Origin of the sequence: Devosia lucknowensis, from assembly GCF_900177655.1 — a bacterium.
GTDB lineage: Bacteria > Pseudomonadota > Alphaproteobacteria > Rhizobiales > Devosiaceae > Devosia > Devosia lucknowensis.
In genome coordinates this window covers 2419668-2475788 of sequence record NZ_FXWK01000001.1, presented here as the reverse complement: position 1 = coordinate 2475788, position 56121 = coordinate 2419668, and the positions used below count along the sequence as shown (strand labels likewise).

51 protein-coding genes and 2 tRNA genes (2 of these 53 running past the window's edge) are annotated in these 56121 nt (G+C 63.6%); 30 read left to right on the top strand and 23 right to left on the bottom strand.

Annotated features, from left to right (window positions below; genetic code table 11):
* The 4 genes from CCK88_RS12155 to CCK88_RS12140 form a co-directional block, all read right to left on the bottom strand.
* Positions 1 to 753, bottom strand: partial view of a glutamate synthase subunit beta gene (locus CCK88_RS12155; protein WP_086470673.1) — the 5' portion only. 675 nt of this gene lie to the left of the window's left edge; only the first 753 of its 1428 coding nucleotides appear in the window; it begins with the start codon at positions 751 to 753; its stop codon lies beyond the left edge, outside the window.
* A 112-nt stretch (positions 754 to 865) separates the two neighbouring features.
* Positions 866 to 5620, bottom strand: a complete 4755-nt coding sequence (gene gltB, locus CCK88_RS12150; RefSeq protein ID WP_086470672.1) for a glutamate synthase large subunit — start codon at positions 5618 to 5620, stop codon at positions 866 to 868.
* A 497-nt stretch (positions 5621 to 6117) separates the two neighbouring features.
* Entirely contained in the window at positions 6118 to 6591 is a 474-nt protein-coding gene (gene dps, locus CCK88_RS12145; RefSeq protein ID WP_086470671.1) for a DNA starvation/stationary phase protection protein Dps, read from the bottom strand.
* A gap of 254 nt (positions 6592 to 6845) precedes the next feature.
* Positions 6846 to 7301 (bottom strand): Hsp20 family protein, encoded by a 456-nt coding sequence (locus CCK88_RS12140; RefSeq protein ID WP_086470670.1) that lies wholly within the window; start codon positions 7299 to 7301, stop codon positions 6846 to 6848.
* A gap of 414 nt (positions 7302 to 7715) precedes the next feature.
* Here CCK88_RS12140 and CCK88_RS12135 point away from each other — a divergent pair, with 414 nt between their 5' ends.
* From CCK88_RS12135 to CCK88_RS12120, 4 genes are all read left to right on the top strand, one after another.
* On the top strand, positions 7716 to 8690 hold the full coding sequence (locus CCK88_RS12135) for an alpha/beta fold hydrolase (protein WP_170926451.1): 975 nt from the start codon (positions 7716 to 7718) through the stop codon (positions 8688 to 8690).
* A gap of 100 nt (positions 8691 to 8790) precedes the next feature.
* Positions 8791 to 10137, top strand: a complete 1347-nt coding sequence (locus CCK88_RS12130; protein WP_086470668.1) for a pilus assembly protein — start codon at positions 8791 to 8793, stop codon at positions 10135 to 10137.
* Positions 10134 to 10667 carry a TadE/TadG family type IV pilus assembly protein gene (locus tag CCK88_RS12125; RefSeq protein ID WP_086470667.1) on the top strand — a complete coding sequence of 178 codons (534 nt, stop codon included), beginning with the start codon at positions 10134 to 10136 and terminating at the stop codon, positions 10665 to 10667. The genes CCK88_RS12130 and CCK88_RS12125 overlap by 4 nt, the downstream gene beginning before the upstream one ends.
* Positions 10667 to 11179: a TadE/TadG family type IV pilus assembly protein gene (locus tag CCK88_RS12120; RefSeq protein ID WP_086470666.1), complete on the top strand. Its 513-nt coding sequence runs from the start codon at positions 10667 to 10669 to the stop codon at positions 11177 to 11179. Before CCK88_RS12125 ends, CCK88_RS12120 begins: the two co-directional genes overlap by 1 nt.
* Here CCK88_RS12120 and CCK88_RS12115 read toward each other — a convergent pair.
* Both CCK88_RS12115 and CCK88_RS12110 read right to left on the bottom strand, forming a co-directional pair.
* The gene (locus CCK88_RS12115; RefSeq protein WP_086470665.1) at positions 11176 to 11970 is read right to left on the bottom strand and encodes an inositol monophosphatase family protein; all 795 of its coding nucleotides are present in this window, start codon (positions 11968 to 11970) and stop codon (positions 11176 to 11178) included. The genes CCK88_RS12120 and CCK88_RS12115 overlap by 4 nt on opposite strands.
* Before the next feature lie 317 nt (positions 11971 to 12287).
* The gene (locus CCK88_RS12110) at positions 12288 to 13184 is read right to left on the bottom strand and encodes an N-formylglutamate amidohydrolase (protein WP_170926450.1); all 897 of its coding nucleotides are present in this window, start codon (positions 13182 to 13184) and stop codon (positions 12288 to 12290) included.
* Between the two features lie 263 nt (positions 13185 to 13447).
* Between CCK88_RS12110 and cpdR the strand changes: the two genes are divergently transcribed.
* The 3 genes from cpdR (at position 13448) to CCK88_RS12095 (ending at position 14163) form a co-directional block, all read left to right on the top strand.
* The gene (cpdR, locus tag CCK88_RS12105; RefSeq protein WP_046105558.1) at positions 13448 to 13807 is read left to right on the top strand and encodes a cell cycle two-component system response regulator CpdR; all 360 of its coding nucleotides are present in this window, start codon (positions 13448 to 13450) and stop codon (positions 13805 to 13807) included.
* A 161-nt stretch (positions 13808 to 13968) separates the two neighbouring features.
* Positions 13969 to 14043, top strand: a tRNA-Val gene (locus CCK88_RS12100).
* A gap of 45 nt (positions 14044 to 14088) precedes the next feature.
* Positions 14089 to 14163 (top strand) — tRNA-Val (locus tag CCK88_RS12095).
* A 209-nt stretch (positions 14164 to 14372) separates the two neighbouring features.
* Here CCK88_RS12095 and CCK88_RS12090 read toward each other — a convergent pair.
* Positions 14373 to 14987: a pyridoxamine 5'-phosphate oxidase family protein gene (locus CCK88_RS12090; RefSeq protein ID WP_086470664.1), complete on the bottom strand. Its 615-nt coding sequence runs from the start codon at positions 14985 to 14987 to the stop codon at positions 14373 to 14375.
* A gap of 104 nt (positions 14988 to 15091) precedes the next feature.
* Here CCK88_RS12090 and msrB point away from each other — a divergent pair, with 104 nt between their 5' ends.
* Complete coding sequence (msrB, locus tag CCK88_RS12085; protein WP_086470663.1) at positions 15092 to 15496, top strand: peptide-methionine (R)-S-oxide reductase MsrB; 405 nt, start codon at positions 15092 to 15094, stop codon at positions 15494 to 15496.
* 179 nt (positions 15497 to 15675) lie between these two features.
* Here the strand turns inward: msrB and hrpB are convergent, their stop codons facing one another.
* On the bottom strand, positions 15676 to 18126 hold the full coding sequence (hrpB, locus tag CCK88_RS12080; protein ID WP_086470662.1) for an ATP-dependent helicase HrpB: 2451 nt from the start codon (positions 18124 to 18126) through the stop codon (positions 15676 to 15678).
* Positions 18127 to 18276: 150 nt separating this feature from the next.
* Here hrpB and CCK88_RS12075 point away from each other — a divergent pair, with 150 nt between their 5' ends.
* A complete protein-coding gene (locus CCK88_RS12075) occupies positions 18277 to 19143 on the top strand; it encodes an aldose 1-epimerase family protein (protein WP_086470661.1) in 867 nt (288 codons plus the stop codon).
* A 43-nt stretch (positions 19144 to 19186) separates the two neighbouring features.
* Here the strand turns inward: CCK88_RS12075 and CCK88_RS12070 are convergent, their stop codons facing one another.
* Both CCK88_RS12070 and CCK88_RS12065 read right to left on the bottom strand, forming a co-directional pair.
* The gene (locus tag CCK88_RS12070; protein WP_425290623.1) at positions 19187 to 20698 is read right to left on the bottom strand and encodes a helicase HerA domain-containing protein; all 1512 of its coding nucleotides are present in this window, start codon (positions 20696 to 20698) and stop codon (positions 19187 to 19189) included.
* Positions 20699 to 20825: 127 nt separating this feature from the next.
* The gene (locus CCK88_RS12065; protein WP_086470659.1) at positions 20826 to 21449 is read right to left on the bottom strand and encodes a class I SAM-dependent methyltransferase; all 624 of its coding nucleotides are present in this window, start codon (positions 21447 to 21449) and stop codon (positions 20826 to 20828) included.
* 110 nt (positions 21450 to 21559) lie between these two features.
* Here CCK88_RS12065 and CCK88_RS12060 point away from each other — a divergent pair, with 110 nt between their 5' ends.
* Positions 21560 to 22432 (top strand): LysR family transcriptional regulator, encoded by an 873-nt coding sequence (locus CCK88_RS12060; protein ID WP_086470658.1) that lies wholly within the window; start codon positions 21560 to 21562, stop codon positions 22430 to 22432.
* A gap of 196 nt (positions 22433 to 22628) precedes the next feature.
* Here CCK88_RS12060 and CCK88_RS12055 read toward each other — a convergent pair whose 3' ends face one another.
* Both CCK88_RS12055 and CCK88_RS12050 read right to left on the bottom strand, forming a co-directional pair.
* On the bottom strand, positions 22629 to 25178 hold the full coding sequence (locus CCK88_RS12055; RefSeq protein ID WP_086470657.1) for an ABC transporter permease: 2550 nt from the start codon (positions 25176 to 25178) through the stop codon (positions 22629 to 22631).
* The gene (locus CCK88_RS12050) at positions 25178 to 25894 is read right to left on the bottom strand and encodes an ABC transporter ATP-binding protein (RefSeq protein ID WP_086470656.1); all 717 of its coding nucleotides are present in this window, start codon (positions 25892 to 25894) and stop codon (positions 25178 to 25180) included. The genes CCK88_RS12055 and CCK88_RS12050 overlap by 1 nt, the downstream gene beginning before the upstream one ends.
* 164 nt (positions 25895 to 26058) lie before the next feature.
* Between CCK88_RS12050 and CCK88_RS12045 the strand changes: the two genes are divergently transcribed.
* Entirely contained in the window at positions 26059 to 26589 is a 531-nt protein-coding gene (locus tag CCK88_RS12045) for a heme-binding beta-barrel domain-containing protein (protein WP_170926449.1), read from the top strand.
* A gap of 18 nt (positions 26590 to 26607) precedes the next feature.
* The gene (locus CCK88_RS12040; protein ID WP_086470654.1) at positions 26608 to 27000 is read left to right on the top strand and encodes a GFA family protein; all 393 of its coding nucleotides are present in this window, start codon (positions 26608 to 26610) and stop codon (positions 26998 to 27000) included.
* A gap of 158 nt (positions 27001 to 27158) precedes the next feature.
* Here CCK88_RS12040 and CCK88_RS12035 read toward each other — a convergent pair whose 3' ends face one another.
* On the bottom strand, positions 27159 to 28439 hold the full coding sequence (locus CCK88_RS12035) for a Gfo/Idh/MocA family protein (protein WP_086470653.1): 1281 nt from the start codon (positions 28437 to 28439) through the stop codon (positions 27159 to 27161).
* Between the two features lie 217 nt (positions 28440 to 28656).
* On the opposite strand from CCK88_RS12035, the gene CCK88_RS12030 reads away from it, so the two are divergent.
* Complete coding sequence (locus CCK88_RS12030) at positions 28657 to 29322, top strand: GntR family transcriptional regulator (protein WP_170926448.1); 666 nt, start codon at positions 28657 to 28659, stop codon at positions 29320 to 29322.
* Between the two features lie 97 nt (positions 29323 to 29419).
* On the top strand, positions 29420 to 30394 hold the full coding sequence (locus CCK88_RS12025) for an aldo/keto reductase (RefSeq protein WP_086470651.1): 975 nt from the start codon (positions 29420 to 29422) through the stop codon (positions 30392 to 30394).
* An 86-nt stretch (positions 30395 to 30480) separates the two neighbouring features.
* Here CCK88_RS12025 and CCK88_RS12020 read toward each other — a convergent pair whose 3' ends face one another.
* Positions 30481 to 30804 carry a BrnA antitoxin family protein gene (locus tag CCK88_RS12020; protein ID WP_086470650.1) on the bottom strand — a complete coding sequence of 108 codons (324 nt, stop codon included), beginning with the start codon at positions 30802 to 30804 and terminating at the stop codon, positions 30481 to 30483.
* Positions 30767 to 31042: a BrnT family toxin gene (locus tag CCK88_RS18895; RefSeq protein ID WP_086470649.1), complete on the bottom strand. Its 276-nt coding sequence runs from the start codon at positions 31040 to 31042 to the stop codon at positions 30767 to 30769. Before CCK88_RS18895 ends, CCK88_RS12020 begins: the two co-directional genes overlap by 38 nt.
* Positions 31043 to 31175: 133 nt before the next feature.
* Here CCK88_RS18895 and CCK88_RS12010 point away from each other — a divergent pair, with 133 nt between their 5' ends.
* Positions 31176 to 34082: an insulinase family protein gene (locus CCK88_RS12010; protein ID WP_086470648.1), complete on the top strand. Its 2907-nt coding sequence runs from the start codon at positions 31176 to 31178 to the stop codon at positions 34080 to 34082.
* 77 nt (positions 34083 to 34159) lie between these two features.
* Entirely contained in the window at positions 34160 to 34747 is a 588-nt protein-coding gene (locus CCK88_RS12005; protein WP_086470647.1) for an exopolysaccharide biosynthesis protein, read from the top strand.
* On the opposite strand, the gene CCK88_RS12000 is transcribed toward CCK88_RS12005, so the two are convergent.
* Positions 34744 to 35751 (bottom strand): alpha/beta hydrolase, encoded by a 1008-nt coding sequence (locus CCK88_RS12000; RefSeq protein ID WP_086470646.1) that lies wholly within the window; start codon positions 35749 to 35751, stop codon positions 34744 to 34746. The two genes, CCK88_RS12005 and CCK88_RS12000, sit on opposite strands and share 4 nt — an antisense overlap.
* Positions 35752 to 35838: 87 nt before the next feature.
* On the opposite strand from CCK88_RS12000, the gene CCK88_RS11995 reads away from it, so the two are divergent.
* Genes CCK88_RS11995 through CCK88_RS18890 form a run of 3 tightly spaced genes read left to right on the top strand, consistent with a single transcriptional unit; the run spans position 35839 to position 38777 of the window.
* A complete protein-coding gene (locus CCK88_RS11995; RefSeq protein ID WP_086470645.1) occupies positions 35839 to 36843 on the top strand; it encodes a ligase-associated DNA damage response exonuclease in 1005 nt (334 codons plus the stop codon).
* Positions 36840 to 38405, top strand: a complete 1566-nt coding sequence (locus CCK88_RS11990; protein ID WP_086470644.1) for a cisplatin damage response ATP-dependent DNA ligase — start codon at positions 36840 to 36842, stop codon at positions 38403 to 38405. The genes CCK88_RS11995 and CCK88_RS11990 overlap by 4 nt, the downstream gene beginning before the upstream one ends.
* A gap of 60 nt (positions 38406 to 38465) precedes the next feature.
* The gene (locus tag CCK88_RS18890; protein ID WP_086470935.1) at positions 38466 to 38777 is read left to right on the top strand and encodes a UvrB/UvrC motif-containing protein; all 312 of its coding nucleotides are present in this window, start codon (positions 38466 to 38468) and stop codon (positions 38775 to 38777) included.
* On the opposite strand, the gene CCK88_RS11980 is transcribed toward CCK88_RS18890, so the two are convergent.
* From CCK88_RS11980 to CCK88_RS11965, 4 genes are read right to left on the bottom strand one after another with little or no spacing between them, the layout of a single operon-like run.
* Entirely contained in the window at positions 38774 to 39028 is a 255-nt protein-coding gene (locus CCK88_RS11980) for a Txe/YoeB family addiction module toxin (protein WP_086470643.1), read from the bottom strand. The two genes, CCK88_RS18890 and CCK88_RS11980, sit on opposite strands and share 4 nt — an antisense overlap.
* A complete protein-coding gene (locus CCK88_RS11975; RefSeq protein WP_086470642.1) occupies positions 39025 to 39282 on the bottom strand; it encodes a type II toxin-antitoxin system Phd/YefM family antitoxin in 258 nt (85 codons plus the stop codon). The genes CCK88_RS11980 and CCK88_RS11975 overlap by 4 nt, the downstream gene beginning before the upstream one ends.
* A gap of 44 nt (positions 39283 to 39326) precedes the next feature.
* Positions 39327 to 39719, bottom strand: coding sequence for a MerR family transcriptional regulator (locus CCK88_RS11970; RefSeq protein ID WP_170926447.1), 393 nt, complete (start codon positions 39717 to 39719; stop codon positions 39327 to 39329).
* Complete coding sequence (locus CCK88_RS11965) at positions 39716 to 41425, bottom strand: long-chain-fatty-acid--CoA ligase (protein WP_170926446.1); 1710 nt, start codon at positions 41423 to 41425, stop codon at positions 39716 to 39718. Before CCK88_RS11965 ends, CCK88_RS11970 begins: the two co-directional genes overlap by 4 nt.
* Before the next feature lie 390 nt (positions 41426 to 41815).
* Between CCK88_RS11965 and CCK88_RS11960 the strand changes: the two genes are divergently transcribed.
* From CCK88_RS11960 to CCK88_RS11925, 9 genes are all read left to right on the top strand, one after another.
* Positions 41816 to 44281 carry an acyl-CoA dehydrogenase gene (locus tag CCK88_RS11960; protein WP_086470640.1) on the top strand — a complete coding sequence of 822 codons (2466 nt, stop codon included), beginning with the start codon at positions 41816 to 41818 and terminating at the stop codon, positions 44279 to 44281.
* Between the two features lie 92 nt (positions 44282 to 44373).
* Positions 44374 to 46335: a 3-hydroxyacyl-CoA dehydrogenase NAD-binding domain-containing protein gene (locus CCK88_RS11955; RefSeq protein ID WP_086470639.1), complete on the top strand. Its 1962-nt coding sequence runs from the start codon at positions 44374 to 44376 to the stop codon at positions 46333 to 46335.
* Between the two features lie 12 nt (positions 46336 to 46347).
* Positions 46348 to 47634, top strand: a complete 1287-nt coding sequence (locus CCK88_RS11950) for an acetyl-CoA C-acetyltransferase (RefSeq protein WP_086470638.1) — start codon at positions 46348 to 46350, stop codon at positions 47632 to 47634.
* Entirely contained in the window at positions 47631 to 47789 is a 159-nt protein-coding gene (locus CCK88_RS18455; RefSeq protein ID WP_170926445.1) for a hypothetical protein, read from the top strand. The genes CCK88_RS11950 and CCK88_RS18455 overlap by 4 nt, the downstream gene beginning before the upstream one ends.
* Before the next feature lie 312 nt (positions 47790 to 48101).
* Entirely contained in the window at positions 48102 to 49724 is a 1623-nt protein-coding gene (locus CCK88_RS11945; protein WP_244557480.1) for a peptide ABC transporter substrate-binding protein, read from the top strand.
* Between the two features lie 110 nt (positions 49725 to 49834).
* Positions 49835 to 50758, top strand: coding sequence for an ABC transporter permease (locus CCK88_RS11940; protein ID WP_086470637.1), 924 nt, complete (start codon positions 49835 to 49837; stop codon positions 50756 to 50758).
* A complete protein-coding gene (locus CCK88_RS11935; protein ID WP_086470636.1) occupies positions 50758 to 51678 on the top strand; it encodes an ABC transporter permease in 921 nt (306 codons plus the stop codon). Before CCK88_RS11940 ends, CCK88_RS11935 begins: the two co-directional genes overlap by 1 nt.
* 2 nt (positions 51679 to 51680) lie before the next feature.
* Positions 51681 to 52523 (top strand): ATP-binding cassette domain-containing protein, encoded by an 843-nt coding sequence (locus CCK88_RS11930; protein ID WP_086470635.1) that lies wholly within the window; start codon positions 51681 to 51683, stop codon positions 52521 to 52523.
* Positions 52520 to 53395 carry an ABC transporter ATP-binding protein gene (locus CCK88_RS11925; RefSeq protein WP_086470634.1) on the top strand — a complete coding sequence of 292 codons (876 nt, stop codon included), beginning with the start codon at positions 52520 to 52522 and terminating at the stop codon, positions 53393 to 53395. The genes CCK88_RS11930 and CCK88_RS11925 overlap by 4 nt, the downstream gene beginning before the upstream one ends.
* A gap of 57 nt (positions 53396 to 53452) precedes the next feature.
* On the opposite strand, the gene CCK88_RS11920 is transcribed toward CCK88_RS11925, so the two are convergent.
* The gene (locus CCK88_RS11920) at positions 53453 to 53944 is read right to left on the bottom strand and encodes a response regulator (RefSeq protein WP_170926444.1); all 492 of its coding nucleotides are present in this window, start codon (positions 53942 to 53944) and stop codon (positions 53453 to 53455) included.
* 179 nt (positions 53945 to 54123) lie between these two features.
* Between CCK88_RS11920 and ykgO the strand changes: the two genes are divergently transcribed.
* Positions 54124 to 54249 carry a type B 50S ribosomal protein L36 gene (gene ykgO / locus CCK88_RS11915; protein WP_046105532.1) on the top strand — a complete coding sequence of 42 codons (126 nt, stop codon included), beginning with the start codon at positions 54124 to 54126 and terminating at the stop codon, positions 54247 to 54249.
* A 243-nt stretch (positions 54250 to 54492) separates the two neighbouring features.
* On the opposite strand, the gene CCK88_RS11910 is transcribed toward ykgO, so the two are convergent.
* A complete protein-coding gene (locus tag CCK88_RS11910) occupies positions 54493 to 55386 on the bottom strand; it encodes a GGDEF domain-containing protein (RefSeq protein WP_086470632.1) in 894 nt (297 codons plus the stop codon).
* 271 nt (positions 55387 to 55657) lie between these two features.
* On the opposite strand from CCK88_RS11910, the gene CCK88_RS11905 reads away from it, so the two are divergent.
* Positions 55658 to 56059: a hypothetical protein gene (locus tag CCK88_RS11905; RefSeq protein WP_140048972.1), complete on the top strand. Its 402-nt coding sequence runs from the start codon at positions 55658 to 55660 to the stop codon at positions 56057 to 56059.
* Here the strand turns inward: CCK88_RS11905 and yddG are convergent.
* Positions 56041 to 56121, bottom strand: the end of a protein-coding gene (gene yddG, locus CCK88_RS11900) for an aromatic amino acid DMT transporter YddG (protein ID WP_086470630.1). It continues 840 nt past the right edge of the window; only the last 81 of its 921 coding nucleotides appear in the window; its start codon lies beyond the right edge, outside the window; it ends in the stop codon at positions 56041 to 56043. The genes CCK88_RS11905 and yddG overlap by 19 nt on opposite strands.

Sequence of the window (56121 nt, the reverse complement as noted above, 5' to 3'; positions counted from 1 at the left end):
CTTGCCTTCAACATCGACATCGCGCGGCTTTTCGGCGCCGCCGGCGAGCAACACGGCATCGTGGTCGCGCTGCAGGTCGGAGAGCGGCTTGGTGACGCCGACATTGACGCCATAGTGGAAGGTTACGCCTTCGGCTTCCATCTGCTCGACGCGGAAGTCGATGTGTTCCTTTTCCATCTTGAAGTCAGGAATGCCGTAGCGCATCAGGCCGCCGGCCTTGGGCTCGCGTTCATAAAGGTGCACATCGTGTCCGGCACGGGCCAGCTGCTGGGCGGCGGCGAGGCCGGCAGGGCCCGAGCCCACCACGGCAACGCGCTTGCCGGTCTTGACCGCGGGAATCTGCGGCTTGATCCAGCCAGACTTGATGGCGCGATCGGCAATGGCCTGCTCGACGGTCTTGATGGCGACCGGCACGTCCTCGAGGTTGAGCGTGCAGGCTTCCTCGCAGGGAGCGGGGCAGATGCGGCCGGTGAATTCGGGGAAATTGTTGGTGGAATGAAGGTTGCGGGCAGCCTCCTCCCAGTCGCCATTGTAGACGAGGTCGTTCCAGTCCGGGATCTGGTTGTGAACCGGGCAGCCGGTATCGCCGTGACAGAACGGGATGCCGCAATCCATGCAGCGTGCGGCCTGATCCACCACGCGCCCTTCGGAGAGGGGGATGGTGAATTCACCGAAGTGACGGATGCGGTCGGAAGCCGGCTCGTAGCGCGGTTCCTCACGTTCGATTTCGAGAAAGCCTGTGACCTTACCCATGCTTGTCTCCCCTAAGTCGCGCAATGCGCGGAATTGATCTCAACTGAGAGAGCGGGTCCTGTTGCCCCGCCCCCTCCCGGCCTCCCCCGCCAGCGGGGAGGAGAAGAAGGGCCTACTCAGCCGCCACATGCGGGTTGGAGGCGCGCTTCTTTTCCATCTCCTGGATGGCGCGGCGATATTCGAGCGGCATGACCTTTACGAATTTCGGACGCATCTCGGCCCAGTTCTCCAGGATATGCTTGGCGCGGGTCGACCCCGTGTAGTGCAGGTGGTTGGAGATGAGCTGGTGCAGGCGTTCGTCGTCATGCTTGGTCATGTCGCCGGAAATGTCGACGCGACCATGCCATTCGAGGTCATTGCCGTGGTGGTGGAGCTTGCGCATGAGGTCTTCTTCCTCCTGCACCGGTTCCAGATCGACCATGGCGAGGTTGCAGCGCGAACGGAAGCTTTCGTCCTCGTCGAGCACGTAGGCGACGCCGCCGGACATGCCCGCCGCGAAGTTGCGGCCGGTCTTGCCGATGACGACGACGAGGCCGCCGGTCATGTATTCGCAGCCGTGATCACCCGTGCCCTCGACGACGGCGATGGCACCGGAATTGCGAACGGCGAAGCGTTCGCCGGCCACGCCGCGGGCATAGAGCTCACCGGCGGTAGCGCCATAGAGCACGGTGTTGCCGACGATGATCGAGTTTTCCGGGACGATGCCGACCTTGTCCGAGGGGCGCACGACGATGCGGCCACCCGAAAGACCCTTGCCGACATAGTCATTGGCGTCGCCGATCATGTCGATCGAAATGCCCTTGGCAAGGAAGGCGCCAAAGGCCTGACCCGCCGTGCCGCGCAGGGTGATCGAGACGGTGTCCTCCGGAAGCCCGGCATGCCCATACTTGCGGGCCAGGGCGCCTGAAAGCATGGCACCGGCCGAGCGGTCGCGGCTGCGGATAGGCAGATCGATCTGTACGGCCTTGCCGTGTTCGAGCGCCGGCGCGGCCAGTTCGACCAGCTTGCGATCGAGCACGGATTCGAGATGGTGGTTCTGCGTCTCGGAGTGGAACAGCGTGTCGCCGCCCAACGGTTCGGGCTTGTAGAAGACCTTGGCGAGGTCGAGCCCGAAGCTCTTCCAGTGGTCCTCGGCGCGGCGCTGGTCGAGCAGGTCGGAGCGGCCGACCAGTTCGTTGAGGGTGCGCGCACCCAGCCCGGCCAGAAGGCCACGCAGCTCTTCGGCGACGAAGAAGAAGTAGTTGATGACGTGCTCGGGGGTGCCCTTGAAGCGCTTGCGCAGCACCGGGTCCTGGGTGGCGACGCCAACCGGGCAGGTGTTGAGATGGCACTTGCGCATCATGATACAGCCGGCCGCGATCAGCGGGGCAGTGGAGAAGCCGAACTCGTCGGCACCGAGCAGAGCCCCGATCAGCACGTCGCGGCCGGTCTTGAGACCGCCATCGACCTGCAGGCGGACGCGGCTGCGCAGGCGGTTGAGCACCAGGGTCTGGTGGGTTTCGGCCAGGCCGATTTCCCACGGTCCGCCGGCATGCTTGAGCGAGGTCAGCGGCGAAGCGCCGGTGCCGCCATCATAGCCCGAGATCACGATATGGTCGGCGCGCGCCTTGGCGACGCCGGCTGCAACCGTGCCAACGCCCACTTCGGACACGAGCTTGACCGAGATATCGGCGGCCTCGTTGACGTTCTTGAGGTCGTAGATCAGCTGGGCCAGATCTTCGATCGAATAGATATCGTGATGCGGCGGGGGGGAGATAAGGCCCACGCCTGGCGTTGAGTGACGGGTCTTGGCGACGATCCAGTCGACCTTGTGGCCGGGCAGCTGACCACCCTCGCCGGGCTTGGCGCCCTGCGCGACCTTGATCTGGATCTGGTCGGAATTGACCAGGTATTCGGTGGTGACGCCGAAGCGGCCGGAGGCGACCTGCTTGATGGCCGAGCGCAGCGGGTTGCTGGACCCGTCCGGCAGCGGCTTGTAGCGATCGGGCTCCTCGCCGCCTTCGCCGGTGTTCGACTTGCCGCCGATGCGGTTCATGGCGACGGCCAGCGTCGTGTGGGCCTCGCGGCTGATGGAGCCGAAGGACATGGCGCCAGTGACGAAGCGCCGGACGATGTCGGCAGCGCTCTCGACGTCATCGAGGGCGACGGCGGGGCCGACGGGCTTGATGTCGAACAGGTGGCGGATCGAGAGATAGCCGTTTTCGCCGGCATTCACGCGGGCAGCGAAGCTGTCGTAGCGTTCCTGAGCGGTCTCGGGACTTTCCTCGGCGGTGCGCACCGCATGCTGCAGATCGGCGACCACGTCGGGCGACCAGGCATGCTTTTCGCCGCGGATGCGATAGGCATATTCGCCGCCGACATCGAGCGCCTTGCGCAAGACGACATCGTCGCCAAAGGCGTCGGCGTGGCGGCGGACGGTTTCTTCGGCGACTTCGGTGAGGCCAACGCCTTCGATGGACGTCGCCGTGCCGAAGAAAAACTTCTTCACGAAATCGGTGTTGAGGCCGATGGCGTCGAAGATCTGGGCGCCGCAATAGGACTGGTAGGTGGAAATGCCCATCTTGGACATGACCTTGAGGAGACCCTTACCGACCGACTTGATGTAGCGGTAGACGACTTCGTCGGCCGACACCTCGGGCGGATATTCGCCTTCGGCGTGGAGCGCAGCGAGTGCCTCGAAGGCCAGGTAGGGATTGATCGCCTCGGCGCCGTAGCCGGCCAGCATGGCGAAATGGTGCATTTCGCGGGCTTCGCCGGTTTCCACCACAAGACCCGAGGAGGTGCGGAGGCCCTTGCGGATCAGGTGGTGATGGACGGCGGCGGTGGCGAGCAGCGCCGGAATGGCGATGCGGTCGGCCGCGACCAGCCGGTCGCTGAGGATAATGATGTTGTATTCGCCGGCAATGGCGGCTTCGGCCTGCTGGCTGATGCTATCGAGCGCGGCTTCCATGCCGGCCGCACCCGCGGCGGCAGGATAGGTGATGTCGATGGTGATGGTCTTGAACTGGTTGTCGGCCATGTCACCGATGCCGCGGATCTTTTCGAGATCCTCGTTGGTGAGAATGGGCTGACGCACTTCGAGCCGCTTTTCGCGCGAAGAGCCTTCCAGATCGAGAATGTTCGGACGCGGGCCGATGAAGCTGACCAGCGACATCACCGATTCCTCGCGGATCGGATCGATGGGCGGGTTGGTGACCTGCGCGAAGTTCTGCTTGAAATAGGTGTAGAGAAGCTTCGACTTGTTGGAGAGCGCCGAAATGGGCGTGTCCGTGCCCATCGAGCCGACGGCTTCCTGGCCTGTTGTGGCCATCGGCGCCATCAGGAGCTTGATGTCTTCCTGGGTGTAACCGAAGGCCTGCATGCGATCGAGCAGCGATTCCGAGCTCTTGGGCGCCTGCGGCTCGGTGGCCGGGAGGTCCTCGAGCACGATCTGCGAGCGGGCCAGCCATTCGGCATAGGGGTTCTTGGTCGCGAGCGCCTTCTTCACTTCCTCGTCGGAAATGATGCGGCCTTCCTCGAGATCGATCAGCAGCATGCGGCCGGGCTGGAGGCGCCAGCGCTCGACGATGTCCTCGTCCGGAATGTCGAGCACGCCGGATTCGGATGCGAGAACGACATGGCCTTCCTTGGTGACGAGGTAGCGCGCGGGCCGGAGGCCGTTACGGTCGAGCGTGGCGACGACATAGCGGCCGTCGGAGAGCGACATGGCGGCGGGGCCGTCCCATGGTTCCATGAGCGCGGCATGGTATTCGTAGAAGGCGCGGCGCTCTTCATCCATGAGCGGGTTGCCGGCCCACGCCTCGGGGATCAGCATCATGGCCGCATGGGGCAGCGAATAGCCGCCACGCACCAGGAATTCGAGCGCGTTGTCGAAGCAGGCGGTGTCGGACTGGCCTTCATAGGAGATCGGCCAGATCTTGGTGATGTCGTCGCCGAACTTGGGCGAGGAGACCGAGGCCTGGCGGGCCGCCATCCAGTTGACGTTGCCGCGGATGGTGTTGATCTCACCATTGTGGGTGGTCATGCGATAGGGGTGGGCCAGCTTCCAGGACGGGAAGGTGTTGGTCGAGAAGCGCTGGTGCACGAGGGCGATGGCGCTCTCGAAATCCGGGTCGCTGAGGTCGGGATAGAAGGCTCCTAGCTGGTAGGCCAGGAACATGCCCTTGTAGACCAGCGTGCGGGCCGACATCGAGACGACATAGAAGCCGTTGTCGCTGTCGCTCTCGGGCACTTCCTTGTAGACGGTGTTGGAAATGACCTTGCGCACGATGAGCAGCTTGCGCTCGAATTCGTCGAGGCTGAGGCCCTCAGGGCGTGCGATGACCATCTGCTCGATGATCGGCTGGGTGGCGATGACGCCCTCGGACAGCTTGGAATTGTCGAAGGGAACGACGCGTTCGCCCAGAAGCGTCAGGCCTTCCTGCGCAAGGCAGCGGCGCACCACTTCGGCGCAGCGGTCGCGCAGCGCGATGATGTTGGGGTAGAAAACCATCGCCACTGCGTAGGCGTGCTTTTCGGGCAGGGCGAAGGGCAAGACCTTGCCGAAGAAGGCATGGGGGGTCTGCACCAGGATGCCGGCGCCGTCGCCCATCAGCGGGTCGGCACCCACGGCGCCGCGGTGTTCGAGATTCTCGAGAATTTCGAGACCCTTCTCGACCACTTCGTGGCTGGGCTTGTTCTTGATATTGGCGATCATGCCGATGCCGCAGGCATCGTGCTCGTGCGCGGGATCATAAAGACCCTGGGCGCGCGGGCGGCCCTCGACGCGGACGCGATCATCTGCGCTGACGCGGACGCCGTCGAGAATCAGGGTTTTGCGGTTGGCTTTTTCCGTCTGGGCGGGAATTCCGGTCCGTACGTTTGCCATGGCTCAACCTCGTTCTGTTCGCGCCCGCATGGGGCTCAATGGTTCGTCTTGCGCATCCTGATGGTGCCGGGGGGCCGGCCGGGCGGATGCATGTGGTCCTCTCGGGCGCAGTGCTCAGCCGGGTCGTACTACACAGTACGGCTCGCATTCGCAAATGCATCCATGCTTGGGGAGCGGCACTGCATCCAAATGGCCGCTCATAATTCGGGTGGTACCCACCCCGCCTATCCGTTTCCGCTCACCTGAAGCGGGCCAGCCGGACCAGCGTGCGCGCTGGCCGCGGAGAGCGGGGCGACGCGTCAGATAGGACAGATATGCTGCCCTAACCGCTTCACATTTGCATAATTCAAAACTGCGGGCAAGCAGTTTTGCCGCCATTCCGACACAAAAAATAGGAATTGGCGCGAAAAGCGATAGGAGATGATAGGAGATGGCGCGGGAAAGTCAAAGGGGCGCCCGGATGGACGCCCCGAAACTGGACCGGATGGTCAAAAGTCCTATTCCAGATGCGATTTGATGAACCACAGGTCCTTGTCGAGCTCGCGGGAAAAGGCAGTCAGGATATCGGCGCTGTCGGCGTCGCCGGCTTCGTCCGTGGCGTCGATGTCTTCGCGCACCTGATTGGCCAGCTTGGCGAAGCGCTCGGCAAGGGCGGCGAGATGATCGGGCACCTTCTTGATCTCGGTCGGATAGGCGTCGAGCGAGGTGGCCTTAGCAACGACCTGGCTGGTGCCAAGCGGCGTGCCGTCAAGCTGGGCAATGCGTTCGGCGACGATATCGACGTGATCGTCGACCGCGGCGCGCATCGGATCGAGCATTTCATGGACGCCGATGAAATTGGGGCCCTTGAGGTTCCAGTGGGCCTGCTTGATGGCGAGCGCGAGGTCGATGCTGTCGGCGAGGCGGGCATTGAGAATGTCGATGACGGCCGACTTGGCATTGGACTTGAGGTCGATAGACGGGGTCTTCATGGGAAGTGTCCTGACGCTGGGGTTGAGGAATGGCGGCCTTGCCGCGTGCTTCTTCAACTGATGGCGATTGGGAGTCGTTCCGCTTGTGACATGCGTTGGGGGCGAATCCGACGCGCTCAAAGCAAAGGCGCGGCCCTTGTGGACCGCGCCTTGTCATTTCAAAGTCTGAGCATGCCATTCGAGCGCAGCTCTCATGGCCCAGCCGCATAAAATCGCTCCACCGGAGCGATTTTGCGCTTAGCGCCGGCTCCTGGTTAGTTCACCGACTTGTCCTCGATCGTCGGGGTGCCGCCGTTGATCTGGATCGTGCGCGGCTTCTTGCTTTCGGGCAGTTCGCGCTTGAGTTCGAGATGCAGCAGGCCGTTTTCGAGATTGGCGCCCTGGACCTCGACATAGTCAGCCAGCTGGAAGCGCAGCTCGAAGGCGCGCTCGGCAATGCCGCGATGGAGGAATTCGCGCTTGGCATCAGCGCTCTCGGCGGGCTTGGCGCCCTTGACCACGAGGCTGTTTTCCTTGGTCTCGATGGCGATGTCGCCGTTGGAGAACCCGGCTACGGCGATGGAGATGCGATAAGCATCGTCGCCGGTGCGCTCGATATTGTAGGGCGGGTAGGTCTTGGTCTCCTGCGCGCCGAGGGTGTCGAGGCGGTTGAAGACGCGGTCGAAACCGACGGTGGAGCGATAAAAGGGCGAGAAATCAAAGGTCTGCATTTGTCACATTCTCCAAGATGAGCAACGTGGTTGATGTCGACCGGTGCCTGCGAGACATTCCCAAAAGCGTGGCGAATGTCGAGCTGTCAGGGCCGGTGTCCCCGCTTCCTTGCGGCGGACCAAACAGATGTAGGTGACACCAAACCGGGTTCAAGAGGGCGGACAATCGCGTTCATGAACCGATTATGAACAACCGGGTCCATCCTGGTTCAGGTGGGGCGGCGTAGAAGGGGGCATGTGGACGCGGCCGGAATGATCCGGTTCGGGAGTTCACAGCCCCTGACGGTTCCTTCAACCCGCCCCCCGCATGGAACCGCGCAGACATGGAAGCCAGCAGCCTTCACCGGCTGCTGGCTTTTCTTTACCGCTCAGCCCTGATTATGGTCGCACCAGCCAAATATGCGAGGCCGCGACTTGAACGCCCAGATCGACCCCAATGGACCCAAGCTGGTCTCCATTCCGAGCAACCCGGTGCCCGAGGGGGCGCGGGTCGGGTATTTCACCACGTCGGACAAGGTGCGGCTGCGCTATGCGCGGTGGCTGAAATCGGAAGGGCCACAGCGCGGCACGGTGTGTCTCGTGCACGGGCGGACCGAATATATCGAGAAGTATTTCGAGACCATCGCCGACTTTCGCCGCCGCGGCTTTGCCGTCGCCACCTTCGACTGGCGCGGGCAGGGCGGTTCGGACCGGCTGATCGGCGACAGGACGGTGGGTTATGTCGACCGGTTCGACGACTATTGGACCGATCTGCGGAGTTTCCACGCCGAAATCCTGCTGCCCGACTGTCCGGGGCCGTTCTACCTCGTGGGGCATTCCATGGGTGGGCTGGCCAGCCTGTTCGCCGCAGCGCGAGACCGGATGATGTTCGACCGGGTGTTCCTGAGCGCCCCGATGGTGGGGCTTCATGGCATGGACGAGAGCCTGGGGCGGATGGCCGCCATCGCGGAAACCGCGAGCTTCGTGGGGCTGGGGCGCTTACCGCTTAAACGCCGCGTGGACAGGCGGCCCGACGAGGCCATGTATCCGGACAATCCGCTGACCTCGGACATGCTGCGCTACAAGCGCATGGTGGACACGGTGCGGGCCGACGACAGCCTTTACCTCGGGTCGCCCAGTTTCCGGTGGCTGGCCGCGTCGATGCGCGCGATGCTCGAAACACGGCACGAACGTTTTCCGGGCGAAATCCGGATTCCACTTCTGATCCTGGCCGCGGCGCGCGAGCGGATCGTGTCGACCCCCGCCATCGAGCAACTGGGCCTGAGGCTGCGCACCGGGCGCCACATGATGATTGCCGGGGCGCGGCACGAAATGTTCATGGAAAACGACAGCGTGCGCGGTCAGGTGCTCGCGGCATTCGATGCCTTCATTACCCAGCAAAGCAGCTGAAGCGGTAATCGAGGCCGCTTGCGTGGTGCTAAGCCTTTGGTAAGCACAAGCCCCTAGGGTTCCGCCCAGGCCAGGATGGCCGGGGGGGAGCCTGAAGGCAGTGAAGCGACTAATCGACCAGTTCCGTCGCGACGGCGGCGGAAATGTTGCCATTATCGTCGCCCTGCTGATCCTGCCCATGCTGGTCCTGGCGGGTGGCGCTACCGATCTGGCGCGCTACGAGGCGCATCGAGCGCAGCTGCAGGACGGCGTCGACCGCGCGGTGCTCGCGGCAGCGTCGCTCCGGCAGACGGTGCCCGTCGAGACCACTGTCCAGGATTATCTCAAAAGTCTGGCGTTCATCGAGGATGTCGACCTCGACTACGACTATACCGTCTCGCTCAACGTGCGAACGATCAAGGTCAAGGCGAGCTACGACATGACGGCGGGCTTCCTGCCGCTGATAGGGATCCACACCCTGCCAATGGTGGTCGCCGCGACCGCGCAGGAAAAGCGCAGCAACGTCGAAATCTCACTCATGCTGGACGTGTCGGGCTCGATGCGTTTCCGGGAACCGGCCAGCGCGCCGACCCGCATCAGCCTGCTGCGCCCGGCCGCCAAGACCTTTGTCGACACCATCCTGACAACAGAAAACCAGCCGACCACGACAATCAGTATCGTGCCCTATGCCGGCTCGGTGAATATCGGTTCGACGATTTTCGACGGGATCGGCATCGCCCGCCGGCACAACCATTCATCGTGCATGGAATTCGCCACCACCGACTACGGGGTCGGGTTGATCCCCTTCAACCAGCGTGGCCAGGTGCCGCATTTCACGCAGAACCATGCCACGACCAACGAAGCGGGCCTCGACTGGGGCTGGTGTCCGAGCGAAGCGACGGCGATCAGCGTGATGTCGAACAACCCGACGGTGCTCAAGAACAAGATCGACACGATGCGCATGGCCGACGGTACGGGCAGTGCCATTGCCATGAACTGGGGCATGATGCTGCTCGAACCGGCGCTGCGGCCCTATATCGCCCAGGCTGCTGCAGCGGGGATGGTGCCCAACCAGTTCGCGAACCGTCCGGCACCGTTCAACGATCCCAATACGCTCAAGGTCATCGTGCTGATGACAGACGGTGAGATCACCTATCAGCGGCGTCCGAACCAGTACGATTATCCGCGTAATCCGGAAGGCGATCGCGGCAACTACACCTGGTACGACGCGGGCGTGGCCAATAATCACCTGCAAGCGGTTTGCACGCGCGCCAAGAATAACGGGGTGCTCGTCTTCACCATCGGCTTCCAGCTCAACGACGCCAACCAGGCGCAGCGGGACATGAAGACCAAGCTGCGCAACTGTGCCTCGAGCGCCAGCCACTACTACGACGTGGCAGGCCTCGACATTGCGGGCGCCTTCAACTCCATCGCGACGGCCATCCAGAAAGTGAAACTGACGCAATGAGGTGGACGAGGCGCATCCTCTGCCGGCTGATCGGCGACCGCGCGGGCGCGGCTGCCATCGAATTCGCGCTGGTGGTGCCGATGCTGCTGGTTCTGGTCAGCTCGACGCTCGAGGCGGGCTGGATCATGGTGCAGACCATCATGCTCGACCGCGCGCTCGACCAGACTGTTCGCGAGTTGCGCGTCGGCAGTTTCGCCAACCCGACGCAACAGGCCATGCGGCAGCGGGTCTGCGCCAAGGCGATGGTTCTGCACAATTGCGAGCAGGCCATGGCGCTCGAGCTGTTCCCGATTACGCCGCAGGGGACGGGCTATCCGGCCGACACCACGCGCTGCGTCAATCGAAACAGCCCGATCGCGCCGACATTGCGATTTACCAATGGCGGCCGGGACCACATCATGTTCGTGCGTGCCTGCTATGTGGTGTCGCCGCTCACCCCGGGCCTCGGCCTGGGCCTGGCATTGCCCAAGGACGCGTCCGGCGCCATGCGGATCATCGCCAAGTCCGGCTTCATGAACGAGCCAACGTGATGGCCCGGCGACGCGGATTTCTCAAAAACGAGAAGGGCGCCTCCATCGTGGAGTTCGCCCTGCTGGTGCCGGTGCTGCTGCTGCTGCTGATCGGGACCGTGACCCTGTTCGACCTGTTCCGGACGCTGCAGAGCGTGGAGAAGGCGACGTTCACCGTTGGCGATATGCTGTCGCGCCAGCCCGCACTGACCCAGGCCAGGCTCGACGCCATGATGACGCTGACCCGCCAGATGGTGCCCACTGCCAATGACGGTGGGATCCGGGTGTCCAGCATTGCCAAGCAAGGCGGACGCATGGTGCTGCAGTGGACCCAGAACTCGGGCACCAATGTACCGACGACGCCGCTGCCGATGTCGGTCCTGCCCGATGTGGCCGAGGGCGACTCGGTGCTCCTGACCGAAAGCTTCGTGCCGCACCGGGCGTTCATGGACCTGTTCGGGTTCGACGTCATCACGTTCGGCGCGCAGGCTGCGCATCGGCCGCGCTTCGTTTCCAAGATTTCGTTCAACTAGGCCGCGTTGACGAGGTTCAACGCCTTGTCGAGAAGCTCGGGGGTCGCCGCCGCCACGACGTTGCCGCCGCCGGTCGGCTCGGAGCCGTCCCAGCAGGAAATGGCGCCGCCGGCTTCGCGGATGATCGGCACCAGGGCCGCGATATCATAGGTGTTGAGGTAGGGCTCGATCACCAGGTCGGCGTGGCCTGCGGCAAGAAGGGCATAGCCGTAGCAATCCATGCCGAAGCGCTGCAGGCGCGTCGCGCCTTCGATGGCCAGCCACTTGTTCCAGATCGGGCCCTTGAACAGGTTGGGCGTGGTGGTGAAGACCCGCGCCGGAGCCAGATCGGTCTGGCCGCTGGTGCGATTGGTTTGGGTCACTCCGCCCCGGCGATAGGTCGAGCGTCCGGGGACCGCGAGGAACTCCTCGCCGATAAAGGGCTGGCTCATGAGGCCGGCCACGGCGACGCCGTCGACGGCGAACCCGATCAGCGTGCCCCAGACCGGTGCGCCCGAGATGAAGGCGCGGGTGCCGTCGACCGGATCGATGATCCAGCTATAGCGGCCAGAGCCGGTGGTGCCCCATTCTTCGCCGATGACGGCATGATCAGGGAAGGCCTCGGCGATCACTGCGCGGATGGCGGTTTCAGCGCCCTTGTCTGCTTCGGTGACCGGATCGAAGCCGGTTTCGAGCTTGTTGTCGATGCTGAGCGGCGTGCGGAAGAGCGGCATGGTCATGCGCGCTGCCGCCTCTCCAGCTGCCCGCAGCGTGGTCTCGATCCGGGAAAAATCGATATCGGAGGCGCTCATCGGTGTTCTTTCGGCCAGAGGTGATAGCAAGGCATTGAATTGCCGGGAGATAATGGAAAATGACGGGCAAATGAAGCGCGGAATAATGGCCCGTTGCTGCCCGATTGCTTGCGTCGCGCTGATTCATTTTTGCAACAAGGCCGTTTGATCTGCTGTGGACGGGCCGCTTGCCGCTTGTGGCGCGGGAAAAATACCGTCATTTCGGAAGGGCATGGTGTGTCACCGGGCATTCAGGCATGAGGCCGCCGGGCCCGCGTGACCATCGTTCCTCCCTTGACTGGGGCCGTCTTTGGGGGCGGCCCCTTTTTGTTGCGGGACTATTCGGCGGCCAGTTGTTCGGGGGCGCCGATGGTGCCGGCGAGGGCCACGAGGTCGAGACCGATCAGGGTCAGGATCAGGCGCTCCATGAGGCCCCTGACAATCTCGAAGCCGGCATTCTTCTCCAGCGTGACCTCGTTCATGTAGAGGTGACGGCTGACCTCGATCTGCAGGGCATGCACGCCATGCTGCGGCCGGCCGTAGGCACGCGTGCAGAAGCCGCCCGCATAGGGGCGATTGCGCGCGACGCGCAGGCCGGCGGAGGTGAAGACGGTTTCCACCAAATCGACCAGGGCCGGGGCACAGGTGGTGCCATAGCGGTCGCCCAGAACGATGTCGGGCGTCGCGCGTTCGCCATGACGCCCGAGCCGGGGCATGGAATGACAATCGATGAGCACGGCGAGGCCGAAGCCGGCCATGGATTCGCTCAGAAGCTTCTGCAGTGCGGCATGGTAGGGGTGATAGATGCCCTCGATGCGCATGCGCGCATCATCCAGCGTCAGGCGCTCGCGGTAGATCGGCTTGTTCTCGGCCACGACGCGCGCCAGCGTGCCCAGGCCGGCCGCGACGCGGGGCGAGGTGGTATTGAAGCGATCGGACAGCGGCTCGACGAACATGGTGGGATCGAGCTCCCAGGGTTCGCGGTTGACGTCGAGATAGGCGCGGGGAAAATGGGCTCGCAGCAGCGGCGCACCCAGATGCGGCGCACGCGCGAAGAGCTCGTCGACGAAGGCGTCCTCGGACTGGCGGATCGAAAGATGATCGAGCCGAGTCATGGCCAGGAACCGCTCGGGGTAGACGCGGCCGGAATGAGGCGAGTTGAAAACGACGGGGGCGACAAGCCGCCGGGGTCGTATGGTTTCGAATGCCGGTTGATCCCAATAGTCGGACCGCACTCAGATCCCCCAAACAGGCGGCTGCCCGCCATTTGTGATTGTTGACGCAAGTGTTGCGCATCGACCCGGGAGCCGCGAAGCAGTTCGGCGCCGATGCCCAAGTGTGGCGCGCGGCGAAAGGATTGTCCAGTTTGTCACTTTTTTGGCGAACAGCGCGGAAAACCGGGCCGCGGCCGGCAGCTAAGTGTTGCGTCACGCGCGGCTTGGCATAAACATCGCTCCAAAGCCCCGACTCACTTGCCGAAACGGCCAAGGACCAGATGATGAAGCGAATCCTGCTCGCCGAAGACGACAACGACATGCGTCAGTTCCTGACGCGAGCACTCAAGAATGCCGGTTATGAGGTCGTGTCTTTCGACAATGGGCTTTCGGCCTATGAGCGGCTGCGCGAGGAGCCGTTCTCGCTGCTGCTGAGCGATATCGTGATGCCTGAAATGGACGGGATCGAACTGGCGCGCCGCGCGACCGAACTCGATCCCGATCTCAAGGTGATGTTCATCACCGGTTTTGCCGCGGTGGCCCTCAACCCGGACAGTGACGCGCCCAAGGATGCGTCCGTCCTGTCCAAGCCCTTCCACCTCAAGGATCTCGTCAACGAGGTGGAGCGCCTGCTGGCGGCCTGATTCCGGCCGCGACGCCGGGATAATTGGGACGAAGTTTTCCACAAACTGATGACGCGGAGCGATTTGTCCCCAAGGCGTCGTCAAAGGGTCTTGACCCCCCAATGGGTTTTATGGTCTATCCGCGCCACCGGAACGGCGCAGCCAGTCCGGCCCGGAGAGATGGGCGTATAGCTCAGCGGGAGAGCACTACGTTGACATCGTAGGGGTCACAAGTTCGATCCTTGTTACGCCCACCATCTCTTTCCGGTTCGTCAGTGTCCCTCGCGGGATAGTGGCGACGTGGGAGTATAGCTCAGCGGGAGAGCATTCGCTTCACACGCGAAGGGTCACAAGTTCAATCCTTGTTACTCCCACCATCTTTCTTCAAGTGATAACGGTCTGCACCCGGCGTTCTTCTGCGCTCCGGTGCTCACGTACGTCAGTACGCTCCGCTCCTGTGCTCGAAGAGCCACCGGCCTCGACCCGTTCTGACTTGAAGCACCGCTACGCGAGCGGGCGTCCAACGTGGCATCGCCCTCTCTGGAGCCTTCTGTGCAGATGGCGCCGGAAGAAGATTGAGTCCCTTTCACCACATCGTCTGCTTTGCCCGCTCGGGCCAAGCCTTGTCGTAGCTTTCGCCGCCGACCTGGTTTTGGGTCATCGACGCGAGGATTTCGCCGGGCGTGGGGAGGGTCGCCGGGTCGACATGGCGCTCGGGGTTCCAGAGTTCGGAGCGGATGATGGCGCGGGCGCACTGGAAATAGAGTTCGTCGATGGCCAGCACGATGACCGAGCGCGGCGCCTTTTCCTCGACCGCGAAACTGTCGAGCAGCGCCGGATCGACCGAGAGATGGGCGCGGCCGTTGACCCGCATGGTCGTGCCCGAGCCGGGAATGAGGAACAGGAAGGCGCAGCGCGGATCGCGGACGATGTTGCGCAGGCTGTCGATGCGATTGTTGCCGCGCCGGTCAGGCATCATCAGGGTGTGGTCGTCGTGAATGCGCACGAAGCCTGCCCTGTCGCCGCGGGGCGAGCAGTCGATACCCTCCGGACCGACGGTCGCGAGCGCTGCGAAGGGGCTGGCCTGGATCAATTGCCGGTAGTGCGGGGTGATGGCATGGGCGACCTTGGTGGTGGAGGCCGGCGCCGGGGCAGGAAGGTAGAGCGCTTCGAGCTGGTCTATCGAGGTGATCGTGGTCATGGGGCCGATGAGCGGTTCGGGGGAACGTGAAGAACACGCGCTGGATTGGGGTGTAACTGAACCTATATCTCGTGCGAATGATAGCCCGACAAAGGAGTGATACCATGGACACCCATGCTTTCCCCGTGACCCGGACGGATGCCGAGTGGCGGCAGCGGCTGAGCGAAGAACAGTATTACATCATGCGCCAGCACGGCACCGAGCGGCCGGGCAGCTGCGCGTTGCTGCACGAAGAGCGCCAGGGCACTTTCTCCTGCGCCGGTTGTGACACCCCGCTTTTCGCCTCGACGCTGAAGTTCGAAAGCGGCACCGGCTGGCCCAGCTTCAACGACCCGATCCCGGGTTCGGTGGAGACCACGACCGACCGCTCGCATGGCATGGTGCGCACGGAAGTGCATTGCGCGACCTGCGGCAGTCATCTGGGGCATGTCTTCCCCGATGGCCCGCCGCCCACCGGGCTGCGCTATTGCATCAACGGCGTGGCGCTGAATTTCATGCCGACTGAATGATGAAGGCCCCGGATGACGATCCGGGGCTTTTTCTTCTCCCCGAGGGGAGACGGTGGCGCGTAGCGCCGGATGAGGGGGATGTTTTCACGCGTGTGGAGACATCCCCCTCACCCGTCTCGGGCTGCGCCCGATCCACCCTCTCCCCGAGGGGGAGAGGAACAGGAGGCTCCGCGTTTGCTCTAAGTCCCCCTCGGCTTTGCCCGGTTGGTCGCGGGCGCCGCTATCGGATCGTCGGGCCAGGGGTGGCGGGGATAGCGGCCCTTGAGGTCCTTCTGCACATCCTTCCAGCTGCCGCGCCAGAAGCCGGGCAGATCGCGCGTGGTCTGGATCGGCCGATGGGCAGGCGAGAGCAGGACGAGCAGCAACGGAACCTTGCCGTTGGCGACTGCGGGGTGGCGGTCGAGACCGAAAAGTTCCTGCACGCGGATTTCGAGGGCCGGTCCGTTTTCAGCGCCATAGTCGATGGGCAGATGGCTGCCCGAGGGCGCGGAAAAGTGGCTGGGCAGCAGCTTTTCGATCTCTTGGCGTTTGGCCCAGGGCAGCAGTGTGTCGAGCGCGGCGCCAAGATGCTCGGCACTGAGGGATGCAAGGCGCGTCTCTCCCAGAACATGTGGCACAAGCCAGGCGGGATCGCCCGCAAGAGCTGCGTCCGAAAGGTTCGGCCAGTCGGCGCCGAGCGTCTGATGGAGGAATGTGGCCCGGGCGCGCAGGGCCTTCTGGTCCCGGCTCCAGGGCAGGGTTTCCGGGTTTTTGAGGGCGGCCGTCGCAAGAAGTTCGGCAGCGGCCTCGAAATCGGTGACGGCCGCCGTTTCGTCGGTGAGGCGAAGGGCATCGAGCCGACGCTGGCGGCGCGCGCGCACCGAGGCAGTTGCGCTATCGAAGCCGAGGGTTGTCTCGCTGACAATGTGACCGGCGAACAGCGTTTCGATGTCTGACGGCTCGAGCGCGGCGGCCGACCGTATCCGGCCGTGGGCAGCGCTGCCGGTCAAGTCAGCGACGACGAGGAATGGTGCACCGGCCAGGGTGTGCGTTTCATCAAGCTGGGCCTGCCGGCCATTGGCCAGGCGAAACCGGCCGCGTGGCCCGGCGGGTTGGGCGACACGATCGGGGAAGGCCCGGGCGAGGTGGTGTCCAGGCGGGAGGTCTGAGCCGCTCGAACCGCCAGCCAGCCGGGCCCAGCGGCCGGCAAGGGCCCGCGCGTCTTCCGCGCGGCGGGAGCGATCGGCTCGGAAACGCTCGAGGCGCCGGCCAAGGTCGGTGTCATCACCACCGAGGCCGCGTTCACCGATGAGCACCGCGAGGTCCGCAGCGGTGCGGGCATCGCCATCCCCGGCACCCGCCATGACCATGTGTGCGAGGCGTGGGTGAAGCGGCAGGCGGGCGAGCGCCTTTCCCGCAGGGGTAAGCAGACCGGATGCGTCGATGGCGTCAAGCCGGGTCAGCAGCGCTCTCGCTTCGGTCCATGCAGGCCGTGGTGGCTTATCGAGGAAGCGCAGGGCCTTGGGATCGGTGACGCCCCAGGCGGCCAGATCGAGCACGAGACCGGAGAGATCGGCAGCAAGGACTTCAGGCGTCTCGAACGGTTCGAGCGCCGCCGTCTGGCCACCGTTCCACAACCGGATGCAGACGCCCGGTGCGGTGCGACCGGCGCGGCCACGACGCTGGTCGGCGCCGGCGCGCGACACGCGGCGAGTGGCCAGGGTCGTCATGCCGGTCGCCGGCTCATAGACCGGGACGCGACGGAAGCCGCTATCGATGACGATACGGACGCCTTCGATGGTGAGGGACGTCTCGGCGATCGAGGTGGCAAGGACGATCTTGCGGCGACCCGGGGGAGCGGGCTGGATGGCGCGGTCCTGCTCGGCGGGGCTCAGCTGCCCGTAAAGTGGCGCAAGGTCGGTATCGGGTGGCAGGCGGCTTGCAAGACGTTCGGCGACCCTCACGATCTCGGCCTGACCAGGCAGGAAGACGAGAGCGGAACCCTCATGCTCACGCAAGGCAGTCAGTGTCGCGGCCGCCACCTGATCCTCGAGACGCAGCAGCGGATCGGGTTCGGCATAGGTCGTCTCGACCGGAAAGGTACGACCCGGACTGTCGATGACCGGCGCCTGGTCGAGCAGGCCCGCAACCGCCGCCCCGTCAATGGTGGCGGACATGACCAGGACCCTCAGGTCGGGCCGAAGGGCGCGGGCATCTATCGTGAGGGCGAGACCCAGATCGGCATCGAGGCTGCGTTCGTGAAATTCGTCGAAGATGACGGCGGCAATGCCCGTGAGTTCGGGGTCATCGAGCAGCATGCGGGTAAAGACGCCTTCGGTGACCACCTCGATGCGGGTGCGTGCCGACACCCGGCTTTCCATGCGTACGCGATAGCCCACGGTCTGACCAACGTCTTCGCCGAGGAGACGAGACATCTGTCGCGCGGCGGCGCGGGCGGCCAGGCGGCGCGGCTCGAGCATGACGATGCGCCCGTCGCCGCGCCATGGGGCGTTGAGCAAGGCGAGAGGCGCGCGCGTCGTCTTGCCGGCGCCGGGCTGGGCGACGAGAACCGCCGACGTGCCATCGGTTAACGCCGCCAGAAGAGCGGGCAGGGCGGCATCGATGGGAAGGGGTGGCAACTGCGCGGGCATAGGGTGGCGATAGCCCTTGTTCGTGCCATCAGGCAAGAGGCGAGGCGAAAGCGCCTTATCGCCTTGTTCACCTGAGGCGTACTTAGGAGTTCTCCCAGTGAGGCGGAGTGGCTAGAGTGTGCGAACCCCAGCACAGGCCCGGAGCGGCGCATGCAACTGACCCGTATCGCCAATGACCAGATCACTGTCGATGTGGCAGCGCTCGGCGCAGAAATGCAGTCGATCCAGACCCGGGATGGCCGCCACTGGCTCTGGCATGGCGACGCGACCTACTGGACCGGGCGATCGCCAATCCTGTTTCCGATCGTGGGCAAGGCGCCCAACGACACGGTTAGCGTCGGAGGCGAGCGCTTCCAGATGAGCCAGCACGGCTTCGCGCGGCGCAGCAATTTCGATCTGGTCGTGGAGGAAAGCGATCGGTGCGTCTACCGGTTGACGGCTTCGGAAGCCAGCAAGGCGATGTATCCGTTCGACTTTCAGCTCGATATCGAGCATCGGGTCGAGGGCCGTGCCGTGGTGGTGAGTGCCGAAGTGCATAACCGCGACCATCGCATCATGCCGTTCGGCATCGGCTTTCACCCGGCCTTTGCATGGCCTCTCCCGGGTGCGGGGGGGCAAAGGCATTCGGTGGAGCTGGAGAACGGCGCCGAGCCGGCGCTGTACAGGCTCTCGGGCGGGCTGGTCCATCCCGAAGCGTTACCCTCGCCCTTTACCCACGGGCGTCTGGAGCTCAGCCACGACCTCTTTGCCCAGGACGCCATGCTGTTTCCCGACGGCGCGGGAGCGGGCCTGCGCTACGGGCCGGACAAGGGACCGAGCGTGCATTTCACCTGGGACAACCTGCCCAATTTCGCGCTGTGGTCGAAGTCCGTCGCGGGTTTTGTCTGCCTCGAGCCCTGGCATGGCACGGCGGCCGAAGTGGGTGGATCGGACGATCTGGCTGAACGGCCCTATTCCGAACTGCTCGGGCCGGGCGCCGTGAGCCGGTATGGTTTCCGGGCGGAATTGCGCGGATAGATCCGGATTTGCTCGCCCATCGCGTGCAGATGGTGTGGCGGGCTTACTCCGCGGCGCCACGTTCGGGCGCGAGGATGTCGGGGCCAGCCGGGTCTCCCGGCGCGGTTTCGGCGCCAAGATCGGGGAAGGCGGCGATGCGCTGGCCGCGGAAATCGGTGCGCAACACGATGAGACCGCGCTCCTCAAACCATGTCAGAAGTCGCCGGGCGCGGCTCGCCGAGTGGGTGCCGTACAGCCGCGCCAGGGTGGCGTCGGAGGGGCAGGACGCCCCGGTCAGCGCGGCCTGGGCGAGGACAAGGAAGACGCCCTGGACGTCATCGGTCAGCGTTTCGGACAGGGTCAGCGCCTGCTGCCAGCCGTCGGACGCTGCGGTTTCTTCGTCGGGCGCGACGCGCGCCACGGCAAGCAGCCGCTTGAAGGCGGGCAAGGCCGGGGGTTCTCCGGGCACCCGGCGGATGCGGCAGCGCACCAGGAAATCCTGGTAAAGCTGGGCTGTGTTGCGGAAGCCGGCATCGGGATCGCTCATCAGTTCGGCCATGACCGTGCGGATGGTTTCCTCGCGCTCGGCTTCGTCGATTTCCGGGAACAGCGTCGTCGGCTCAGGTTCGCGTTCGGCCCGCGCGCGGGCCACCTGAGCCAGGAGTTCATTGGTGGACGGGGGCGGGGGCGGCGGTGGGCGGCGCACGACGGGGCGCGTCAGCTCTTTCGGATCCTGGGTAAAGATGAGGTCGGCGGCATCGGCCGGAGCATCGGGGAGCGGGGTCAGCTTTGGGCTCGTCGAGCGGGCCGAGGTTTCGACCGCGCCGATGGTTATAGGCAGCGGACGGCGCGAAATGGCCGGGCCGAGGGCGACGAAATGGCCGCGAGCGAGATCGCGGAACTGTTCCGCCTGGCGACGATCCATGCCTAGGAGATCAGCGGCGCGCGCCATATCAATGTCAAGAAAAGTGCGTCCCATCAAGAAGTTAGAAGCTTCCGCCGCCACGTTCTTGGCCAGCTTGGCGAGGCGCTGGGTGGCGATGACGCCGGCGAGACCGCGCTTGCGGCCGCGGCACATGAGATTGGTCATGGCGCCGAGCGAGAGCTTGCGGGCCTCGTCGGACACTTCGCCGGCCGCGGCGGGCGCGAAGAGCTGGGCTTCGTCGACGACCACCAGAACCGGGTACCAGTAGTCGCGATCGGCATCGAACATGCCGCCGAGAAAGGCCGCGGCGGCGCGCATTTGTTGTTCTACATCAAGGCCTTCGAGGTTGAGGACGACCGATACGCGATGCTGGCGAACGCGCGCGGCGATGCGCGTGAGTTCGGCTTCGGTGCGGGTGGCATCGACGACGAGGTGGCCGAACTTGTCGGCAAGGGTCACGAAATCGCCCTCGGGATCGACGACGCATTGCTGCACCCACGGCGCGGACTGCTCAAGCAGGCGGCGCAGCAGGTGCGACTTGCCGGAGCCGGAATTTCCCTGCACCAACAAGCGCGTAGCCAGCAATTCCTCGAGATCCATATGGGCAGCGCCGTCCGTGCGGCTTTGTCCCATGTCGATGGCAACCTGCATCATTTCTCCGGCTGGATGCGTCACGTTTCCAGCGGAAGTCTGACGCACGAGGGCAATTTGCTAGCAGACTGTTAGCACGAAGCGTCACCGATTCGGATGCGATGCGGACACGCGGTCCACAAATTGATCATCCGGGCTTGCGCGCGACGATGAAGACGGCGGCGCCGGCCTTGGGCTGCCAGTCCTGTTCGATTGTGAAGCCGGCGCGGACCAGGTCGCTGCGCAATTCGGCGTGGCTCATGAACCCGATCTGGGGAAGCTTGCCCAATGCCCTCCCGATGGCCGCGACCGGGGTGAGGAGCTTGAGCGGCCCGCCGAGGCAGGCGGTGCTCGAGACGAACCGGCCGCCGGGCTTGAGCATGTCAAAGACGCGGGACAGGACGGCGTGACGGTCGCGCAGCAGATGGAGGATGGAGAGCCCGAGCACCACGTCATAGCTGGTGGCCGGGATCGTCATGGCGGTGATGTCGCCCTGTTCGAAGGTAACATTGGTGATGCCCGATGCATTGGCCTTGTCGCGGGCGATCTCGACCATCCGCGCTGAAAAGTCCACGCCGCGGACCGAGCGGACGTAGGGGGCGTGGGTGAGGGCGGTGCTGCCGGTGCCGCAGCCGAATTCGAAGATATCCATATCGGGCCCGAGCAGAGCGCGCGTGCGCTGGAGCTTGGTGCGATAGGCCGTTTCATCGGCAATGGGCTGGGCGGCATAGCGGTCCGCCAGACGGTCCCAGAACGCACTCATCTCAGCCATTTCGGCAGTCTCCTCGCAAGCAATGGATGGAGATTAGCGTCCCGCATATCGGAACGAAATTGAAGAAATTGGCAGGATCGTTATGCTTATATGCATAAAGGAGGGGACGCATGACGCCGGACTGGAACCAATTGCGGGCGCTGCTGGTGACGGTAGAAGCCGGATCGTTGTCGGCGGCGGCCAAGCGGCTCAATCTCACTCAGCCGACGCTGGGCCGGCAGGTGGCGGCACTGGAGGACACGCTCGGGCTCGTGCTGTTCGAGCGCGTCGGGCGACGTCTGGTGCTGACCGAGGCCGGACGGCAGCTGGTGGAACATCTCAAGACGATGGGCGAGGCGGCGGAGCGCGTCGCGCTGACCGCGACCGGGCAATCGCAGGCCATCGAGGGAACGGTGCGGCTCACGGTGGCCGATATCTATGCGGGATATGTGCTGCCGCCGATGCTGGAGCGGATCCGCCGGGAGGCGCCCGCCATCCGGATCGAAGTCCTGGCGACCGGGTCGATCAGCGATCTCCTGCGGCGCGAGGCGGATATCGCCATCCGCCATGTCCGGCCCGAACAGGACGGGCTGATTGCCCGGCGCTGCCGGGACACGTCCGGGCAGGTCTATGCGACGCCGGACCTGCTGGAGCGGATGGGGCACCCGAAAACCGGGCAGGACCTGGCGCGCGGTGACTTCATCGGGGCGCTGGAGGGCAATGCAGACTTCATCGTCGTAATGCGCGCGCGCGGGGTGCCGCTGACGGACGCCAATTTTCGTCTGGCAACGCAAAGCGGCCTGACGGGCTGGGAATGGGTGCGGCGCGGCATGGGTCTCGGCGGCATGGTGGAGGCGGTCGGGCGCGTGACCCCCGATGTGGTTGAGGCCCTTCCGGGGCTCGAGCCGATCCCTGTGCCGGTATGGCTGGTGACGCATCGGGAGCTCCATACCAGCCGGCGGATCCGGCTGGTCTTCGACCTCCTCGCCGAGGCGCTTTCGTGAGGAAGGGACGCGCTTTGGGCATATGTCACCACGGAGCCGGGCGGTGGGGCATTGCGCGGGTGGAAGATGGATTGCCGGGACGAGCCCGGCAATGACGCAGGAGGGGAGAGGCTCAGCTACCGTAATTCGACACCTATCCACGGATCCGCCCTTGGGGGTGATGCAAGGGCGGAGCGGTGGCGGTTGTCGGCGGGGGCTAGAGATCGCGCAGCAGGAGGGCGGGTCTGGTCGAGACGGCGCGCCAGATGGTCATGGCGCCCAGGGTGGCGGTGATGGCGATGGCGATGGCCAGCACCACGAAGACGATATCGAGCTGAACCGTGAACTCGACGGCCAGCATGAGGCCGCTGACGACGCGGCCGAGGCCGAGCCCAATCGCCAGCGCCGGGATTGCGGCGAGCAGCGCCAGGATCAGATATTGCAGGGCGGCGGTGGCGATAAGTTCGGAGCGGGTGGCGCCCAGCACCTTGGTGATGACCGCATCGGCCTCGCGCTGGCGGCGACCGGTAGCGAGGCTGCCTATGAGCACGAGCAGGCCGTTGCCGACGGCAAGGCTACCCACCAGGCTTGCCGCGAAGGACAGCTGGCCCAGCGCATCGGTGACTTGCTTGAGCGTGTCGCCCACTGAGATGAAGCGGATGTCGGGAAGCTCGGACGCCAGCAGCCGCCCGACGGCTTCCTCGTCGCCGGGAAGGGCCGTGACGGCCGCAAAGAGCGTGGTGGGATAGTTGTCGAGTACGCCGGGCGAGAAGGTGGCGAGGAAGTCGATGCCGCCTTGCCATGAGTAGTCGCGGAAACTGGCGACGGTGACTGTCACCGGCTCGCCGAAGATGGAAAAGGTCAGCGTGTCGCCAAGATCGACGCCGAGCCCGTTGCGGAGGCTCTGATGGAGGCTGACAAGACCGGGGCCGGCATAGTCCTCCGGCCACCATTCGCCCGCCGTGACCCGAGACGATGCGGGCAGCTGGGCGCGGAAGGTGAGCGGGACTTCTCCGGCGAGCAGGAAGGTCGCCTCGGGGCCGCGAGTGACGAGGTCCGCGGCGGGCGTGCCTTTCACATCGGCCAGCGTCCCGCGCAGCATGGGGGTCGAGACGAAGCGGCTGATGCCGTTGCCGCGGGCGGTCAGTTCGTCGAGCTGGACGACCTCGTCGGGGAAGAGGTCCGAGCCGACCAGGGTGGGGGCATCAAAGGCCGAGGCACCGAGGAATTCCTGCTGCAGGTTGGCCTGCATGACGAGGACGATGATCAGCATCGAAAGCGCCATCCCGGCCGAGACCGCGACAGTGGCCGCATTCTGACCGGCGCCTGCAATGTTGTGGATGGCATGGCGCCAGATGCGCGGCCCGGCTTCGGGGAGACGCCGGAGGCCGGCCTGGGCCAGGCGGATGAAGACCTGGAAGAGAATGGCGCCGAGCGCACTGGCCATGCCGAAGGCGAGAACCAATGCGGGATCGTCGGTCATCAGCCAGGCAAGGAAGAAGAAGGCCAGGATGGCGGCCAGCAGGGGCAGGACCTGCCAGGAGAGCAAAAGCGCAGGCCAATCGACCGGCGGCGCATCGAGACCCTTGGAGCGAAACAGCAGGACCGGCCGAATGGTCTGGGCTTGTTGCAGGGGCAGGTAGGCGAAGGCGAAGGCGGTGACAAGGCCGGTGCCCGCAGCCACCAGCAGAGGCTGAAGATGGATGGCAGGCGCCAGGGGGATGCCGACCGCTGCGCCGATGGAAGGCAGGATGAACCAGGCTACGCTGGCGCCGGCGACGAGGCCGATGCCCACGCCGACAAGGGCGAGGGCCGCGACCTGGGCCAGGAAGTGGATGAAAACGCGCGAGCGCCCTGCGCCGATGGAGCGCAAGACGGCAATGACGCTGGAGCGTTCGGCGATATAGGCGCGCATGCCGGTCCAGACGCTGACGCCGCCGATCAGCAGGGAGCCAAGGCCGACAATGACCAGGAAGCGCATGAACAGATCGTAGTAGCGCACCATCTGGCCCAGGCTGTCGCGCGCGGTGCGGAAGGTCCAGCCGCTGTCGGGGATGGTGTCGACCGCGGCCTGCAGCCCGGCGTCAACGTCGCGATCGGCAAGGAGAATCTTGTAGCGATACCAGGTGCCAAGACCGGGCAGAGGCGAAGTGCGGTCGCTGACGACGCCGAAGCCGTCGATGGAAATCAGCACGGGCATGCCCAGACGGAAGCCACGCACCGGGCCGTCGGGCAACTGGCCGAGCGTGCCGCGCACCACGAATTCGGTGCCGCCCAGGCCGAAGCTGTCGCCGATGGAGAGACCCAACTGGTCGAGCATGATGCCGTCCACGAGGGCGCCGGGGCGCTCTTCGGCATCGAGCGCCAGCAGATCGGCGAGGCTACGGTCGCCCTGGAGCTGGGGGCTGCGCACGCTGCCGAGCAGCGGATAGTTGCGCCCCACGGCGCTGACATCGGCGAAGGCCTCGTCCTCGAAGGTTTCAGCGCGCAGATTGGTGTCGACAGTCAGGACGACCTCGCCCAATACCTGCATGGCGGCCAGTTCATCCGGCGTCGCGAGGCGGTCGGCGCGCGACAGTTCGATATCGCCGCCCATGATTTCGGCTGCGCCGACTTCGACGGCCCGGGTGATGCTGGTGCCCACGGAGTTGACGCCGGCTATGAGGGCCGTGCCGACGGCAAGGCAGACGACGAGGAGCAGGAAGCGCCTCAGGTCGCCGCGCATGTCGAGCAGGCCGATGCGGGTGGCAGCCCAGAGCGAACGCATCAGCTCTCCACCGATGCGATCTTGCTGGTGGTTTCGGTGAACTGGCCCTGGGTCATGGTGTAGACGCGGTCCGCGCGCGCGGCGAGCGCCGGATCGTGGGTGATCAGCACGACTGCGGTATTGTTGCGCCGCGCCAGATCGAACATCAGGTTGACGACGATGGCACCGGTCTTCTGGTCCAGATTGCCGGTAGGCTCGTCGGCAAGCAGCAGGGGCAGGTTGGCGACAGTGGCGCGCGCGAGGCCGACGCGCTGCTGTTCGCCGCCCGACAGGGCGGTGGGCCGGTGATCGAGGCGATCGCCGAGGCCAACCGCGGCAAGGGCGGCAGCGGCCTTCTCGCGGATGGCGGCCATGGACAGATCCGGTTCGGCAATTTCGAGCGCCAGCCCGACATTGTCGAGAGCGGTCAGCGATGGAATGAGATGGAAGGACTGGAAGACGATGCCGAGCGTGTGACGGCGAAAGCGGGCCAGCTCATCCTCGTTCATGGCATTGAGATTGCTGCCATTGACGTTGACCGTGCCGCCGGTTGCCTTTTCGAGCCCGGCGAGGAGCATCAGCAAGGATGTCTTGCCGCTGCCCGACGGACCAACGATGGCAACGACTTCGGCGGGTTGGACACGCAGCGAGACCTTGCGCAGGATGTGGAGCGGACGCCCGGCAATCTGCAGGGAATAATCCACATCTCGCGCATCGATGATCGGCCCGGAAGTCATGAGCGCTGGTCCCCCCGCAAACCCCTCTATGGGGCACTATGCGTCCAAGGAGGTTCCTTATCCGTTAGTGGGTGCTCGATTCGTAACAATGCCGTCAATTGCTGGATATTTTTACTGGTGCCCGTAACCTGTTACTGGCAGAACTAGCCTGCGGGCGCGCTTTGATGGGGGAATACGTGAGGAAATTGCTGCGTGCGACCATGGTCGCTTTGGCGCTGTCGGGATCTGTTCTGGCTCCGGTGGCGAGCCATGCGGCAGGGGAGATCGACCTGCTCGATTCCTATATCGGTGACTGGCGCGGCGAAGGCGCACTGGTGGGCGGAGACCAGCCGGAGCCCTTCCGCTGCCGTCTCGGCGTGTCGCAGGGCAATCTCAACAAGATCAATTATACCGGCCGCTGTACGCTCGTGAACGCGACGCTCTCGATCAGCGGTACCATTGCCTATAACGAGGCCGAGCGGCGCTACGAGGCCGCGATGAGTTCGAATGCCGGCTATACGGGCCTGGCAATCGGTCGCCAGAGCGGGGGCAATATCAGCTTCGACCTGCGCGAACAGGCCAAGGATCGCGCCGGCAGCGACGTGCGCATCGGCGCGCGCATCCTGCTGGTCGGCGAGAGCATCACGGTGGACTTCGAAGTGGAGTTCAACAATTCGGGCGACGTGCTGACCGCGAGCGTGCCGTTCAGCCGCTGATTTTACCGGGAGCCGCCCATGCACAGAGGATCCTGCCTTTGCGGGGCGGTTTCATATTCGCTCGAGGGTCCGTTGCCGGAAGCGACGGCTTGCCATTGCAGCCTATGCCGCAAGGCCAGCGGCAATTACGAGGCCGGAGTCGACGTTCTCAAGACTGACGTGACGATCCACGGTGCGGAGGCAGTGCGCTGGTACCACTCATCGGATCAGGCGCGCCGCGGCTTTTGCGCGACCTGCGGGGCTCCGCTGTTTTTCGATTTTATTGGCGGAGAGCGGATCGGCCTCAATCTCGGAGCGTTCGATGGCCCGACCGGGATCAAGGTGACCGAGCATATCTTTGTCGCGGACAAGGGTGACTATTACGACATCTGCGACGGGCACCCGCAGTATCGAACGGTGCCGGGGGCGTAGGGCCCGAAGAATCCCACCTCGTTCAATGGCGCGGGCCGTGCTCGGGCGGCGCGGCAGTTTTGTGCGTTCGGATATCACGCGGGAGCAGCCCCACCTGGCCTCCCCCTGAAAAGGGGGAGGAGCCGCGCGGTGATCGGGGCGGGTATCCGCTGAAAACCCTAGAGCTTGACCAGCGTCTTCACATCAACGGGCAGGCCGGTCGCAAAACTCTTGTTGGCGGCGATGCCGGTGAGGATCGAAAGGGCGCCGTCGCGGTGGTTGGCGCCGTAGCCGGGACGCGGGGTGGCGTTGCCGAAGATTTCCTCGAGCATGATCTTGTCGCCGCCGCCGTGACCGCCTTCGCCATGCTTGACCGGGACCACGCGCGGCTCGCCGTGAAGCGGGAAATGGTAGAGTTTTACGCCCTTGGCGGCGCCCTCGGTTTCCGATCCGGCGCCGGCATTGATGTAGCTGTTTTCATGCACGGTGAGCTCGAGGCGACCGCCCGTGCCGTTGATGGCGACGTTGAACCCTTCCCAAGGCGCGTAGGCATAGAGCGAATAGGTCATCACCGCCTTGTTGCGGTAGCGCACGAGGACATTCATCGTGTCCTCGATGGAAATGCCATCGCCGAAGACGTTCTGGTCGCGCTGGTAGCCGTCTTCCTTTTCGCCGTCCCAGTAGAGGCCTTTCTGGACCGGGTTGTCGGTGAGATCGATGGCGAATGGATCGTCCTTGGCCGCCGCGACGCCGGTGGTGCGGGTATAGGGCGTAAAGACGCCCCGCTCCTCGGCATTGGCGCGGCCGTAGAACTTGAGGTCGCCCATGCCGAAGACGGTCTCGGGCTCGGTGCCGAGCCAGAAATTGACGAGGTCGAAATGGTGGGTGGACTTGTGGACCATGAGGCCGCCTGAATTGCGCTTGTCGCGGTGCCAGCGGCGGAAGTAGTCGGCGCCGTGGCGGGTATCGAGCAGCCATTCGAAATGGACGGACGTGACCTTACCGATGGCGCCTTCGGCGATCAGCTCGCGCAAGGCGGAATTGTGGGGGGCGTAGCGGTAGTTGAAGGTGACGCGGACCTGCTTGCCCGAGCGTTCGACGGCATCGAGGATGGCGCGGCACTTTTCGGGGTCGGTGGTCATCGGCTTTTCGGTGATGACGTCGCAGCCCGCTTCGAGCGCCGCGATAATGTAGTGATGGTGGGTGCGATCGATGGAGGTGACGATGACCGTGTCCGGCTTCTGCTCGGAGATCATGGTGGCAAAATCGGCAGCCTTGTAGGTGGGCACAGCCTTGCCCGAGAGTTCGCGCTCGATCACGCCATTGGTGAAGTCCATGCGCACCTGATTGGTGTCGCACAGGGCCACCAGCCGCGACTGTTCGCGATGCGGGCCCAGGATCGCCTCATAGAACATGCGGGCGCGACCCCCGGTCCCCACGAGCGCGTAGGTCTTGGTCATTGGCTTGTCTCCGGTCTCTCTGCGTGTTCCGTCCAGCGACCCGCGATGGAGTCGCGGAATTCATCTACCATACAAGATTGAGGAGTTGTACTGTTTGTTTGAGGCATCCGCGGCCGGACGAGGGCAGATAACTGTGGAAGACAGCAAACAGAGCGCGCAGCACTCGATCGGTTCGCTTCATGGTTCCGCGATGAACAGTGGCGGGAGCGGCACGAGGATGAGCGAAACGCTGGAAGGGACCATCGCCTTCCGCGTGGTGGTGGCGCTGCGCGACGATATCGTGAGCATGGCGCTCAAACCCGGCGACGTGATTTCGGAAAGCGATATCGCGGGGCGCTATGGCGTATCCCGCCAGCCGGTGCGCGAGGCGTTCATTCGGCTGGCGCAGCAGGGGCTGCTGCTGATCCGCCCGAAGCGCGCGACGGTAGTCAAGAAGATTTCGCCCGACGGGGTGCGCCAGAGCCGCTTCATCCGCGAGAGCATCGAGGTGGAAATCATCCGCCGGGTTGCCGCCAATCCAGGCCCTGACGTCAAGGATGTGCTCGAGCGGCTGATCGCCGACCAGGAGGCAGCGTCGGCCGCCAATGACAGCCGGCGCTTCCACAAGCAGGACGAACTGTTCCACCGCACGCTCGCCCGGCTGGCCGGGGTTGAATATGCCTGGCAGCTGATCGACGACCACAAGATGCAGCTCGACCGCGTGCGCTACCTGACGCTGGGTGTGTCCTCGAGCCAGCGCGCCATCGCCGAACACAAGCTGATCGCCGAGGCCGTGAGCCAGGGCGACACGGCGGGGGCGGAAGCGGCGATGCGCGCGCATCTGGGCCGGGCAGAAATGCTGCTCAGCCAGACGATCGAGGATTACCCCGACTTTTTCGAATAGGAGCGGGGCGCGACAAAGCAACGGGGGAGTGCGTCGCGACGGCCTTGTTCTCCTGCGGCGGCGCCAATAGGTTGCGCGAAACGGCAGGAGAGACGGCATGAAGACGCGGCGACTGGGCAAGACGGGTTTTGAGGTCAGCGAGATCGGCCTGGGCTGCTGGCAGCTGGGCGGCGATTTCGGCCCCGTCGGTGACGAGACGGCCGATGCCATCCTCACCCATGCGCTAAGTGCCGGGATCAGCTTCTGGGACACGGCCGACGTCTATGGCGGGGGGCTCAGCGAAAGCCGTATCGGCGGCCATGCCAAGGGGCCAAACGTGGTGGTGGCGACCAAGCTCGGTCGCTCAGCCGCGCTTTATCCCAACAAATACACCAAGCAGGCAGTGCGTGAGAGCCTCGCGGCATCGGCCAAGCGGCTGGGCGTGGCGTCGCTGGATCTGGCGCAGCTCCACTGCGTGCCGCCGGAAGTCTTGCGCGAAGGCGCCATTTTCGGGTGGATGGACGAGCTCCAGGCCGAGGGCCTGGTCAAGAACTGGGGTGCCAGCGTCGAGACCATCGAGGAAGGAATGATCTGCCTCGAGCAGCCGGGTTGCGCGACGCTGCAGATCATCTTCAACCTGCTGCGCCAGGATGCGGCGGAAAAACTGTTGCCCAAGGCCGCAGAAAAGGATGTCGGCATCATCGTGCGGCTGCCGCTGGCCAGCGGATTGCTGAGCGGCAAGTATGACAAGGACACCCGGTTCGCCGATAGCGATCACCGCAGCTACAATCGCGATGGGGCGGCCTTCTCGGTGGGCGAAACATTTTCCGGCATTCCCTTCGAGCGTGGCATCGAACTGGTACAGACGCTGAAAGGCTTTGCCCCCGAGGGCCTGCCGATGAGCCAATTCGCGCTGCGCTGGATCCTCGATCACCCGCAGGTGTCGACGGTGATCGCCGGTGTTTCCAAGCCGGAGCAGATCGCCGACAACGTCGCCGCGAGCGAGCGCAAGAGCCTGTTCCCGGCACTGATGAAGCAACTGGGCGAATGGTACGAAAAGAACGTGAAGCCGGAAATCCGCGGCGGGGTTTGAGGCGGGGTCACCCCCTCCCCAGCTGTGTTACGGCTGACGCCTAGCTGCGCTACCCTCCCCGCAAGGGAGAGGGTGGGGTAGGGAAATCAGCCGGTTTTGCGAGCGGGTTTTTCCTGGGGGGCAGGCGCTGCGGATTGCTTAGCCTTCTGCGCCTTCACATAGGCCTTGAGCACATCCTGCATGCGGGTGATATGGCCCTTGCCCTGGCTCTTGAAGAAGAAGAAGACTTCGGCGTCGAGCTTGAGGTGGACGGAGGTTTTCTGGTCCGTGTCGAAAAGGGCGGCGTTTTCCCAGAAGCTGTCGGGGAGGTCAGGCCCTTCGGGGGCGTTGGGGTCGTAGAAATAGTCACCCCGGTCACGCATTTCGCGCAACTCAGCCAGGGTATAGCGCTTGATGTTTTCCTCGGTCATCACGACCACCTCTCCAAGCCGATATCAGGCGGATGACGTCACCTCGACGCGTATGCACCACAACAAAGCAATCCTGGTCAACATAGCCAGTCGCACGGAACCGTTGTTCGCCATAGTCGCGGCGCAAGTCCGGCTCCAACACCATCGGGCCATCGAAAACGAAAACAGCGAGTCTGAAATCAACTCTATGTTTCGCAATATTCGAAAGGCGCTTCGTTTCATCCCATTCGAAATCCATGTGCCCCCCAACACATCGATCCAGTCCGTGTACACGAAAAGTGTACACTTTGTCAATCTGACGTGTGGTACTAGCCGTTCGGGTCCGGCACACCTAGGTTAGGGGCTCGACCAAAAAGAAGACGAGTCAAGAAATGTCCCACCCCGCTTTCGAGCTTGTTCGCGACGAGCATATTGCCGAGATCAATTCCCAGGCGCTGCTCTACAAGCACATCAAGACCGGGGCGGAGGTGTTGAGCCTCGTCAACGACGATGAGAACAAGGTCTTCGGGATCACGTTCAAGACGCCGCCGGAGGACTCCACCGGCATCGCGCATATCCTCGAACACTCGGTGCTGTGCGGATCACGCAAGTATCCGGTCAAGAAGCCCTTCGTGGAATTGCTCAAGGGGTCGATGCATACCTTCCTCAATGCCATGACCTATCCGGACAAGACGGCCTATCCGGTGGCGAGCCAGAACCTCAAGGACTTCTATAACCTGGTCGACGTCTACCTCGATGCGGTGTTGTTTCCGCTGATTTCGGAAGACACGTTCGAACAGGAGGGGTGGCATTACGAGCTGGAAAGTCCCGATGCGCCGCTGGTCTACAAGGGTGTCGTGTTCAACGAGATGAAGGGTGTTTATTCCTCGCCGGATTCGGTGATGCATACCCAGACGCAGAACGCGCTCTATCCGGATACGACCTATGGCAAGAGTTCGGGCGGCGATCCCAAGGCGATCCCCGATCTCACCTATGCGCAGTTCAAGCGCTTCCACGAAACCTACTATCACCCATCCAACGCCCGCGTGGTGTTCTCGGGGGACGATGCGCCGGAGCGGCGGCTCGATATCCTCGACGACTATTTCAACCAATTCGAGCGCATCGATCCCAAGTCGGAGGTCAAGCTGCAGCCGCGCTGGAACGCGCCGCGCACGGTCAAGGGCACTTATGCGGGCACGGTGGATCCGGAGAAGCGGCGGGACGGCATGGTGTCCGTCAACTGGATGCTCGATCCGCCCGAAACGCGCGAGGAAACACTCAGCTTCGGGCTCCTGAGCTACCTGCTGGCCGGGAACTCCGCCGCTCCGCTGCGCAAGAAGCTTACCGAAAGCGGACTGGGAGAAGGCATGATCGGCGGTGGGATTTCGACCCACCTGCGCCAGCCGATGGGCGGCTTCGGGCTCAAGGGTGTCGATCCCGATGATGCCGACAAGGTCGAAGCGCTGGTGCTCGACACGCTGGCGGAAATCGCCGACGCCGGATTTTCCGAAGAACAGCGTGCGGCGGCGATCAATACATTCGAATTCAATCTGCGCGAGCAGAATACCGGCTCTTATCCGCGCGGCATGACCTATATGTTCACCGCGCTTGGCGGGTGGCTGCATGGTGGAGACCCGCTTGAGCCTCTGGCCTTCGAAAGTGCATTGCAGAGCCTCAAGGACAAGGCAGCCAAGGGTCATTTCGAAGCAGAAATCCGGCGGCTGTTTCTCGACAATACGCACCGCCTGACCTCGACCCTCGAAGCCGATCCGGAACAGGGTGCGCGCGAAGCCAGAACCGAAGCCGACAAGCTCGCGGACGTGCGGGCGGGCCTCGACGAGAATGCGATCAAGGACGTGGTGGCGCGGACCGAACGGCTCAAGGCATTGCAGGAAAGCGTCGATCGTCCCGAGGACCTCGCCAAGATCCCGACGCTGACGCTTGATGATCTCGACCGCGACATCCGCACCATTCCCAGCCAGGAAAGCCGCATTGCCGGTGTGCGGATGCTGTCGCACGACCTGCCGACGCTGGGCATTCTCTACCTCGATCTCGGCTTCGACCTCCACGTTCTCGAGAAGGACCTGCTGCCCTACCTGCCGCTGTTCGGAAGAGCGCTGCTGCAGACGGGGACCAGCAAGGAAGACTTCGTATCGCTGACGCAGCGGATCGGCCGCACGACGGGGGGCATGGCGCAACATCGCGGCCTGGCTACGCGGACCGACGGAGAGGGCACTGCAGCCTGGTTTTTCCTGTCGGGCAAGTGTGTGCCCGACACGTTCGGCGACATGCTGACGATCATGCGCGACGTGCTGGTGGACGCGCAGCTTTCCAATCGCGACCGTTTCCGGCAGATGGCGCTGGAGGAGAAGGCGGGGTTCGAGGCGCGGCTCGTGCCATCGGGCAACGCCTTCGCCGATATGCGCATCAAATCCGGCCTGACCGAAGCAGGCTGGATTTCCGAACAGATGAGCGGGGTCACCTATCTGGGGTTCCTCAAGGACCTGATCAAGCGCATCGACAGCGACTGGAATGGCGTCGAAGCCACGCTCAGGCGCATCCGCGACCTGCTGATCAATCGCGAGCGGATGATCGTCAATCTTACCGCGGAGGCGTCGCTGTGGCCGGAAGCCAATGCGGCGCTGGAACAGCTGGTCACCCGGCTGCCGGACGGCAGGACCATGGACGCGGACTGGAGCGTGGACTTCACGCCGCGCAATGAAGGTCTCGTGATCCCGGCGCAGGTCAATTATGTGGGCAAGGGCGCCAATCTCAAGGCGATGGGCGTCGACTTGTCCGCAGCTTCCGCAGTGGCATTGCGGCTCCTGAACACCACCTATCTCTGGGACAAGGTGCGCGTGCAGGGTGGGGCCTATGGCGGATCAAGCCGGTTCGACTTGAGTTCAGGCAATTTTGCCTTCCTGAGCTATCGCGATCCGAACCTGTTGAAGACGCTGGATGCCTATGACGGTGCGGCCAAGGCGCTGCGGGCAGAGATCGGCGAAACCGACCTCGTGCGTTCGGTGATCGGGGTGGTGGGTGATCTCGACCGGCCCGAATTCCCCGATGCAAAGGGCTATTCCGCCATGTGGCGCATTCTCAACGGCACAAGCGATGCGGTGCGCCAGCAGCGGCGCGACGAGATCCTCGCCACCAGCCGCGCCGATTTTCTGGCTTTGGCCGACGCCATCGACCTCGTTGCTGCCAAGGGCCATGTCGTGGTGCTGGGCGGAGAAGCGGCCATCAATGCAGCCAATGAAAAGCACCCGGGACTGCTCGAGGTCAGCAAGGTCGTCTGAGGCCGAAGCGGACCTATCAGCCAGCGGAACGCGGATGATCGCAGCGGCGTTTGCCTGAGGAAAGGACGCCCGCGATCATGACCGACACACAAGAGGGAACCCTCGGCAAGCTTGTTCGGAAGGTCGAGGAGCGCGCCGATGCCGGTGAAAAGGTGTCCATCGGCCTGATCCGCGAAATTGCAGGGCAACGTGCAGCAGGACCCATGCTGCTATTGCCGGCGCTGATCGTCGTTTCGCCGCTGAGCATCATTCCGGGCCTGCCGACCATGGTCGGGCTCAACACCGTTCTGGTCGCTGCGCAGGTTGCGTTGGGCCGGGAGCAGGTGTGGCTGCCCAAATGGCTCACCGAGCGGTGCATTTCGGCCAAGCATGCCAAAAAGCTGCTGAAATTTCTTGGGCCCGTGAGCCGGGTGGCCGACGGCGTCGTCAAACCCAGGGCCAGCTTTCTGACCGGGGCGCTGATGCGGCGCACCGGTGCCGTGGTCTGCATCCTCGTGGGCTGCATCATGCCGCTGCTCGAATTCATCCCGTTCACCTCCACCTGGGCGGCGACGGTCATCGCGATCTATGCGTTGAGCATCACGGCGCGAGACGGGCTGCTTGCAGTCGCTTGGGCCGGGCTCGTCGCCGGGCTTGTGACGCTGGCCTGGACGTTTCTCGGCTAGCTTGCGAGGACTCCCGCCATCCAGGGCAGGCTGGCATCCATGCGGTAATCGATTCCGGAGTGATTGTCGGGGAACTCCTCGTAGCGGTGGGCGATGCCCTGGCGGTCGAGGTCCTTGTGGACCCGGCGGGTGCCGTAGAGGATGGCGTATTGGTCCTCGGTACCGCAATCGAGGAAGAAACCCTTGAGCTTGCCGATGTTGTGGGCGTGCGTCCTGACCATGACAGCCGGATCCCAGGCCAGCCAGTTGTTCCAGCGGTCCTCGATCACCTCGCAGGTATCGGATGTGACCGGCAGGCGCAGGCCGAGATAGTCGTCCGGCGCCGGATCGAAGCTGGCGGCCTGGCAGAGGAACATCAGGATATGGGTGTCCTTGCCATCGAGCTTGGGCTTGGCCTCGAAGGCTTTCATCCACTTCTCGATGGAGTTGTCGTGCTTTGCCAGTGCCCGTAGAACGTCGGGGAAACCGGCGAGGTAGAGGTTTTCAAAGCCCGCATCGCCCGAATGGCTGGCGGCGGCCGACCAGACGTCGGGACGGCGCATGGCGTGGACGAGAGCACCGAAGCCGCCCGAGGATTTGCCGAAGACGCCGCGCTTGCCCGCGCCGCCGCAGCCGAACCTGCTTTCGACGGCCGGGAGCACTTCATCGATGAGGAAGTCCTCGTAGTTTCCGAGGACGGGTGAATTGACATACTGGTTGCCGCCGAGGCGCGAGAAGCAATCGGGGAAGGCGACGGCCACAGGCGCCATCCTGCCCTCGCCGATCAGGCGATCGAGGCGCTCGGGGACGTTTTCGACGAAGCTTTTCCAGGCCGTATGCGCGGGTCCGCCAGCGGTGTAGCCGACGAGATCGACAAGGAGCGGCAGGTCGCGGCCATCGTGGCCGTGGGGTACGTAGACATCGACGAGGCGCGTTGTCGGATCGCCCAGCATGTTGCCGGCAAGAGTCTTGCTGTCGAGGGTGAGGCGATGGACGGTGCCGGCAGGGTGGGTGGTCTTGCGCATGTTGGTTCCTCTCTTGCCAGGTTTTGACGCACCCACATGGCATTCGCAAGGCGTGAACCGGAGTCTGGCGAGAGTCGTTGTGGCCACATGAACAAGCCGATCCTCAACCGCGATCTCTATGTCCCCGCGATCGATGCGTGGATCGACCCGAATACGCCCAAGCCGCGCGCCATCATCACCCACGGCCATGCCGACCACGCCCGCAGCGGGCATGGGGCGGTGCTGGCGACGCCGGAAACCGTCGCTATCATGAAGGTGCGCTACGGCGAAGATTGCGCTGGCTCGTTCCAGGCTCTGCCGATGGGTGAACGGCTGGTGATGGACAATGCCGTGGTGAGCCTCCATCCGGCCGGGCATATCCTGGGTTCGGCACAGGTGCTGATCGAGGCGGCGGGGCAGCGGGCGCTGGTGACGGGCGACTACAAGCGCCTGCCGGACCGGACGGCGGAGCCGTTCGAGGCGGTGGAGTGCGACCTCCTGGTGACCGAAGCGACGTTCGGGCTACCGGTGTTCCAGCACCCCGATCCCAAGGACGAGATCGCGCGACTGCTGAAATCGGTGTCGGACCAGCCCGAGCGGTGCCACCTCATCGGGTGTTATGCCCTTGGCAAGGCGCAAAGGGTGATTGCGCTGTTGCGCGACGCGGGGTGGGACAAGCCGATCTACCTCCATGGCGCGATGATCCGGCTCTGCGCGCTCTACGAGGAGCTGGGCGTGCCATTGGGTGAACTGATCTCCGCGACCGGCATGCCGAAGGCGGCGATGGCCGGCCAGATCGTCATCGCTCCGCCCTCGGCGATCAGGGACCGGTGGAGCCGGCGGTTTCCCGACCCTGTAGTGTGCCAGGCATCGGGCTGGATGAGCATCAAGCAGCGGGCCCGACAGGCGCTGGTGGAATTGCCGCTGGTGATTTCCGACCATTGCGACTGGCGCGAACTCAACCAGTCGATCCTCGAAAGCAGGGCAGGGACCGTCTGGGTCACGCATGGGCGGGAGGATGCGCTGGTGTATTGGTGCCGGCAGCAGGGGCTCGAGGCGGAGCCGCTGGCGCTGCCTGGGCTCGACGACGATGGCGGGGAGGGGGGCGAATGAAGCGGTTTGCGGACCTTCTCGAACTTTTGGCCCTGACGCCGTCGCGGACGCGAAAGATTGCAGCGCTGGCGCAGTATTTCGCCGAAGTGCCCGACCCGGACAGGGGGCTGGCGCTGGCGGTGCTGACGGGCGAACTCGATATCCGCAACGTCAAGCCAGCCCTGCTCAAGGAGACGGTGCTGGCGCAAGTGGACGAAACCCTCTTCGCACTGAGCTACGACTATGTGGGGGACCTGGGCGAAACGATCGCCCTGATCTGGCCGCATCACGGCGAGGGGGAATTGCCGCGCCTGAGCGAGGTGGTGTCGATTTTGAACACGACCAGCAAGGCCGAACTGCCGCGGGTGATCGGCGATATGCTGACGCAGGCGGCGATCCATGAACGTTGGGCGCTGATCAAGCTGGCGACCGGGGCGCTGCGTATCGGGGTCTCGGCGCGCCTCGCCAAGACGGCGCTGGCCGAAATGAGCGGCGTCGAGCTGCAGGCCATCGAGGAAGTGTGGCACGGGATCAAGCCGCCCTATGCGGAGCTTTTCGCGTGGCTCGAGGGCAAGGCGGCGCGGCCTGATATCGACCACACGGCGCGGTTTCACCCGCTCATGCTTTCGACGCCGATCGACGAGGCGGATTTCGAGAAGCTCGATCCCAAAGAGTTTTCGGCGGAGTGGAAATGGGACGGCATTCGCGTGCAGTTGGTGCTGGGCAAGGACGGTGCGTCACTGTTTTCGCGCACCGGTGACGATATTGTGGGCAGCTTTCCCGACGTGGTGGAAGCGGCGATGGGACGGGCGGTGCTCGATGGCGAATTGCTGGTCGGGCACGACTTCGATGCGCGCAGTTTCAATGACCTGCAGCAGCGCCTCAACCGCAAGGTCGCCCAAGGCAAGCAGATGGCCGAACTGCCCGGCTTCGTGCGGGTCTATGACATACTGTTCGATGGCGACGAGGATATCAGGGCGCTGACCTGGGAGGCTCGGCGGGCGCGGCTCGAGGCGTGGTTTGCCAAGAACCCGCAGACGCGCATGGATCTCTCGGACATCCTGCCCTTCAAGGACTGGGACGATCTGGCACGGCTGCGGCGGATGGGCGCCGACGAGCATGGTCATGAGGGCGTGATGATCAAACTTAGGACCTCGCCCTACGTGCCGGGACGTCCCAAGGGGTTCTGGTTCAAATGGAAGCGCGACCCCAACGTGGTGGACGCAGTGCTGATGTATGCGCAGCGCGGACACGGCAAGCGCAGTTCGTTCTATTCGGACTACACATTCGGCGTCTGGAAGGGCAATGAGATCGTGCCGATCGGCAAGGCCTATTTCGGGTTCACCGATGAGGAGCTCAAGCAGCTCGACCGCTGGATCCGCGCTAATACGATCCAGGCGTTCGGGCCGGTTCGCGAGGTCAAGAAGGAACTCGTGTTCGAGGTGGCGTTCGACTCGGCGCAAAAGAGCGGGCGGCACAAGTCCGGGGTGGCACTGCGGTTCCCGCGCATCAACCGGATACGATGGGACAAGCCGGCAGGCGAGGCCGCCCGGATCGAGGATATGGACGCGTTTGTGGGGTAGGCAACCCCACCCTGGCTTCCCCTGAACGGGGCGGGCGTATCGGCGAAAATGGAGAAAGCGATGTCATCGCGAAGCAATCATGCGCGGCTGGTTGCGCTGGAAAAGCAGATGGAAGAGGCGGCAGCCAATTTCGACTTCGAGAAGGCCGCGGCGTTGCGGGACGAAATCGCGCGGTGGAAGGGCGAGGATGCGGAGGCAACGGTGATCCTCGATGACGAGGGGAAGCCGGTGGAGGTGTCGGTGGGACAGGCGCCGCCGGGGCAGATCGGGTTGGGATCGAATGCGCCGCTCAGGCAACCGCCGAAAGACTGGGTAAAGCCGAAAAAGCCGCCGTCGCTGACGAAGAACCACAAGGGGCGCCGGGAGCGCTAATAGTGATGCCGACACTGCGCGATTTCCAGGCGATCGTCTGCCACCCGATAAACCAGCCGGTGTTCTTCAGAAATGCGGCGAGACCACCAGCCAGAGAACTCATGTTTCAATGCTTCCGGCTTGCCGCTGCCTTCACGAGGCGTACGCTGACATTCCCTGATAAGTGCATTCACTTTCCTGAGCATCTGCTTGTCGGTCGCTTGCCAATATAGGTAGTCTTCCCACCCCTTGGTCATAAAGGCGACAATCATTCTTCAAGCAGCTCGCGGGCTTTGCCTCCTCCGGCATTTGCTTCCCTGATCGCATCTCTTAGTCGCACTGCATTCGCTGGACTGCTCAGGAGATAAGCCGTTTCGTCCCACTCCCCGGCTTGCTCAAGAGGGATCACCAGTACCGGCTTTTTACCGCCGGTCCTGGTTACGATCAGTGGCTCGCCGCTATTGGTAACATGTTCGACGTCGGCTGCGATATTTTTGCGAAAATCAGAGATGGACTTTGCGCGCATGCGGGTTCTCCTTGTGAAAAATGTACAAAATTACGTACAAAAATTCAACCCGTCTTTTTCAGCCTTTCCTCGGCGAGGTGCTTGATTTCGCGCAGTTCGCTGATGGTGGTCTCGAGGTCGTCGCGCTGGCGTTCAAGCAGGGCAATGCGCTCGTCGACCTTTCCGGCGAGCAGGCTGACCTGCTGGGACCGGTCGGCATCGTAAAGGCTGAGGTAGTCTGAGATGTCGCGCAGGGTGAAGCCCAGGCGTTTTCCGCGCAGGATCAGGATCAGGCGGGCGCGGTCGCGCTTGCGGAAGATCCGGGTGGCGCCCACGCGCTCGGGAGCGAGCAGGCCCTTGGATTCGTAGAAGCGGATGGCGCGCGTGGAAATGCCGAACTCGCTGGCGAGATCGGCGATGGAGAAAAGGTCGCGCGTGTCGGCGTCTTGGCGGCTCAATTCGGCCTCGTATGGGTTTGCGCGTATTCCTCGCGCAGTTCCTTCTTGGAAAGCTTGCCGATCAAGGTCTTGGGCAGGGCGTCCTTGAAGATCACCTGCCTGGGCATTTCGATCTTGTTAAGCTTGTCGGTGAGGAACGACTTGAGTTCGGCTTCGGTGGCGCTCTTGCCGGCCTTGAGCTTGACGTAGGCCACCGGCGCCTCGCCGCGATATTCGTCGGGCACGCCGATGACATTGACCTCCTCGACGGCATCGTGGGTCATCATCGCTTCCTCGATGGTGCGCGGATAGACGTTGAAGCCCGAGCAGATGATGAGGTCCTTGATACGGTCCACGAGGAAGACATAGCCGTCCTCGTCCATGTGGCCGACGTCGCCGGTGCGTAGCCAGCCATCCATGAAGGCGTCGCGGCTCGCCTCGGGATTTTCATAGTAGCCGGGCATGACCTGCGGCCCCTTGACCTGGAGCTCGCCATTTTCACCGATGCCCACGACCTGCCCGGTGTCGACATCGACGAAGCGAATATCGGTGCCCGGCAACGGCAGGCCGATGGACATTGCCTTGGAGGGCTTGCGCAAGGCAGCGCAGCAGACGACCGGCGAGGCTTCAGTCAGACCATAGCCTTCGGCAAGGAGCGCTTTGGATTTCCCGGCGAAGGCGCCGCGAACTTCGTCAGGCAGGGCAGCGCCGCCCGAAATGGCCACTTCGAGGCTCGCGAGGTGTTCGGCCGTCGCGGAATCGGCGCGCGCGATGGCGTTGAGCAGCGTCGGCACGGCAGGCAGCACGTTGGCCTTGGTACGGGTCAGGAGGTTCAGCAGTGCCTTGAGCTCGAAGCGCGGCAGCATGACGACGCGCGTTCCGTTGCTGAGCGGCACGTTCATGCAGACGGTCATGGCAAAGATATGAAAGAATGGCAGGACGGCGACGACAGTGGAGCGCGGCAGAAAGAGCCCATCACCCCATTTGTCGATCTGGCTCATATTGGCCGAAATATTGGCGTGGGTGAGCAGGGCGCCCTTGGGGATGCCGGTGGTGCCGCCGGTATATTGCTGGACGGCAATGTCCGCCGTGGGGTCGATGGTGACAGGGGAGGGCGTGTCCTTGCGCGACAGCATCGCCTCGAACCCGGTGATGGCGGCGGCGTGAGCGGATTGGCCCAGCTTGGCGAGATCCTTGCGCTTGGCCACCGAGAAGAGGATCTTCTTGACCAGCGGCAGGGCGTTGGGGAAGTGCGCCACGATCAGCTTCTTGACGTGGCCGGCCTTGAGCAGGGCCTCTCCTTTTTCGAAAATCTGCTGAAGATCGAGGGTGACCATGACGTCGGCGCCTGCATTGGCGGTGATGTGGCCCAGTTCGGAAACGGTGTAGAGCGGATTGCAATTGACGACGGTGCCACCGGCGCGCAGCACGCCGAAATAGGCAATCGGGTAGAACGGGGTATTGGGCAGCATCAAGGCGACGCGCGTGCCCTTGGTGACGCCGAACTGGGACTGCAGTGCGCCGGCAAAGGCAACGATCTTCTCGGCCAGTTCGCCAAATGTCGTCGTGCCGCCCAGAAAGTCGAGCGCAACGGCGCCCGGATCCCTGGCACAGGCGGCGAGCACCTGCTCATGCACTGGCGTTGTGTCTATGGCGTCGTCCCACTTGATCCCTTCGGGATAGCTGGCGATCCATGGGCGAAGTCCGTCAGTAGCAGGCGTGTCCATGTGCATTCTCCTCCAAGTGCCCTGGGCGGGCAGGTGGTTTCCCTTGCGATGCTGGCGGGTCTTGTCGAACCGGGCGGATAGTCCCTGTCGCTCCGCATCGTGAGGAAAATATCACATGGCTTTACGTTAGCGTCAATTTGCTAGCGCAGCGGCGTGGTGGAACCGCAACGCGTCCGGGAGGTTCAATGACAGGTGGACCTATTGGGTCGCGTGTTGACGTATACGTAAACTGCGGTAAACTGGTCACTGCACATTCCGGGGCCGCACGCTATGGTGCCTCCGGGCAGGAGAGGCCGGGCCGATTCCAGACGGAAACGATCCGGCATTTGAAGAATGACGGGCACGGGCCCCTGGTTGCGGCTGGTGTCCTGTCCGAGGAGGATGAGGGCGATGATCCTGTTGCTGGTCGTAATCAGTCTTGTTGCGTTTGCCACCCTGGCCATGCGGGAAAGCCCGATGTGGCAGTGGGGTGCGGCGCTCGCAGCCATCGGCCTGTTGTCAGGGCTGGATTTCACGCAGACGGGGGCAGTCTACTCGCTCGGCTGGTTTGCCTGGGTGCTGGTGATCCTGGGCGTCGCCCTGCTGCTGCTTTCGGTCAAGCCGATCCGCATGGCGGTGCTGACCACGCCAGTCTATGGCGCAGTCAAATCCATTCTTCCCAAGGTCAGTCGCACCGAACAGGAGGCTCTGGACGCCGGCACGGTGGGCTGGGACGCGGAACTGTTTTCCGGGCGCCCGGACTGGGGCAAGCTGACCAAGATCCGACCGCTGACCCTGACGCCCGAAGAGCAGGCCTTCCTCGATGGACCCGCGGAACAAGCTGCGCGGATGATCGACGACTGGGATATCCGCCACAACCGGGCCGATCTCAGCCCCGAACTCTGGCAGTTCCTCAAGGAAAAGGGCTTCCTCGGCATGCTCATCGCCAAGGAGCATGGCGGGCTCGGCTTTTCGGCGCAGGCCCAGTCGATGATCGTTTCCAAGATCGCCAGCCGGTCGGTGGCGGCGGGCATCACCGTGATGGTGCCCAACTCCCTGGGACCGGGCGAACTGCTCGAGAAATACGGCACGCCAGAGCAGAAGCAGAAGTATCTTCACCGGCTGGCCAATGGCCAGGACGTGCCGTGTTTCGCGCTGACCGGCGTGCATTCGGGCTCCGACGCCGGCGGCATGCGAGACATCGGCATCGTCACCAAGGGCATGTATCAGGGCGAGGAAGTGCTGGGCGTGCGCCTGAGCTTCGACAAGCGCTATATCACGCTGGCGCCGATCGCCACGCTGGTGGGCCTTGCCTTCATTCTCAAGGATCCCGACAACCTGCTCGGCCGAGGCCAGGACATCGGCATCACGCTGGCGCTGATCCCGCGCGACCATCCGGGTCTCGATATCGGCCGCCGGCATTATCCGGCGCAGCAGGCGTTCATGAACGGTCCGGTGCGCGGCACCGACATGTTCGTGCCGATGGATTTCCTGATCGGCGGGCCCGCCTATGCCGGCCAGGGCTGGCGCATGCTGATGGAGTGCCTGGCGACCGGTCGCGCGATCTCGCTGCCGGCGATCGGAACGACCTCGATCAAGCAGACGCTGCGCGTGACCTCGGCCTATGCGCGCGTACGCCGCCAGTTCGGCATCCCCGTGGGCATCATGGAAGGCGTGGCCGAGCCGCTGGGCGAGATGATCAAGCGTGCCTACATGTTCGAGGCGACCCGCCGGCTGACCGCATCGATGGTCGACGAGGGGCAACGCCCCGCAGTGATCGCGGGCCTGCTCAAATACACGACGACGGAAGCCATGCGCGACAGCATGGACGATGCCTTCGATATCCAGGGCGGCCGCGCCATCCAGGACGGGCCGGCCAATTACCTGTTCGGCGCCTACCAGTCGATGCCGGTGGCGATCACGGTCGAAGGCGCCAACATCCTCACGCGGACGCTGATGACCTTCGCGCAGGGTGTGCTGCGTGCGCACCCCTATCTGCTCAGGGAAGTCCAGGCGGCGCAGAACAAGGATCGCAAGGCCGGGCTCGACGCCTTCGACAGCGCCTTTGGCGGGCATACCAAGTTCATGCTGCGCAATATCGTGGCGAGTTTCCTCCATGGCGTCAGTAACGGGGCGTTCGCCTCGTCGCCGAACCAGGGCGCCATGGCGCGGTGGTATCGCCGGTTGCATCGCTACAGCCAGGATTTCGCCCTCGTGGCGGACTGGACCACGGTGGTGCTGGGCGGTGCGCTCAAGCGCAAGCAGAAGCTTTCGGGACGCCTTGCCGACATCCTGGGCGATCTCTACCTGATGTCGGCCACGCTCAAGCGTTATGAGGAAGAGGGTTCGATCGCGGAGGATCGCGAGCTGGTCGAGGCCATCATGCGCGACCGGATCGCCTCGCTCGAGGCCAAGTTCGACGAGGTGTTCGCGAACTTCCCCAATCCCGTCTTCGCCAACGCCATGCGGTTCCTCTGCTTCCCGCTGGGGCGCCACGCAAAGCGGGCTTCGGACCGCGTCAACTATCGGTTCGTGCGCGCCGTGCTGCGGCCGGGTGCGTTCCGCGACCGGTTGACCACAGGCATCTATGTGTCCAACGATCCGCAGGACATTACCGGTGTTCTGGAAGATGCGTTCATCAAGGTGACGGAAGCGGAAGAAATCGAAGCCAAGTTCGTCAAGGCTTCGCGCAAGGGCGTCATCGAGAGGCGGCTCGACCGGGATGCCATCGACGATGCGGTTGCAGCGGGCGTGCTGAACGGTAACGAGGCCGGGATCATGCGCGCTGCCGACGACGCCACGAACAAGGCGGTCAATGTCGACGATTTCGAGCCCGATGCGTTCAGGAAAGTGCCCGAGCGACAGGCAGCGGAATAAAGAGGCCCTGGGTCAGGCCCGAGGGCGGAGCGGTGGGTGTTGTGGCACCCGGAAACTACAATCGGCCGAGAAGCCGGGTTCGAGGAAACAGCATGATCGCCGCACAGGCTACCGAAACGAAACACTGGAGCTTCCATACCGATCTCGAAAAGATCGGCTGGCTGACCATCAACACACCCGGGGCGTCGGTGAACACGCTGAGCCGGGAAGCCATCATGGAGCTCGAGACGCTGGTTTCGCGGTTCGAGGACCTGGCCAATTCCGACGAGCTGGCCGGTGTGGTGCTGCTTTCGGGCAAGGATAGCGGGTTCATCGCCGGCGCCGATGTCAGCGAGTTCGATGCGATGAGCGATTTCTCGGTGCTGCCGGAAGCGCTGCGGCGGACGCATACGCTGTTCGCGCGGATCGAAGCGCTCAAGGTGCCCGTCGTGGCCGGTATCCATGGGTTCTGCCTGGGCGGCGGGCTCGAGCTGGCGCTGGCCTGCCACTATCGCATCGCCGTCAACGACGACAAGACACGGATCGGGTTTCCGGAAGTCAATCTTGGCATCTTCCCGGGCTTCGGCGGCACGGGCCGCTCGATCCGCCAGGCCGGGCCGGTGGATGCCATGCAGATCATGCTGACCGGCAAGATGCTGCGCGCCGGCGCGGCGCGGGGGCTCAACCTCGTGGACAAGCTGGTGCGCCATCGCGACATGCTGCGCTGGGAAGGCCGCAAGGCGGTGCTGGCGCGCAAAAAGGCCAGCGAAGCGCCCGCGCTCAAGAAGGCCGCAGCCCTGCCGCTGGTGCGCGAGGCCGTCGCAAACCAGATGCGCAAGCAGGCCGGCAAGAAGGCGCGCAAGGAGCATTACCCGGCGCCGTACGCGCTGATCGACCTGTTCGAAAAGCACGGCAATGACTGGCGGGCGATGATCCGGGGCGAAATCGATGCTTTCGTGCCGCTGATGGGTTCGCCGACCGCCACCAACTTGCGACGCGTTTTCTTCCTCAGCGAGGGGCTCAAGAAACAGGGCCTCAAGGGCGCGAAATTTTCGCGGGTGCACGTGATCGGCGGTGGCGTGATGGGCGGCGATATCGCCGCATGGTGCGCCTATCGCGGCATGAGCGTGACGCTGCAGGATCTCGACATGGAGCGCATCAAGCCGGCGCTCGATCGCGCGAAGAAGCTGTTTCAGAAGCGCTACAAGAAGAAGCGCGAGGTCGATGCGGCAATGCTGCGCCTGACTGCCGACCCGCAGGGGACAGGCGTGCCGCGCGCCGATGTGATCATCGAGGCGGTGGTCGAAAAGCTCGAGGTCAAGCAGTCGATCTTCAAGGGCATCGAGGACAAGCTCAAGCCGGGGGCGATCCTGGCGACGAATACGTCCTCGATCGAACTCGAGCGCATCGCCGAAGTTCTGAGGGACCCGGCGCGGCTGATCGGGCTGCATTTCTTCAACCCGGTGGCGCAGTTGCCGCTGGTCGAGGTTATCCGGTCGACCTTCAACACCGATGCCGAGATCGGCAAGGGCGCGAGCTTTGCGCTGGCCATCGGCAAGTCGCCGGTGGTGGTGAAGTCGGCGCCGGGCTTCCTCGTCAACCGCGTGCTGATGCCCTACATGCTGGGCGCGGTGGAGCGGGTCGAGCGGGGCGAGAGCAAGGAACTCCTCGATGCCGCGGCCGTGGCCTTCGGCATGCCCATGGGGCCGATCGAACTCATGGATACGGTGGGTCTCGACGTCGGCAAGTCGGTGGCGACCGAACTGGGTCATGCGGTTCCAGCAGAGAGCCGGTTTGCGCGACTGATCGCCGAGGGCAAGCTCGGTCGCAAGACGGGCGAGGGCTTCTACAAGTGGGAAAACGGCAAGGCCGTGAAGGGCGAAACGCCCGCTCACGCCGATCTGGCCGCGCTTGGGCGCGAACTGGTCAAGCCGATGGTCGACATGACCGAAGTGGTGGTTGCCGAAGGCGTCGTCGCCGCGCCGGAACTGGCCGATATCGGCGTTATCATGGGCACTGGATTTGCCCCCTTCCTCGGCGGGCCGATGAAGGCCCGCGCCGATGGCCGCGCGTAAGGAGAGACAAGAATGAATGAACTCAAGCGCGTTGCCATTGTCGGATCCGCCCGCATTCCCTTTGCACGCGGCGGAACGGCCTATTCGGACGAAACCAACCTTTCGATGCTGTCTGCCGCTCTGGGCGGGATCGTCGACAAGTATGGGTTGAAGGGCGAGAAAGTGGACGAGGTGATCGCGGGCGCGGTGATCAACCATTCACGCGACTTCAATATCGCCCGCGAAGCTTTGCTCGATGCCGGGTTCAATCCGCGCACGCCGGGCACAACGCTGCAGATCGCCTGCGGCACGAGCCTGCAGGCAGCACTGGTGCTCGCCGGCAAGATCGCATCAGGTCAAATCGACAGCGGCATTGCCGCGGGCGCCGACAGCGTCAGCGACAGCCCGATCGTGTTCGGCCCAAAATTCCAGCATCGGCTGCTCAACGCCAATGCCGCCAAGACCACAGGCGACAAGGTCAAGGCTTTCACCAAGGGTTTCTCGTTCGGTGAACTGACGCCGGTTGCGCCCTCGGTCAACGAGCCGCGCACTGGTCTATCGATGGGGCAGCATTGCGAGTTGATGGCCCGGGAATGGCACATCACCCGTCAGGAGCAGGATGCACTCGCCGTAGCCAGCCACCGCAACGCGGCCGCGGCCTATGACGAGGGGTTCCACGACGACCTCCTGGTGCAGTGCGCCGGTCTCGTCCGCGACAACAACGTGCGCAGCGACGCCAACATGGAAAAGATGGCGACGCTGAAGCCGGCCTTCGACAAGAAGAGCGGGCATGGCACTCTTACGGCGGGTAATTCCACGCCGCTCACCGACGGGGCCTCGGCCGTGCTTCTCGCCAGCGAGGAGTGGGCACGGGCGCGCGGGCTGCCGATCCTTGCCTATCTCACGACTGGCCGGGTGGCCGGCAACGACTTCGCCCATGGCGAGGGGTTGCTGATGGCACCGACCATTGCCGTCAGCGAGATGCTGCAGAAGGCCGGCCTCGGCTTTGCCGATATCGACTATTTCGAACTGCACGAGGCTTTCGCCGCCCAGGTTCTGTGTACGCTCAAGGCCTGGAAGGATCCCCGCTATTGCAAGGATGTGCTCGGTCGTGACGCCGTTCTGGGCGACATCGATCCGGCCAAGATCAACGTCAAGGGATCGAGCCTTGCCTATGGCCACCCATTCGCCGCGACCGGGGCGCGTATCCTGGGCCTCACGGCAAAGCTGCTGTCCGGGCAGGCGAACAAGCGGGCGCTGATCTCGGTCTGCACCGCCGGCGGCATGGGTGTGGCGGCCCTGGTGGAAAGTGCAGCATGAGCGACAATGTCGTAAAATTCCGGCGGCCGGAAAAGAAGCCGGAGCCCAAACCGCCGCGCCAGCGCGGTCCAATGCCGCGCTGGGTGCCGTTCGCGGTGCTGTTCGCCATCGCGATCGTCATATTTTTTGTGCAAGGCGGGGCCGGGGGCGCCTAGGGTAATCGCGGCAGCCAGTAGGACGCTTTAGCGTCTTTGCACTGGACACAGCGAATTGGAGAGCATCTGAATCCTCAATCTCCGCAACTCGTAGAATTAAGTGCCTTATGGTGGGGCCATTTGAGGATGTTCACAATGGGCGATCAGATGACGCTTAGGTCAATCTTTTGCTTGTCAGTAGACGGAATTGCGTAATACCGTCCAGCATTCTTGACCGGCGGGTAAAACCCGGCGGCGAATGAAAAGAGCTGCTCGCCTGCAATGGCAGCCTGTCAGAGAAACACGAGAATTCCACAAGGAGATGGGACGAGAATGAAGTTCACCACAGCCTTCAAGGCGGTTGCGGCCGCCGGCGCCATGGCGCTGATGATGAGCACAGCGGCCTCCGCGGTCACGCTGCAGCTGCACAATGGTGGCGATCCGGGTACCCTCGATCCGCACAAGGCTTCGGGCGACTGGGAAAACCGCGTCATCGGTGACTACATCGAGGGTCTGCTGACCGAGAACGCCAAGGCCGAGGCCATTCCGGGCCAGGCCGAGAGCTGGGAAATCTCGGAAGACGGCACCGTCTATACCTTCAAGCTGCGCGACGGCATCCAGTGGTCGGATGGCGAACCCGTGACCGCAGAAGACTTCGTCTTCGCGTTCCAGCGCCTGTTCAACCCGGCCACCGCCGCCGACTACGCCTATCTCCAGTTCCCGATCAAGAACTCGGAAGCCATCAACTCGGGCGAGATCACCGATCTCAACGAGCTCGGCGTCAAGGCCATCGACGACAAGACGCTCGAAATCACCCTCGAAGCGCCGACCCCGTTCTTCCTCGACGCGCTGACCCACTACACCGCCTATCCGGTGCCGAAGCACCTGGTGGACGAAGTGGGCGACGAGTGGACCAAGGTCGAGAACATCATCGGCAACGGCCCCTACCTGATCAAGGAATGGCTGCCGGGCTCGTATGTCCGTTCGGAAAAGAACCCGGACTACTACGATGCTGCCAACGTGCAGATCGATGAAGTCTACTACCACGTTCTCGAAGATCAGGCCGCTGCGCTCAACCGCTACCGCGCCGGTGAATTCGACATCCTGACCGACTTCCCCGCCGACCAGTACCAGTGGCTGCAGGACAACCTGCCGGGCGAAGCCCATGTGGTTCCGTTCCTGGGCGTCTACTACTACGTGATGAACCAGGAAGAAGGCCAGCCGCTGGCCGACGTCCGCATCCGTGAAGCCCTCTCGACCACGATCGTTCGCGACGTGATCGGCCCCGATATCCTGGGCACCGGCGAACTGCCGGCCTATGGCTGGGTCCCGCCGGGCACCAACAACTATGTCGCCGAGGCCGATGCCTACATGCCGGAATGGGCTGCAACGCCCTATGAAGAGCGTGTCGAGCATGCCAAGGAACTGATGACCGAAGCCGGTTACGGCCCGGACAAGCCGCTGACCCTGCAGCTGCGCTACAACACCAACGACAACCACCAGCGCATCGCCGTGGCGATCGCCGCCATGTGGGAGCCGCTCGGTGTGAAGGTCGAGCTGTTCAATGCCGAAACCGCCGTGCACTACGACGCACTGCGCGCCGGTGACTTCCAGGTCGGCCGCGCCGGCTGGCTGCTCGACTACTCGGATCCGTCCAACACCCTCGACCTGCTCAAGACCGGTACCAACCAGGCCGGTACGATGAACTGGGGCAACAACTACGGCCGTTATTCCAACGAGGAATTCGACAGCCTGCTGACCCAGGCCTCGACCGAGCTCGATCTCGACGCCCGTGCCCAGCTGCTGGCCCAGGCCGAGAAGATCGCGATGGACGAATTCGCCGCGATCCCGATCTACTGGTACGTGTCCAAGGACGTCGTATCGCCCAAGATTTCGGGCTTCGAGGAAAACGCGAAGAATATCTTCCGCACCCGCTGGCTCTCGAAGTCGGAATAACAGGAAGATCGAAGACGATCGTGGGGGCCCCGGCCCCCACGGTTCTTTTTCGGCCAAGGCGCCCTGCGGCAGATCCGCACCTGGCGATCCGGCCAAGGAGTTCTTGAAACATGCTGGCTTATGCCTTTCGGCGCGTGCTTTCGGCCATTCCGATTGCATTGATCGCCGTGACGATCTGTTTTTTCATCCTGCGCCTGGCGCCGGGTGGTCCCTTTGATGGCGAACGCGCCCTGCCGCCCACCGTGCTGGCCAACCTGCGCGCCCATTACAATCTCGACCAGCCCCTGGTCATGCAGTACTTCATTTACGTCGGACGACTGTTGCAGGGCGATCTCGGCCCCTCGATGGTGATCGACGGCTTCAACGTGTCCGACCTCATCCGGATCGGCTTCCCGTTCACCCTCACCATGGCGATGTTTGCCTTCGTCATCGCCACCGCCATCGGCATCCTGGCCGGCATGATTGCCGCCGTGAACCAGAACAAGTGGCCTGACTACGTGCTGGTGCTGGCCGTTATGCTGGGCGTCGTGGTGCCCAACTTCCTGATGGCAGCGCTGCTGCAACTCTGGTTCGGCGTTTACCTGCGCTGGCTGCCGGCAGGTGGATGGGTCAACGGCTCGCTCTGGCACCTCGTGCTTCCCGTCACCGTGCTGGCCTGGCCGCATGCAGCGCGCATCAGCCGCCTCATGCGCGGCTCGATGATCGAGGTGCTGGGCAGCAACTATGTCCGCACCGCCCGGTCCAAGGGGCTCGGAGAGCGGATCGTGCTCGCGCGACACGCCATCAAGGCCGCGCTGTTGCCGGTCGTTTCCTATCTCGGACCTGGCCTTTCGTACCTGCTGACCGGATCGCTCGCGGTCGAGCAGATCTTCGGGCTCCCGGGCATCGGCAAGTATTTCGTGCAGGCCGCCCTCAACCGCGACTATGGCATCGTGCTCGGCACGACCATCCTCTACATGTTCATCATTCTCGCTCTCAATCTGATCGTTGACCTCATCTATGCCTGGCTCGATCCCAAGGTGAGGTACCGCTGATGCCCGGCATTACTGGCAAGGATCAGGTTCTCACGACCTACGCCAACAAGCTCGAAAAGCTCGACCCCGTCAAAGGCCGCTCGCTGACCCAGGACGCCATGCGGCGCCTCGTGCGCAACAAGGCAGCCGTGGCCTCGATCGGCGTGATCGTGCTCATCGTGCTCGTCGCCTTCATCGGCCCCTATTTCGTGCCGTGGGGTTTTTCGGAGGTGGATTGGTCCAACATCCGCAAGCCGCCGAATTTCGAAGCGGGCCACTATTTCGGCACTGACCAGAACGGCCGTGACATGCTGGCGCGCGTGCTGCAAGGCACGCAGATGAGCCTGACGGTGGCGCTGGTGGCGACCGTGGTGTCGGTCACGATCGGCGTGATCTATGGCGCGGTGGCCGGCTATTTCGGCGGCCGTGTCGACGCAGTGATGATGCGCATCGTCGACGTGATGTATGCGCTGCCCTACATCCTCTTCGTCATCATCCTGATGGTGATGTTCGGCCGCAATCCAGTGCTGCTGTTCGTGGGCATCGGCGCCATCGAATGGCTGACCATGGCGCGTATCGTGCGTGGGCAGACCCTCTCCATCAAGGAGAAGGAGTTTGTCGAGGCGGCCCGTGCGAGCGGCGCCAGCTCCTGGACCATCATCTTCAAGCATATCGTGCCGAACCTGACCGGCCCGGTGGTGATCTACGCGACGCTGACGATCCCCGAGATCATCATCGCCGAGAGCTTCCTCTCCTACCTCGGCCTCGGCGTGCAGGAACCGCAGACCTCGCTCGGTACGCTGATTTCGGCCGGTGCACCGGTGGCGGAAGTGCTGCCCTGGATGCTGCTGGCTCCGGCCGCCGTGCTGATCACGCTGCTGCTGGCGCTGACCTATATCGGCGATGGCCTGCGTGACGCCCTCGACCCCAAGGATCGCTGATCATGGCATTGCTAGAAGTCAAAAACCTCAAGGTCGATTTCCAGACCAATGACGGCGTGGTCAACGCCGTCAAGGACCTCAGCTATACCCTGGAAAAGGGGAAGACCCTTGCCATCGTGGGCGAGAGCGGCTCGGGCAAGACCCAGGGCGCGTTCGCTCTCCTCGGCCTCCTGCCGAAAAACGGCAAGTCATCGGGCTCGGTCATCTTCGACGGCAAGGAAATCCTCAATCTGCCGCTGCGGCAGTTGCGGTCCTACCGCGCGGCGCGCATCGGCATCATCTTCCAGGATCCGATGACCTCGCTGAACCCGTATCTGCGCATTTCGCGCCAGATGACGGAAGTGCTGGAACTGCACAAGGGCATGAGCCGGAGTGCAGCGCTGGCCGAAAGCATCCGCTTCCTCGATGCGGTGCGGATCCCGGACGCCAAGAACCGCGTGCACATGTATCCGCACGAATTCTCGGGCGGCATGCGCCAGCGCGTGATGATCGCCATGTCGCTGCTGTGCGGGCCGGAGCTGCTGATCGCCGATGAGCCGACAACGGCACTGGACGTCACCGTGCAGGCCGGGATCATCGACCTCCTGGTGGACCTGCAGGAGGATTTCGGCACCTCGATCATCCTCATCACCCACGATCTCGGTATCGTGGCGGGGACCTGCGAGAATACGCTGGTCATGTTCGACGGCCGGGTGATGGAATATCGCAAGACCGACGACCTCTTCGCCAATCCCGAGCATCCCTATACCAAGGGCCTGCTCGCCGCCGTGCCGCGGCTGGACAAGAAGGTCGAGCGTCTTTCCACCGTCTCCTACGAATTCATGAGCCAGAGGGGTGAGGCATGACCGACAGGCAACCCATTCTCCAGGTCCGCAATGTCTCAGTGGACTTCAAGATCCCGGCGGGCGGCATGTTCGGCGGCACCAATGTGCTCCATGCGGTCAAGGACGTATCGTTCGACCTCTATCAGGGCGAGACCCTGGGCATCGTGGGCGAAAGCGGTTGCGGCAAGTCGACCCTGTCGCGCGCCGTGATCAAGCTGATCCAGGCCACCTCGGGTGAATCGCTCTGGATGGGCAAGGACATCCTCAAGATGAGCCCCAAGGAGCTCGTGGGCCTGCGCAAGGATATCCAGATGGTCTTCCAGGACCCGCTGGCCTCGCTCAACCCCCGGATGACCGCCGGACAGATCATCGCCGAGCCGCTGCGCATCCACTATCCTGATGTCAGCAAGACCGAGCGCATGGCGCGCGTGGTCGAGATGATGGAAAAAGTCGGGCTCACCGGCAACATGATCAACAAGTATCCGCACGAGTTTTCGGGCGGCCAGTGCCAGCGTATCGGCATTGCGCGCGCCCTGATCACGCGGCCAAAGCTGATCGTGTGCGACGAGGCCGTATCGGCACTCGACGTGTCCGTACAGGCCCAGGTGATCAACCTCCTGATGGACCTGCAGAAGGAGTTCGGCATTTCGCTGCTGTTCATCGCCCACGACATCGCCGTGGTGCGCCATATCGCGCAGCGCATCATGGTGCTGTATTTTGGCGAGGTGGTGGAGATCGGCGAAAGCGAGCAGGTGGTGATGGCACCCCAGCACGACTACACCAAGAAGCTCATCGCTTCGGTGCCGGTGCCCGATCCCAAGGAAGAAATGCGCCGCCGGGAACTGCGCCGGCGTCTGCGTCGCGAAGCGGCCGCAGCGGCAACCGCTGCCTGATCGCGAGTCTCCCCGAAGAGAGTAATCCCCCGGTCGATGGCCGGGGGATTTTCATTTTCAAGTCTCATCCGGAGCAGTAGCGCGCCTGTCGGCGTCGACGTCCTTGACGCGGCGGCGACGGTCGGGGCCGGCATATCCGGTCGCATCCACAAAGGGTCGGGGATTGCTGGAGATGGCGTCGAGCCGGGACTTGAGGTGATTGGCGGCAAACGGCTTGCGCAGGAATTCGGTGACGCCCGCATCGCGCGCTGCTGTTATCCGGGCGGCATCCGGAGCGGCCGACATCATGATGATGGGTGTCAGCCGGTTGGGTGAGCGCGCGTCGGCACGAAGGCGACGAACGAGCTCGATGGCGTTGGTGATGGCATCGTCGATGATGACGACGTCGAAAGCACGCCGCCCCAGCTCGCGCAGGGCCTGTGCTCCGTCGTAGACTTCATGGATGTCGCGCCTGCCGCATGTGCGCAGCATGTCGGCGACAATACCCGCCATATTGGCCTGCGGATCGATGACGAGGGCCCCGAGCCCGGGATTGATTTCGTGCGACATTTGAGACGTTTCGATGTGTAGAAAGCTACAATAGGGTCTGGCCATCACCCGCGCGTTAACGTCCATCGCGATGGGGAAAACCGGTGTGATTGCGCGTTGACAGGCGGGGTCTCTTTCCTTATGAAGAGGCCAGTTTTCGGGCGCCTAGGCGCCCCTTTTGTTTGACCGAGGATACGAAGATGAAGATCCGCAACTCGCTGAAGGCGTTGATGACTCGCCACCGCGCGAACAAGCTCGTCCGCCGTCGCGGCCGCGTTTACATCATCAACAAGGTGGACAAGCGCTTCAAGGCCCGCCAGGGCTGAGCGTTTACCGCAATCGAACTGACACACGGCTCGCATGAAAATGCGGGCCGTGTGCTTTTGTAGCCTGGTGTCAGCCTGAAAGCGTGTCACGTTTGCCCTGAGGCGGCTCGAACCCTCTGCTCCGTCCACCGGGGCTTGTCCCGTTGGTCCATGCCCCGCGAGTTGAATTGCCCGGACGAGCCGGGCAATGACGGCGCTGGGCTGAATCGAGAAACGCTTGGTGCACCTGAGACGTGCAGCGCTCTAAGAGCCGACCAGTGATCTGGGCGTCGTGGGTCCTGATCCGACAACGACCCGGTTGCGGCCCTTGGCTTTGGCCTCATAGAGAGCCACGTCGGCCTGGCGCACCATGTCGGAAAAACTTTCGGAAGTCGGATCGCCCTTATGGACGCCAATGCTGGCGGTAATGCGCGCGGCCTTACCTGCGACAACCGGGCTGGAGTTTTCGATGGCAGCGCGGACGCGCTCGGCCAGGATCGGGCCAAGCTCGGGCGATTTGTCCGAAGCGACAATGCAGAATTCCTCGCCGCCAAGGCGGGCGAACAGATCGTAGGGGCGCAGCTGGCGCAGGGTGATTTCTGCCACGGTCATCAGCACGTCGTCGCCGGCACCATGGCCATAGGTGTCATTGACCGACTTGAAGTGGTCGAGATCGAACATGATGATCCACACGCCCTGATCCAGGCGCTGGGCGCGGTTCAATTCCACCGATGCGGCATTGTAGAGCCAGCGCCGATTGCCCAGACCGGTGAGCGCGTCGCTGTTGGCCTGGATACGCAAGGTGCGCATGTGCTGCTCCTGCATGCGAACCAGACTGAGCAGCTTCTCGGCAAGGCGGCGAACACCATCATGACCGCCGACCTCGACAATCGGCTCCACGCCTTCTTGCTGATAGCGATCGACTGCCTTGACCAAACGATCAATGGGACTGACGAAGCGCACGATGGCGACGAGCGAAAGTGCACATCCGGCGAGCGTGGCCGCGAGGGCGACAATCAGAATGGGCACCGGATCAGACGGACGGTCCAGCCCAAGATAGAGGAGCAGTGCGATGAGCGGGATGTGCACGGCCGCAAAGCATACCAAGAATACCTTGATGGCGAGGGATTCCCTGACGGCATCGGTAACGCGTTTCATGGCATGGCCCAGCTAGACGACATTTTCGGAAAATTGTGCCGCTGCTCCGTTAATGTTTCTGGAAACGAATAGATCGCCTTCTAGGCAATTGTGGAAACCGGGGATGATCCACAGGGCCCAAAAAGGTCCATTAACCAGCAAATTTTTTCGAAAATTCATACGCTTGCGCTAAGCTGGCCGGGTGCTAAGGATTCGTTGCCGGATGAATCCGGTCCAGCGTCAGCGGCACACGTCACCAAGGATGGTGACGAAGCCATTTTCCGATCGTTTCATGTTTCCCAGCCGGACCATCAGCCTGGCCATTAACTGGCCCTGGGCAGAACTTTACGCCTTTCTGTCCAACCCCCAGACAATCAACAGATGGACACAGGGCCTGTTCCCGACGCCCTTATCGCCAGTGACCGACCACACATGGCGCACGCTCTACGACGGTGAAGAAGTCATCATCGCGTTCACGCCGGCCAATCCATTCGGCGTGCTGGATGTGGAACTGATCTGGACGGACAAACCGCCCCGGCATTACGTGGCCAGACTCTTCCCAAATGGCGAAGCCAGCGAACTGTGCTGCACGATTATCCAAAGGCCGGGTGAAAGCGATGCGGCCTTCGCATCGGAATGCGAATGGGTGCGCATCGATCTCGATATCCTCAAGACCTATATCGAAAGCCTGTGAGACGGACGCTGGCGGGTGGCGAACCAGCAGACGATTGAGCCGAGGCAGACCATGGCCGTACC

Bases quoted from the DNA above. Each gene is read 5' to 3' on its own strand.
- CCK88_RS12120 (WP_086470666.1), top strand. From the start codon at position 10,667: ATGGCCCGGCGACGCGGATTTCTCAAAAACGAGAAGGGCGCCTCCATC.
- CCK88_RS12020 (WP_086470650.1), bottom strand. From the start codon at position 30,804: ATGACCGAGGAAAACATCAAGCGCTATACCCTGGCTGAGTTGCGCGAA.
- CCK88_RS11965 (WP_170926446.1), bottom strand. From the start codon at position 41,425: ATGGACACGCCTGCTACTGACGGACTTCGCCCATGGATCGCCAGCTAT.
- CCK88_RS12125 (WP_086470667.1), top strand. From the start codon at position 10,134: ATGAGGTGGACGAGGCGCATCCTCTGCCGGCTGATCGGCGACCGCGCG.
- CCK88_RS12045 (WP_170926449.1), top strand. From the start codon at position 26,059: ATGGGGGAATACGTGAGGAAATTGCTGCGTGCGACCATGGTCGCTTTG.
- CCK88_RS12040 (WP_086470654.1), top strand. From the start codon at position 26,608: ATGCACAGAGGATCCTGCCTTTGCGGGGCGGTTTCATATTCGCTCGAG.
- CCK88_RS18890 (WP_086470935.1), top strand. From the start codon at position 38,466: ATGTCATCGCGAAGCAATCATGCGCGGCTGGTTGCGCTGGAAAAGCAG.
- CCK88_RS11990 (WP_086470644.1), top strand. From the start codon at position 36,840: ATGAAGCGGTTTGCGGACCTTCTCGAACTTTTGGCCCTGACGCCGTCG.
- CCK88_RS12035 (WP_086470653.1), bottom strand. From the start codon at position 28,439: ATGACCAAGACCTACGCGCTCGTGGGGACCGGGGGTCGCGCCCGCATG.
- CCK88_RS11920 (WP_170926444.1), bottom strand. From the start codon at position 53,944: ATGTCGCACGAAATCAATCCCGGGCTCGGGGCCCTCGTCATCGATCCG.
- CCK88_RS12030 (WP_170926448.1), top strand. From the start codon at position 28,657: ATGAGCGAAACGCTGGAAGGGACCATCGCCTTCCGCGTGGTGGTGGCG.
- hrpB (WP_086470662.1), bottom strand. From the start codon at position 18,126: ATGCCCGCGCAGTTGCCACCCCTTCCCATCGATGCCGCCCTGCCCGCT.
- CCK88_RS12065 (WP_086470659.1), bottom strand. From the start codon at position 21,449: ATGGCTGAGATGAGTGCGTTCTGGGACCGTCTGGCGGACCGCTATGCC.
- CCK88_RS12115 (WP_086470665.1), bottom strand. From the start codon at position 11,970: ATGAGCGCCTCCGATATCGATTTTTCCCGGATCGAGACCACGCTGCGG.
- CCK88_RS12075 (WP_086470661.1), top strand. From the start codon at position 18,277: ATGCAACTGACCCGTATCGCCAATGACCAGATCACTGTCGATGTGGCA.
- CCK88_RS12010 (WP_086470648.1), top strand. From the start codon at position 31,176: ATGTCCCACCCCGCTTTCGAGCTTGTTCGCGACGAGCATATTGCCGAG.
- CCK88_RS11935 (WP_086470636.1), top strand. From the start codon at position 50,758: ATGCCCGGCATTACTGGCAAGGATCAGGTTCTCACGACCTACGCCAAC.
- ykgO (WP_046105532.1), top strand. From the start codon at position 54,124: ATGAAGATCCGCAACTCGCTGAAGGCGTTGATGACTCGCCACCGCGCG.
- CCK88_RS11940 (WP_086470637.1), top strand. From the start codon at position 49,835: ATGCTGGCTTATGCCTTTCGGCGCGTGCTTTCGGCCATTCCGATTGCA.
- CCK88_RS11945 (WP_244557480.1), top strand. From the start codon at position 48,102: ATGAAGTTCACCACAGCCTTCAAGGCGGTTGCGGCCGCCGGCGCCATG.
- CCK88_RS11950 (WP_086470638.1), top strand. From the start codon at position 46,348: ATGAATGAACTCAAGCGCGTTGCCATTGTCGGATCCGCCCGCATTCCC.
- CCK88_RS18455 (WP_170926445.1), top strand. From the start codon at position 47,631: ATGAGCGACAATGTCGTAAAATTCCGGCGGCCGGAAAAGAAGCCGGAG.
- CCK88_RS12060 (WP_086470658.1), top strand. From the start codon at position 21,560: ATGACGCCGGACTGGAACCAATTGCGGGCGCTGCTGGTGACGGTAGAA.
- CCK88_RS12070 (WP_425290623.1), bottom strand. From the start codon at position 20,698: ATGCAGGTTGCCATCGACATGGGACAAAGCCGCACGGACGGCGCTGCC.
- CCK88_RS12055 (WP_086470657.1), bottom strand. From the start codon at position 25,178: ATGCGTTCGCTCTGGGCTGCCACCCGCATCGGCCTGCTCGACATGCGC.
- CCK88_RS12140 (WP_086470670.1), bottom strand. From the start codon at position 7,301: ATGCAGACCTTTGATTTCTCGCCCTTTTATCGCTCCACCGTCGGTTTC.
- CCK88_RS12025 (WP_086470651.1), top strand. From the start codon at position 29,420: ATGAAGACGCGGCGACTGGGCAAGACGGGTTTTGAGGTCAGCGAGATC.
- CCK88_RS18895 (WP_086470649.1), bottom strand. From the start codon at position 31,042: ATGGATTTCGAATGGGATGAAACGAAGCGCCTTTCGAATATTGCGAAA.
- CCK88_RS11930 (WP_086470635.1), top strand. From the start codon at position 51,681: ATGGCATTGCTAGAAGTCAAAAACCTCAAGGTCGATTTCCAGACCAAT.
- CCK88_RS12050 (WP_086470656.1), bottom strand. From the start codon at position 25,894: ATGACTTCCGGGCCGATCATCGATGCGCGAGATGTGGATTATTCCCTG.
- CCK88_RS11905 (WP_140048972.1), top strand. From the start codon at position 55,658: ATGTTTCCCAGCCGGACCATCAGCCTGGCCATTAACTGGCCCTGGGCA.
- CCK88_RS11960 (WP_086470640.1), top strand. From the start codon at position 41,816: ATGATCCTGTTGCTGGTCGTAATCAGTCTTGTTGCGTTTGCCACCCTG.
- CCK88_RS11980 (WP_086470643.1), bottom strand. From the start codon at position 39,028: ATGATTGTCGCCTTTATGACCAAGGGGTGGGAAGACTACCTATATTGG.
- CCK88_RS12005 (WP_086470647.1), top strand. From the start codon at position 34,160: ATGACCGACACACAAGAGGGAACCCTCGGCAAGCTTGTTCGGAAGGTC.
- CCK88_RS11975 (WP_086470642.1), bottom strand. From the start codon at position 39,282: ATGCGCGCAAAGTCCATCTCTGATTTTCGCAAAAATATCGCAGCCGAC.
- msrB (WP_086470663.1), top strand. From the start codon at position 15,092: ATGGACACCCATGCTTTCCCCGTGACCCGGACGGATGCCGAGTGGCGG.
- CCK88_RS11955 (WP_086470639.1), top strand. From the start codon at position 44,374: ATGATCGCCGCACAGGCTACCGAAACGAAACACTGGAGCTTCCATACC.
- cpdR (WP_046105558.1), top strand. From the start codon at position 13,448: ATGAAGCGAATCCTGCTCGCCGAAGACGACAACGACATGCGTCAGTTC.
- gltB (WP_086470672.1), bottom strand. From the start codon at position 5,620: ATGGCAAACGTACGGACCGGAATTCCCGCCCAGACGGAAAAAGCCAAC.
- dps (WP_086470671.1), bottom strand. From the start codon at position 6,591: ATGAAGACCCCGTCTATCGACCTCAAGTCCAATGCCAAGTCGGCCGTC.
- CCK88_RS12090 (WP_086470664.1), bottom strand. From the start codon at position 14,987: ATGACCACGATCACCTCGATAGACCAGCTCGAAGCGCTCTACCTTCCT.
- CCK88_RS12000 (WP_086470646.1), bottom strand. From the start codon at position 35,751: ATGCGCAAGACCACCCACCCTGCCGGCACCGTCCATCGCCTCACCCTC.
- CCK88_RS11910 (WP_086470632.1), bottom strand. From the start codon at position 55,386: ATGAAACGCGTTACCGATGCCGTCAGGGAATCCCTCGCCATCAAGGTA.
- CCK88_RS11925 (WP_086470634.1), top strand. From the start codon at position 52,520: ATGACCGACAGGCAACCCATTCTCCAGGTCCGCAATGTCTCAGTGGAC.
- CCK88_RS11995 (WP_086470645.1), top strand. From the start codon at position 35,839: ATGAACAAGCCGATCCTCAACCGCGATCTCTATGTCCCCGCGATCGAT.